The sequence below is a fragment of the Sphingobacterium arenae genome (assembly GCF_014692505.1).
Classification (GTDB): Bacteria; Bacteroidota; Bacteroidia; order Sphingobacteriales; family Sphingobacteriaceae; genus Sphingobacterium; species Sphingobacterium arenae.
Genome location: NZ_JACNYK010000007.1, coordinates 171833 through 229503 on the forward strand (window position 1 = coordinate 171833; position 57671 = coordinate 229503).

The 57671-nt window shown below is 41.2% G+C and carries 59 protein-coding genes (2 of these 59 running past the window's edge); 40 read left to right on the forward strand and 19 right to left on the reverse strand.

Annotated features, from left to right (window positions below):
* The 14 genes from secY to H8B17_RS19000 all read left to right on the forward strand — a co-directional run.
* On the forward strand, positions 1-969 hold the 3' portion of the coding sequence (gene secY, locus H8B17_RS18935; protein ID WP_190310794.1) for a preprotein translocase subunit SecY. It extends 375 nt beyond the left edge of the window; 969 of the gene's 1344 nt are visible here — the last part of the coding sequence; the start codon falls outside the window, past its left edge; the stop codon is at positions 967-969.
* Positions 970-972: 3 nt separating this feature from the next.
* The gene (gene map / locus H8B17_RS18940; protein ID WP_190310795.1) at positions 973-1755 is read left to right on the forward strand and encodes a type I methionyl aminopeptidase; all 783 of its coding nucleotides are present in this window, start codon (positions 973-975) and stop codon (positions 1753-1755) included.
* 75 nt (positions 1756-1830) lie between these two features.
* Positions 1831-2049, forward strand: a complete 219-nt coding sequence (infA, locus tag H8B17_RS18945) for a translation initiation factor IF-1 (protein WP_021071231.1) — start codon at positions 1831-1833, stop codon at positions 2047-2049.
* A gap of 45 nt (positions 2050-2094) precedes the next feature.
* The gene (gene ykgO, locus H8B17_RS18950) at positions 2095-2211 is read left to right on the forward strand and encodes a type B 50S ribosomal protein L36 (protein WP_013665024.1); all 117 of its coding nucleotides are present in this window, start codon (positions 2095-2097) and stop codon (positions 2209-2211) included.
* 30 nt (positions 2212-2241) lie between these two features.
* A complete protein-coding gene (rpsM, locus tag H8B17_RS18955) occupies positions 2242-2619 on the forward strand; it encodes a 30S ribosomal protein S13 (protein ID WP_190310796.1) in 378 nt (125 codons plus the stop codon).
* Between the two features lie 10 nt (positions 2620-2629).
* Positions 2630-3019: a 30S ribosomal protein S11 gene (rpsK, locus tag H8B17_RS18960; protein WP_190310797.1), complete on the forward strand. Its 390-nt coding sequence runs from the start codon at positions 2630-2632 to the stop codon at positions 3017-3019.
* A 69-nt stretch (positions 3020-3088) separates the two neighbouring features.
* Complete coding sequence (gene rpsD / locus H8B17_RS18965; protein WP_190310798.1) at positions 3089-3697, forward strand: 30S ribosomal protein S4; 609 nt, start codon at positions 3089-3091, stop codon at positions 3695-3697.
* A gap of 59 nt (positions 3698-3756) precedes the next feature.
* Positions 3757-4749: a DNA-directed RNA polymerase subunit alpha gene (locus H8B17_RS18970; protein WP_190310799.1), complete on the forward strand. Its 993-nt coding sequence runs from the start codon at positions 3757-3759 to the stop codon at positions 4747-4749.
* Positions 4750-4853: 104 nt separating this feature from the next.
* Complete coding sequence (rplQ, locus tag H8B17_RS18975; protein WP_190310800.1) at positions 4854-5456, forward strand: 50S ribosomal protein L17; 603 nt, start codon at positions 4854-4856, stop codon at positions 5454-5456.
* 135 nt (positions 5457-5591) lie between these two features.
* The gene (locus tag H8B17_RS18980) at positions 5592-6728 is read left to right on the forward strand and encodes an aspartate aminotransferase family protein (RefSeq protein ID WP_190310801.1); all 1137 of its coding nucleotides are present in this window, start codon (positions 5592-5594) and stop codon (positions 6726-6728) included.
* A 79-nt stretch (positions 6729-6807) separates the two neighbouring features.
* Positions 6808-7773 (forward strand): Rossmann-fold NAD(P)-binding domain-containing protein, encoded by a 966-nt coding sequence (locus H8B17_RS18985; RefSeq protein ID WP_190310802.1) that lies wholly within the window; start codon positions 6808-6810, stop codon positions 7771-7773.
* A gap of 16 nt (positions 7774-7789) precedes the next feature.
* A complete protein-coding gene (argB, locus tag H8B17_RS18990; RefSeq protein ID WP_190310803.1) occupies positions 7790-8584 on the forward strand; it encodes an acetylglutamate kinase in 795 nt (264 codons plus the stop codon).
* A gap of 91 nt (positions 8585-8675) precedes the next feature.
* Complete coding sequence (gene proC / locus H8B17_RS18995) at positions 8676-9476, forward strand: pyrroline-5-carboxylate reductase (protein ID WP_190310804.1); 801 nt, start codon at positions 8676-8678, stop codon at positions 9474-9476.
* Positions 9469-10536, forward strand: a complete 1068-nt coding sequence (locus H8B17_RS19000; protein WP_190310805.1) for a M20 family metallo-hydrolase — start codon at positions 9469-9471, stop codon at positions 10534-10536. Before proC ends, H8B17_RS19000 begins: the two co-directional genes overlap by 8 nt.
* A 42-nt stretch (positions 10537-10578) precedes the next feature.
* On the opposite strand, the gene H8B17_RS19005 is transcribed toward H8B17_RS19000, so the two are convergent.
* Positions 10579-11049: an Lrp/AsnC ligand binding domain-containing protein gene (locus tag H8B17_RS19005; RefSeq protein ID WP_190310806.1), complete on the reverse strand. Its 471-nt coding sequence runs from the start codon at positions 11047-11049 to the stop codon at positions 10579-10581.
* Between the two features lie 386 nt (positions 11050-11435).
* Between H8B17_RS19005 and H8B17_RS19010 the strand changes: the two genes are divergently transcribed.
* Positions 11436-12479: a hypothetical protein gene (locus H8B17_RS19010; RefSeq protein ID WP_190310807.1), complete on the forward strand. Its 1044-nt coding sequence runs from the start codon at positions 11436-11438 to the stop codon at positions 12477-12479.
* Here H8B17_RS19010 and ruvC read toward each other — a convergent pair.
* Complete coding sequence (ruvC, locus tag H8B17_RS19015; protein WP_190310808.1) at positions 12476-13039, reverse strand: crossover junction endodeoxyribonuclease RuvC; 564 nt, start codon at positions 13037-13039, stop codon at positions 12476-12478. The two genes, H8B17_RS19010 and ruvC, sit on opposite strands and share 4 nt — an antisense overlap.
* A gap of 95 nt (positions 13040-13134) precedes the next feature.
* Here ruvC and H8B17_RS19020 point away from each other — a divergent pair, with 95 nt between their 5' ends.
* Together H8B17_RS19020 and H8B17_RS19025 are read left to right on the forward strand one after the other, a co-directional pair.
* On the forward strand, positions 13135-14109 hold the full coding sequence (locus H8B17_RS19020; protein WP_190310809.1) for a lysylphosphatidylglycerol synthase domain-containing protein: 975 nt from the start codon (positions 13135-13137) through the stop codon (positions 14107-14109).
* Positions 14087-15223 carry a glycosyltransferase family 2 protein gene (locus tag H8B17_RS19025; RefSeq protein ID WP_223816675.1) on the forward strand — a complete coding sequence of 379 codons (1137 nt, stop codon included), beginning with the start codon at positions 14087-14089 and terminating at the stop codon, positions 15221-15223. Before H8B17_RS19020 ends, H8B17_RS19025 begins: the two co-directional genes overlap by 23 nt.
* A 7-nt stretch (positions 15224-15230) precedes the next feature.
* Here H8B17_RS19025 and H8B17_RS19030 read toward each other — a convergent pair whose 3' ends face one another.
* On the reverse strand, positions 15231-16025 hold the full coding sequence (locus H8B17_RS19030) for a lysophospholipid acyltransferase family protein (RefSeq protein WP_317171075.1): 795 nt from the start codon (positions 16023-16025) through the stop codon (positions 15231-15233).
* Between the two features lie 33 nt (positions 16026-16058).
* Between H8B17_RS19030 and H8B17_RS19035 the strand changes: the two genes are divergently transcribed.
* Positions 16059-17414 carry an alpha/beta hydrolase family protein gene (locus tag H8B17_RS19035; RefSeq protein ID WP_190310811.1) on the forward strand — a complete coding sequence of 452 codons (1356 nt, stop codon included), beginning with the start codon at positions 16059-16061 and terminating at the stop codon, positions 17412-17414.
* A gap of 18 nt (positions 17415-17432) precedes the next feature.
* Here the strand turns inward: H8B17_RS19035 and H8B17_RS19040 are convergent, their stop codons facing one another.
* Positions 17433-18143: an SDR family NAD(P)-dependent oxidoreductase gene (locus tag H8B17_RS19040; protein WP_190310812.1), complete on the reverse strand. Its 711-nt coding sequence runs from the start codon at positions 18141-18143 to the stop codon at positions 17433-17435.
* Positions 18144-18148: 5 nt separating this feature from the next.
* Positions 18149-19072, reverse strand: coding sequence for a lysylphosphatidylglycerol synthase transmembrane domain-containing protein (locus tag H8B17_RS19045; RefSeq protein WP_223816676.1), 924 nt, complete (start codon positions 19070-19072; stop codon positions 18149-18151).
* Positions 19073-19593: 521 nt separating this feature from the next.
* On the opposite strand from H8B17_RS19045, the gene H8B17_RS19050 reads away from it, so the two are divergent.
* The 3 genes from H8B17_RS19050 (at position 19594) to H8B17_RS19060 (ending at position 22429) form a co-directional block, all read left to right on the forward strand.
* Positions 19594-20148 carry a hypothetical protein gene (locus H8B17_RS19050; RefSeq protein ID WP_190310813.1) on the forward strand — a complete coding sequence of 185 codons (555 nt, stop codon included), beginning with the start codon at positions 19594-19596 and terminating at the stop codon, positions 20146-20148.
* 77 nt (positions 20149-20225) lie between these two features.
* Positions 20226-21380, forward strand: coding sequence for a GDP-mannose 4,6-dehydratase (gene gmd / locus H8B17_RS19055; RefSeq protein WP_190310814.1), 1155 nt, complete (start codon positions 20226-20228; stop codon positions 21378-21380).
* A 113-nt stretch (positions 21381-21493) separates the two neighbouring features.
* Positions 21494-22429 (forward strand): hypothetical protein, encoded by a 936-nt coding sequence (locus H8B17_RS19060; RefSeq protein WP_190310815.1) that lies wholly within the window; start codon positions 21494-21496, stop codon positions 22427-22429.
* Between the two features lie 14 nt (positions 22430-22443).
* Here H8B17_RS19060 and H8B17_RS19065 read toward each other — a convergent pair whose 3' ends face one another.
* The 5 genes from H8B17_RS19065 to H8B17_RS19085 form a co-directional block, all read right to left on the reverse strand.
* Entirely contained in the window at positions 22444-26145 is a 3702-nt protein-coding gene (locus H8B17_RS19065; RefSeq protein ID WP_223816677.1) for an ATP-binding protein, read from the reverse strand.
* 147 nt (positions 26146-26292) lie between these two features.
* The gene (locus H8B17_RS19070) at positions 26293-27072 is read right to left on the reverse strand and encodes a succinate dehydrogenase/fumarate reductase iron-sulfur subunit (RefSeq protein ID WP_190310817.1); all 780 of its coding nucleotides are present in this window, start codon (positions 27070-27072) and stop codon (positions 26293-26295) included.
* A gap of 17 nt (positions 27073-27089) precedes the next feature.
* Entirely contained in the window at positions 27090-29024 is a 1935-nt protein-coding gene (locus tag H8B17_RS19075) for a fumarate reductase/succinate dehydrogenase flavoprotein subunit (protein WP_190310818.1), read from the reverse strand.
* Positions 29025-29069: 45 nt separating this feature from the next.
* Positions 29070-29843: a succinate dehydrogenase cytochrome b subunit gene (locus H8B17_RS19080; RefSeq protein WP_190310819.1), complete on the reverse strand. Its 774-nt coding sequence runs from the start codon at positions 29841-29843 to the stop codon at positions 29070-29072.
* A 160-nt stretch (positions 29844-30003) separates the two neighbouring features.
* The gene (locus H8B17_RS19085; RefSeq protein ID WP_190310820.1) at positions 30004-30582 is read right to left on the reverse strand and encodes an outer membrane beta-barrel protein; all 579 of its coding nucleotides are present in this window, start codon (positions 30580-30582) and stop codon (positions 30004-30006) included.
* Between the two features lie 64 nt (positions 30583-30646).
* Between H8B17_RS19085 and H8B17_RS19090 the strand changes: the two genes are divergently transcribed.
* From H8B17_RS19090 to H8B17_RS19105, 4 genes are all read left to right on the forward strand, one after another.
* The gene (locus tag H8B17_RS19090; RefSeq protein ID WP_190310821.1) at positions 30647-30862 is read left to right on the forward strand and encodes a hypothetical protein; all 216 of its coding nucleotides are present in this window, start codon (positions 30647-30649) and stop codon (positions 30860-30862) included.
* Positions 30863-30867: 5 nt separating this feature from the next.
* Positions 30868-31203 (forward strand): tRNA-binding protein, encoded by a 336-nt coding sequence (locus H8B17_RS19095; RefSeq protein WP_190310875.1) that lies wholly within the window; start codon positions 30868-30870, stop codon positions 31201-31203.
* 26 nt (positions 31204-31229) lie between these two features.
* Positions 31230-31700 carry a nucleoside deaminase gene (locus tag H8B17_RS19100; protein WP_190310822.1) on the forward strand — a complete coding sequence of 157 codons (471 nt, stop codon included), beginning with the start codon at positions 31230-31232 and terminating at the stop codon, positions 31698-31700.
* Between the two features lie 96 nt (positions 31701-31796).
* Positions 31797-32405, forward strand: a complete 609-nt coding sequence (locus H8B17_RS19105) for a superoxide dismutase (RefSeq protein ID WP_223816678.1) — start codon at positions 31797-31799, stop codon at positions 32403-32405.
* Between the two features lie 132 nt (positions 32406-32537).
* Here the strand turns inward: H8B17_RS19105 and recA are convergent, their stop codons facing one another.
* The 4 genes from recA to H8B17_RS19125 form a co-directional block, all read right to left on the reverse strand.
* Entirely contained in the window at positions 32538-33563 is a 1026-nt protein-coding gene (gene recA, locus H8B17_RS19110) for a recombinase RecA (protein WP_190310823.1), read from the reverse strand.
* A gap of 68 nt (positions 33564-33631) precedes the next feature.
* Positions 33632-34285, reverse strand: a complete 654-nt coding sequence (nth, locus tag H8B17_RS19115; protein ID WP_190310824.1) for an endonuclease III — start codon at positions 34283-34285, stop codon at positions 33632-33634.
* 98 nt (positions 34286-34383) lie between these two features.
* Positions 34384-34566 (reverse strand): hypothetical protein, encoded by a 183-nt coding sequence (locus H8B17_RS19120; protein ID WP_190310825.1) that lies wholly within the window; start codon positions 34564-34566, stop codon positions 34384-34386.
* Positions 34567-34637: 71 nt separating this feature from the next.
* Complete coding sequence (locus H8B17_RS19125; protein ID WP_223816679.1) at positions 34638-36263, reverse strand: S8 family peptidase; 1626 nt, start codon at positions 36261-36263, stop codon at positions 34638-34640.
* 143 nt (positions 36264-36406) lie between these two features.
* Here H8B17_RS19125 and H8B17_RS19130 point away from each other — a divergent pair, with 143 nt between their 5' ends.
* On the forward strand, positions 36407-38536 hold the full coding sequence (locus H8B17_RS19130; RefSeq protein ID WP_223816680.1) for a S9 family peptidase: 2130 nt from the start codon (positions 36407-36409) through the stop codon (positions 38534-38536).
* Here H8B17_RS19130 and H8B17_RS19135 read toward each other — a convergent pair.
* A complete protein-coding gene (locus H8B17_RS19135; protein WP_223816681.1) occupies positions 38526-38729 on the reverse strand; it encodes a hypothetical protein in 204 nt (67 codons plus the stop codon). The genes H8B17_RS19130 and H8B17_RS19135 overlap by 11 nt on opposite strands.
* Before the next feature lie 534 nt (positions 38730-39263).
* On the opposite strand from H8B17_RS19135, the gene H8B17_RS19140 reads away from it, so the two are divergent.
* The 5 genes from H8B17_RS19140 to H8B17_RS19160 all read left to right on the forward strand — a co-directional run bounded on the left by H8B17_RS19140 (position 39264) and on the right by H8B17_RS19160 (position 44296).
* Complete coding sequence (locus H8B17_RS19140; protein ID WP_190310828.1) at positions 39264-39980, forward strand: GNAT family N-acetyltransferase; 717 nt, start codon at positions 39264-39266, stop codon at positions 39978-39980.
* Between the two features lie 284 nt (positions 39981-40264).
* Positions 40265-41458 (forward strand): argininosuccinate synthase, encoded by a 1194-nt coding sequence (gene argG, locus H8B17_RS19145; RefSeq protein ID WP_190310829.1) that lies wholly within the window; start codon positions 40265-40267, stop codon positions 41456-41458.
* Positions 41455-42468, forward strand: a complete 1014-nt coding sequence (gene argC, locus H8B17_RS19150) for an N-acetyl-gamma-glutamyl-phosphate reductase (protein WP_190310830.1) — start codon at positions 41455-41457, stop codon at positions 42466-42468. Before argG ends, argC begins: the two co-directional genes overlap by 4 nt.
* A 67-nt stretch (positions 42469-42535) precedes the next feature.
* Positions 42536-43486 (forward strand): hypothetical protein, encoded by a 951-nt coding sequence (locus H8B17_RS19155; RefSeq protein ID WP_190310831.1) that lies wholly within the window; start codon positions 42536-42538, stop codon positions 43484-43486.
* Positions 43487-43588: 102 nt separating this feature from the next.
* Positions 43589-44296, forward strand: a complete 708-nt coding sequence (locus tag H8B17_RS19160) for a hypothetical protein (protein ID WP_190310832.1) — start codon at positions 43589-43591, stop codon at positions 44294-44296.
* Between the two features lie 3 nt (positions 44297-44299).
* Here the strand turns inward: H8B17_RS19160 and H8B17_RS19165 are convergent, their stop codons facing one another.
* From H8B17_RS19165 to H8B17_RS19175, 3 genes are all read right to left on the reverse strand, one after another.
* Entirely contained in the window at positions 44300-45319 is a 1020-nt protein-coding gene (locus tag H8B17_RS19165; protein ID WP_223816682.1) for a GntR family transcriptional regulator, read from the reverse strand.
* A gap of 37 nt (positions 45320-45356) precedes the next feature.
* A complete protein-coding gene (locus H8B17_RS19170) occupies positions 45357-45644 on the reverse strand; it encodes a hypothetical protein (protein WP_190310833.1) in 288 nt (95 codons plus the stop codon).
* Between the two features lie 302 nt (positions 45645-45946).
* Positions 45947-46174, reverse strand: coding sequence for a hypothetical protein (locus tag H8B17_RS19175; RefSeq protein WP_190310834.1), 228 nt, complete (start codon positions 46172-46174; stop codon positions 45947-45949).
* 27 nt (positions 46175-46201) lie between these two features.
* Here H8B17_RS19175 and H8B17_RS19180 point away from each other — a divergent pair, with 27 nt between their 5' ends.
* Positions 46202-46348, forward strand: a complete 147-nt coding sequence (locus tag H8B17_RS19180) for a VOC family protein (RefSeq protein ID WP_317171077.1) — start codon at positions 46202-46204, stop codon at positions 46346-46348.
* On the opposite strand, the gene H8B17_RS19185 is transcribed toward H8B17_RS19180, so the two are convergent.
* Complete coding sequence (locus H8B17_RS19185) at positions 46343-47365, reverse strand: helix-turn-helix transcriptional regulator (RefSeq protein ID WP_190310835.1); 1023 nt, start codon at positions 47363-47365, stop codon at positions 46343-46345. The genes H8B17_RS19180 and H8B17_RS19185 overlap by 6 nt on opposite strands.
* 54 nt (positions 47366-47419) lie before the next feature.
* On the opposite strand from H8B17_RS19185, the gene H8B17_RS19190 reads away from it, so the two are divergent.
* The 8 genes from H8B17_RS19190 to H8B17_RS19225 all read left to right on the forward strand — a co-directional run.
* The gene (locus H8B17_RS19190) at positions 47420-47680 is read left to right on the forward strand and encodes a hypothetical protein (RefSeq protein ID WP_190310836.1); all 261 of its coding nucleotides are present in this window, start codon (positions 47420-47422) and stop codon (positions 47678-47680) included.
* A gap of 66 nt (positions 47681-47746) precedes the next feature.
* Positions 47747-47971 carry a helix-turn-helix domain-containing protein gene (locus H8B17_RS19195; protein WP_190310837.1) on the forward strand — a complete coding sequence of 75 codons (225 nt, stop codon included), beginning with the start codon at positions 47747-47749 and terminating at the stop codon, positions 47969-47971.
* Between the two features lie 88 nt (positions 47972-48059).
* Positions 48060-48572 (forward strand): hypothetical protein, encoded by a 513-nt coding sequence (locus H8B17_RS19200; RefSeq protein WP_190310838.1) that lies wholly within the window; start codon positions 48060-48062, stop codon positions 48570-48572.
* A gap of 122 nt (positions 48573-48694) precedes the next feature.
* Complete coding sequence (locus H8B17_RS19205) at positions 48695-50260, forward strand: DUF4832 domain-containing protein (RefSeq protein WP_190310839.1); 1566 nt, start codon at positions 48695-48697, stop codon at positions 50258-50260.
* A gap of 46 nt (positions 50261-50306) precedes the next feature.
* Positions 50307-53372, forward strand: a complete 3066-nt coding sequence (locus H8B17_RS19210; RefSeq protein WP_190310840.1) for a SusC/RagA family TonB-linked outer membrane protein — start codon at positions 50307-50309, stop codon at positions 53370-53372.
* A gap of 11 nt (positions 53373-53383) precedes the next feature.
* The gene (locus H8B17_RS19215) at positions 53384-55105 is read left to right on the forward strand and encodes a RagB/SusD family nutrient uptake outer membrane protein (RefSeq protein WP_190310841.1); all 1722 of its coding nucleotides are present in this window, start codon (positions 53384-53386) and stop codon (positions 55103-55105) included.
* A 37-nt stretch (positions 55106-55142) separates the two neighbouring features.
* A complete protein-coding gene (locus H8B17_RS19220) occupies positions 55143-56780 on the forward strand; it encodes a SusE domain-containing protein (protein WP_190310842.1) in 1638 nt (545 codons plus the stop codon).
* Positions 56781-56822: 42 nt separating this feature from the next.
* Positions 56823-57671: the 5' portion of a DUF4832 domain-containing protein gene (locus tag H8B17_RS19225; protein WP_223816684.1), read on the forward strand. It continues 756 nt past the right edge of the window; the window shows 849 of its 1605 coding nt (coding positions 1-849); its start codon is at positions 56823-56825; its stop codon lies off the right edge, out of view.

The following is a 57671-nucleotide window of genomic DNA, read 5'->3' on the forward strand; positions in this document are numbered from 1 at the left end:
ATAGTTCAAGCAGTGGCTTATGTGAAGACACAAGTTCCTGCCGAGGCAAAGACATTAGCCGAACCTATGTTCACTATTCTTTCTGCGATCGTGTTAACGGCAGGTACCTTGTTTGTGATGTGGCTTGGTGAAAAAATTACAGATAAAGGTATTGGGAATGGTATCTCTCTGATTATTATGGCAGGTATCATTGCACAGTTGCCAGCTGGGATTGTAGCCGAATGGGGATCGCGTATGAGTCCTAGCGGTGGTGGACCTATTCCACTTCTACTGGAATTTGTAGCCCTCTTCTTTGTCGTGATTTTTGCGATCCTGGTTGTCCAGGGAATTCGTAAAGTTCCGGTGCAATACGCTAAGAAAATTGTTGGTAATAAGCAGGTAGGCGGTGTACGTCAGTACATTCCTTTAAAAGTTAATGCTGCGGGCGTAATGCCTATTATCTTTGCACAGGCTATTATGTTCTTGCCCATGGCGTTATCGCAGTTTTTCCCAGATTTACAGTCTGACTTTTTGGCGTCATTGAGCAACTATACTTCAGTTGCTTACAACGTAACATTTGCTGTTCTCATTATTGCGTTTACCTTTTTCTATACTGCAATTATGGTCAACCCGCAACAAATGTCTGAGGATATGAAGAAGAATGGCGGTTTTATTCCTGGGATAAAACCCGGGTATGATACGAATATTTTCATTGATAACGTCATTTCCCGTATTACTTTTCCAGGAGCTATATTCATCGCAATTATTGCGGTGTTACCGGCTTTAGCGGCGAAATTAGGTGTGAATAATCAATTCGCACACTTCTATGGAGGTACTTCTTTATTGATTTTGGTAGGTGTAGTGTTGGATACATTGCAGCAGATTGAGAGCCATTTGTTGATGCGTCATTATGACGGCTTGATGAAGACAGGAAGAGTAAAGGGACGTTCGACGGCTACCGTAGAAGGTGTCGATCAATCAGCACTTTAATAAATGTCTAAAGTTTATTATAAAACAGAAGAACAAATTGAGCAAATACGAGAGTCTGCAAATGTGCTCTCGTTATTGCTTGGTGAAATAGCAAAGGCAGTAACACCTGGAGTTACAACACTATCGTTGGATAAATTAGCCCATGATTTTATTCATGACCATGGTGGCACACCTGCTTTTTTAAATTATCAAGGTTTTCCATATTCGCTTTGTATATCTGTGAACGATCAAGTGGTACATGGATTTCCGAGTGATTATGTGCTGAAAGAAGGAGACATTGTTTCCGTAGATGGGGGGGTTAATCTGAAAGGATTCATTAGCGACTCAGCATATACCTTTGGTGTAGGCGAAATTTCAACCGAAGCCCAACAACTATTAGATGTCACGAAAGCTTCGTTATATAAAGGTATAGAGCAGGCAATTGCGGGTAAGCGTGTAGGCGATATTTCTGCAGCTGTGCAAGAGCATGTTGCTCCTTACAATTATGGAATAGTAAGAGAGCTAGTAGGACATGGTGTTGGTTTACATCTACATGAGAAACCCGAGGTTCCTAATTATGGGAAAAGAGGTTCCGGTCCGAAATTGGATACTGGTTTAGTCGTTTGTATTGAGCCGATGATTAATGCAGGCAAAGCTGGAGTTAAATTTTGGGATGACGGTTGGACAGTAAGTACAATTGATGGTAAATTGTCTGCACATTTTGAACAGATGGTTGCTATCCGGAAGGGCGCTCCGGATGTCTTGTTGACGTTCGAGCATGTGGAAGAAGTTTTGAGTAAAAAGTAGTTGGTTTTCAGTATTTTTTATTTATCTTTGCACTCCTGTTTGTACAGGCTAAAATGTAATTAAGTTAGTATATATATGGCTAAACAAGCCTCAATCGAACAAGACGGTATAATTAAGGAGGCGCTTTCGAATGCGATGTTCCGGGTAGAGTTGGAAAATGGACATGAAATTATTGCCCATATTTCGGGTAAGATGCGTATGCACTACATCAAGATTTTGCCTGGGGACAAAGTGAAGCTAGAAATGTCGCCTTATGATTTAACAAAGGGAAGAATTACCTACCGCTATAAATAGTGGCCGGTTTTTTTTCGGTATAATTGGCTTTGAAATATTATAACAATGAAAGTTAGAGCATCAATAAAAAAACGTAGCGCGGACTGTAAGATTATCCGTCGCAAAGGAAAGGTTTTTGTAATCAACAAAAAGAACCCTAAGTTTAAGCAACGTCAAGGGTAGTTTAATTAACATAATCGCTTAAAGTATTATATGGCAAGGATAGCAGGTATAGATTTACCTAAAAACAAAAGAGGCGTAATAGGCCTTACCTACATCTTCGGTATCGGTCGTTCTACAGCGGCTTATATTTTGGAGAAGGCAGGTATCAGTGAGGATGTTAAAGTTTCGGAATGGAACGATGATCAATTGACCGCCATTCGTAACATCATTAACGACGAAATTAAAGTGGAAGGTGCCTTACGTTCTGAAGTTCAATTGAACATTAAACGTTTGATGGATATTGGTTGTTACCGTGGTTTACGCCATCGTAAGCATTTACCTCTTCGTGGTCAACGTACAAAAAACAACTCGCGTACTCGTAAAGGTAAACGTAAAACAGTTGCAAACAAGAAGAAAGCTACTAAATAATAATTAAGAAATGGCTAAAAGTAAAAAGGTTACCAAAAAACGTGTTGTCGTTATTGAGCCTGTTGGTCAAGCTCACATCAACGCTACCTTTAACAACATCATCATTACTTTGACAAACAATCAAGGTCAAACTATTTCCTGGTCTTCAGCTGGAAAAATGGGTTTCAGAGGTTCTAAAAAGAACACTCCGTATGCTGCTGGTCAAGCTGCTCAAGACTGTGGAAAGGTTGCGCACGACCTAGGTTTGCGCAAGGTTGAAGTTTTTGTGAAAGGACCGGGAGCTGGACGTGAGTCGGCAATTCGTACATTACAAACTATTGGAATCGACGTGACTACTATCAAGGATATCACGCCACTTCCACACAATGGTTGTCGCCCTCCAAAAAGGAGAAGAGTTTAATAAGTTTATTGTTTAAGATAAGATTCGTCAGCTATAGGCTGATAGATACTTCAAACAGAGAGAAAAAAAATGGCAAGATATACAGGACCTAAGTCCAAGATCGCACGTAAATTCAGAGAGCCGATTTTTGGGCCTGACAAAGCATTAGAGAAAAAGAATTACCCTCCAGGACAACATGGTCAGTCAAGAAGAAGAGGTAAGCAGTCGGAATATGCTATTCAGTTGTTGGAAAAGCAAAAGACAAAATATACATACGGTGTTTTGGAGCGTCAGTTCCGGACGCTTTTTGCAAAAGCATCGGCGAAACAAGGTATTACCGGTGAGATCTTCCTGAAATTATTGGAAGCCCGCTTGGATAATGTTGTTTATCGTTTAGGTATTGCACCTACACGTGCAGCTGCTCGTCAGTTGGTATCACATAAGCATGTTACGGTTAACGGTAACGTCGTTAACATCCCATCATATAGTTTACGTCCGGGCGATGTAGTCGCGGTTCGTGAACGTTCGAAATCTTTGGAGGCTATTGTGGCTTCTGTAGAAGGAAGAAAAATCAACAAATTCAATTGGTTAGATTGGAATGCAAACGAGCTAACAGGAACGTTTGTCACCTTCCCAGAAAGAGTTGATATTCCAGAGAACATTAAAGAAAACTTAATCGTAGAGTTGTACTCTAAATAATAAAATACTGCTCTTAGCGTATTTTATGTTTATTAATAAAAACTTTTAAAAGAAAATAAATGGCAATTTTAGCATTTCAAAGACCGGATAAAGTTATCATGCAAAAATCAACAGATTTTGATGGTACTTTCGAATTTCGTCCATTAGAGCCTGGTTTTGGTGTAACTATTGGTAATGCTTTGCGCCGTATTTTATTGTCCTCTCTAGAAGGATATGCAATTACGTCGGTAAGGTTTTCAGGCGTTTCGCATGAGTTTTCTACTATCAAGGGTATTGTTGAGGATGTTACGGAAATCATTTTGAACCTGAAGCAAGTTCGTTTCAAGAAAACTGGTGAACAAGGTGATAATGAGAAAATCTTCGTTGTTATCAATGGTCAGGATCAGTTTAAAGCAGGCGATATTACGAAGTTCTCTAATAATTTTACCGTTTTAAATCCAGATTTTGTCATCTGCAACATGGATAATTCGGTTACTATAGAGGTTGAACTTTCGGTGGCTAAGGGACGCGGTTATGTGAATGCTGAAGAAAATAAAGTTACAGATGGCCCTCTTGGTTTTATCGCTGTCGATTCTATTTATACGCCGATTAAGAACGTAAAATACACCATCGAGAATTATCGTGTAGAACAGAAAACCGACTATGAGAAATTATTGTTGGATATTTCTACAGATGGTTCGATTCATCCTGAGGAAGCCTTGAAAGAAGCTGCCAAAATCTTGATTCAGCACTTCATGTTGTTCTCCGACGAAAACATGTTGTTAGAGTCGCAAACAAAAGAGGAAACCAAAGTCGTAGACGAGGAAATTTTACACATGCGTAAAGTTCTGAAAACAGAATTGGTAGATTTAGATCTTTCTGTTCGTGCGTTGAATTGTTTGAAAGCAGCAGATATTCGTACATTAGCAGAATTGGTCACGTACGATGTAGCAGATATGTTGAAGTTCCGTAACTTCGGTAAAAAATCGTTAAGTGAAATTCAAGAACTGGTTAAATCAAAAGGTTTATCTTTCGGCATGAATCTATCCAAATTTAAGTTGGACGAAGAATAACATTAAATTAAAAAATTAAGCGACCTGTTGCGTAATTCCCCTAGAAGGGTTGAAGAGAAATTTAGAGATCCCGAACGGACGGTACGCACAAAAAACACAAAAAAATGAGACACGGAAAAAAAGTAGATAAATTAGGGCGCACTGACAGTCACCGTAAGGCGATGTTAGCCAATATGGCGACTTCATTGATCAAACATAAGCGTATTACAACAACCTTAGCGAAAGCGAAAGCGTTGCGCAAGTATGTTGAACCGTTAATTACAAAATCAAAAAGTGATACGACGCATTCTCGCCGTACTGTTTTTGCATATTTAAAAGACAAGGAAGCCGTTACGCTTTTATTCCGCGAGATTTCGGAAAAGGTGGCATCTCGTCCCGGTGGATATACACGTATAATTAAGTTGGAAAACCGCCTCGGTGACAACGCTGAAATGGCGTTTATCGAATTGGTAGACTACAACGAGATTTACGGTAAAATAGTGAAGGAAGAGAAGAAAGCAACTCGCCGACGCGGAGGCAAAAAGAAAGCGACGGAGAAAACGGCTGAAGGTGAAACAGCCGAAGTTGAAGTTACTGAAGAAGTAGTACCGACGGAAGAAGTTAAAGAAGAAGCTCCTAAAGCGGAGGCAGTGGCGGAGGAAATTCCTGCAACAGAAGAGGCTCCTGAAACAGCAGAATCTTCGGATACAGAAGAGAAAAAAGACTAATATTTTATCTCATTTATGAAAAAGCCCGTCACTTATATGACGGGCTTTTTTTATTTCATATTTACTTATTATTTTCAGCACGTTACGTTATATTTGCGTATAGTATTTTATCCATACCCGTTTATTTTTTCATACATGGATTTATTTAATGTTTATCCCATAAACCCTATTAACATTGTAAGAGCAAAGGGGTCTAGCGTTTGGGACGCAGCCGGTACAGAGTACCTTGATCTATACGGTGGACACGCTGTAATCTCCATTGGGCACAGCCATCCTCATTATGTAGAAACCCTCACAAAACAATTGAATCGAATTGGATTCTATTCAAATTCGGTAGAAATTCCATTGCAGAATCAATTGGCGCGACAATTGGGAGAGATGTCCGGTAAGGATAATTATGCGTTATTTCTTTGTAATTCCGGAGCTGAGGCTAATGAAAATGCATTGAAATTGGCTTCGTTCCACAATCGGCGGAAGAAGATTGTCGCTTTTACCAAGGCATTTCACGGACGTACTTCATTGGCTGTCGCGGCTACAGATAACCCCGCTATTGTGGCTCCTGTAAACCAGACGGACAACGTCGCGTTTCTCCCTTTTAATGATGAAGAGGCATTAACTCGTACTTTTCAGGATTCGGGGGAGGAGATTTCAGCTGTAATTATCGAAGGTATACAAGGTGTGGGGGGAATACGAGAAGCTTCCGTTTCTTTTCTTAAGGCGATTCGTTCACTTTGTGATAAGTATGGAGCCGTATTTATTGCAGATGCTGTACAGTGTGGTTATGGCCGCACCGGTGATTTTTATTCGCAGGATTATGCAGGTGTAGATGCAGATATATATTCTATGGCGAAAGGGATGGGAAATGGATTTCCTATTGGCGCAATTAGCATATCACCTAAATTTAAAGCCTCATTTGGTATGTTAGGGACCACTTTTGGCGGTAATCACTTGGCATGTGCAGCGGCAATTGCCGTATTGGACGTGATGAAGGAGGAAAACTTACTTGCAAATACACAAAATGTTGGACAATATCTCCTTACAGAATTGAATAAGTTTGATAAAGTAGAAGAGGTGAGGGGAAGAGGGTTGATGATAGGCGTTGTATTGCCCACAGAATTATCGAATGTGAAAAAGGATCTTTTGCTAAAGAATAGAATTTTTACGGGCGAAGCAAAACCTAATATCATTCGGATTTTACCTGCTTTGAATATAACGAAAGATATTGCAGATACTTTTTTAACTGCACTTGATGAACGCCTTAAAGCGTGTTAAATTGAATACTTTATTATTAAATTTGATATTCAACATTGGCCACTGATTACTAATCATTGGTCACTCTTAATTTTAAAAGATGGACAAATTTTTTTCAGTTGCTGATATTGATGATTTAGACTCGGTCGTGCGAGAAGCACTGTCGTTAAAGGCCAATCCATACAATTGGCGGGAACTCGGCAAGAACAAGACATTGGGTTTAGTATTTCTGAATCCAAGTTTGCGTACACGTTTGAGTACCCAGAAAGCGGCAATGAGCCTAGGTATGGATGTTATGGTTATCAATATGGATAAAGAAGGTTGGGCATTGGAAACCCGAGATGGCGTTATCATGAATGGAACAACCGTAGAGCATATCCGGGAAGCTGCTGCCGTTATGGGTGAATATTGTGATATCTTAGGCTTGCGTTCTTTCCCCAGCTTGAAGGATAAAGTAGCTGATTATACAGAGGAGTTGTTTAATAAATTTGTGAAATTTTGCGGTGTTCCGGTTGTTTCTTTGGAAAGTGCCACGCGTCATCCTTTACAAAGTTTAACGGATTTAATTACGATTACAGAACATAAAAAGGTGGCTAAACCTAAAGTAGTATTAGCTTGGGCACCTCATGTCAAAGCGTTGCCACAAGCCGTTCCGAATTCTTTTTCCGAATGGATGTGTAAGGCGCAGGAGCAGAATCTGGTTGATTTCACTATTGCACATCCCCTAGGGTATGATTTGAGCGAAGAATTTACATCTGGTGCGTATCTCACGAACAATTTGGATGATGCTTTGGCTAAAGCAGATTTCGTATATGTAAAAAATTGGTCGTCTTATCGTGATTATGGGCAGGTTTATCCCGTGGAAGGAGACTGGTTGATAACCAATGAGAAATTAGGCTTGACGAATGATGCAAAAGTGATGCATTGTCTACCTGTACGACGAGATTTAGAGCTGTCGTCGGAGATTCTCGATGGACCCAATTCTTTGGTTATCAAAGAGGCGGGTAACCGCGTATGGGCAGCTCAAGTAGTTTTAAAACGTATGTTGGAAAATCTTAAAAAATAAAAATATTCAGTTATCTATGAGTAGTGGGTTGCATATTATTAAAATCGGGGGAAATGTCATCGATGACGATATCCAGTTACAAAGTTTTTTGGAAAAATTTGCGGCATTACAAGGCAAGAAGATATTAGTCCATGGGGGGGGGAAGATAGCTACGCGAATTGCTGCAGATTTAGGGATTCGAGCAAAATTAGTGGATGGTCGGCGTATCACTGACAAACCGATGTTGGACGTAACAACGATGGTATACGCTGGTCTAACAAATAAACATATTGTTTCTTCACTTCAAAAATATGGTTGTGATGCGTTAGGGTTGTGCGGAGCGGACGGGAATACAATCAAGGCGGTTAAACGTCCCGTAAGGAAAATTGATTACGGGTATGTTGGGGACATTTTAGTAGATTCCGTAAATACGCTTAATATCAAGAAATTTCTGGAGGCAGGGTTTACGCCTGTATTTTCAGCAATTACCCACAATGGTTTGGGACAATTGTTGAACACCAATGCGGATACCATTGCCTCGGCGCTAGCTGTTTCATTGGCAAAGATATATGAAACGAAGTTAATTTACTGCTTTGAAAAAAATGGTGTGTTACGAAATGTAGACGACCCGGAATCGGTTATCAAGTCAATAAAGGCTGACGAATTCGAGACCTTAAAGGAGGATAAAGTTATTTACGAAGGGATGATTCCAAAACTGGAAAATGCTTTTGACGCACTTGGGAAAGGAGTGAAAAATGTATATATTGGTAATGCCTTAAACCTACACAAATATCAGCAGGGAGAATTTGGTACTTGTTTGTTATCGAAATAAACTAACCTTCACGGTTGATTCAGACATATAAGGAGATCAAACAACCTGATAGCTTCGTTACGCTGAAATATAAATTTATATAGATGAAAAAATGAGTAAAATAACAATAATTGGTGGTGGCAATATCGGGCTATCCCTCGCTAAAGGGCTGGTGAAGTCGGGGCAATATGTAGCCGCGGAGATAACGTTGACACGTAGAAACCTTGCTAACCTTCAAGAGGAGGCCACATTTGGTTTCCAGGTAAGTGATAATAATGCACAGGCGGCTGTAAACGCTGAAATAATCGTGCTGGCTATTTTACCTCAACAACTCCGTAACGTCTTGGAAGAGCTGAAGAATACCGTGCGTGTCGGACAAATAATTGTTTCCGTAGTATCAGGTGTTAGTTGCGCGAATATCAAAGAAGTGTTGGGTGCAGACAAATTGGTGGTTCGTGCTATGCCAAATACGGCGATCGCTATTGGTCAATCCATGACATGTATAGCGGCTGACGATTCCGCAGATAAGGAAATTAAAAGGGTAGAACAGCTATTTGAATCCGTGGGAGCGGTAGTGGTCATTCAAGAAGATCTCATGACCTCTGCTACAGCGCTTTGCGCTTGTGGGATCGCCTTCTTTTTAAGGGCTATTCGAGCGGCTTCGCAAGGAGGTGTGGAAATTGGTTTTCATGCACATGATGCCTTGAAAATGGCAGTACAAACAGCTAAAGGGGCGGCGGATTTGCTGCTACAAACACAAAATCACCCGGAAGGCGAGATTGATAAAGTTACTTCGCCTAAAGGATGTACTATCGCTGGCTTGAATGAAATGGAACACCATGGATTCAGCTCGGCATTTATAAAAGGAATAAAGCTGTCTGCGGAAAAGGCAGGGGGATTATATAATGATTAAGAGTATAACTTATCTAATAGAAGAAGCAATTTCGCTATTGAAGGAATTAATAGCCTTGCCCTCTTTTAGCAAAGAAGAAAGCGACACAGCAGATTTACTATGTCGTTTTTTTCATGATAGGGGAATAGCCTACGAGCGTATCGGTAATAATGTATGGGCGTATAATAAATACAAAGACGACTCGAAACCCTGTGTCTTGTTGAATTCCCATCATGATACGGTAAAACCAAATAGCGGTTATACAAAAGATCCGTTTGATCCGATGGTGAAAGAAGACAAGCTGTTTGGTTTGGGAAGTAACGATGCGGGAGGATGTTTGGTATCCTTAATAGCGGCATTCTTGTATTATTATGAACGGGAAGATTTGCGCTATAATATTTGTTTGCTAGCTTCTGCAGAAGAGGAGATTTCGGGCAAATCCGGTGTCGAGGAAGCTATCAAGCATATTGGACCAATGGATTTTGCTGTTGTTGGAGAACCTACCAAACTGCATATGGCTGTGGCAGAAAAAGGGTTGATGGTCTTGGATTGTGAAGCCATTGGTATTGCTGGACATGCTGCACGAGAAGAGGGAGAAAACGCCATATATAAAGCGATGGAGGCGATAAATTGGTTTCGTACCTTTCAATTTCCGAAAGTTTCATCCCACTTAGGTCCTGTAAAGATGTCTGTTACTGTAGTGAATGGTGGCACACAGCATAATGTCGTGCCGGCATCTTGCATATTTGTCGTCGACGTACGTACCACCGATGTTTATAACAACCAAGAGGTTCTGGACATCATCAAGCAGCATGTTTCGGTTAAGGTAACCCCCCGTTCCACCAGGCTCAATCCTTCGACGATTGAATTGGATCATCCGATTGTTCAATCGGGCATAAGTTTGGGAGCAAAGACTTTCGGTAGCCCGACAATGAGCGATCAAGCATTGTTACCTGTTCCATCTGTAAAAGTAGGGCCGGGCGATTCGGCCAGATCGCATGCTGCAGATGAGTATATATTTTTAACAGAAATTGAACAAGGCGTTGCTTTTTATATTGATTTACTGAAGAATGTCCTGTAAAAAAGAGAAAAAGTGGCGGAATTCCGCCACTTTTTCTCTTTTTTACAAAGTTATTTGCCTTTTTATGCTTTCTTCAAGCGAAATAATAGTTTCTGTCCGCTGAATACCTGTCAAGGATTGGATGTCTTCGTTTAATACTTTACGTAGGTGTGCGGTATCTCGGCATACAATCTTAGCGAACATGCTGTACTGTCCGGTACAATAATGTAGCTCGACAACCTCTTTTATATCTTGTAGTTGTTTTACGGCATCAGCGTACTGGGAACCCTTTTCTAAATAAATCCCCAGAAATGCGGTGATATCAAAACCTACCTTTTGTGGGTTAACAATCAGCTGGGAACCTTTAATGATTCCTAGTTCTTCCATTTTTTTCATCCTTACATGGATGGTTCCTCCTGAAACGATTAGTTTTTTTGCTATTTCTGTGTATGGAATTGATGCGTCATCCATTAAAGTAGACAAAATTTGTATGTCTAAGTTGTCTAAATCGTAATTTGAATACTTTTTATCCATGAAAAATGGTGTTTTTTATTAAAAAAATGTGTTTATTTTAAAATTTATATAAAAATAAAATAAAATTTCCATAAAATTTGAGGGTTTTCTATATTTGTGTTAACAAAAAATGAGTGAAAAACATCTTTTGTTACAAAATAGCATGTTACTTCCCTCAAATAACATAGGTTTATAATTGGTTAGCGTAAGAAACTCCTCTCCCCGGGGAGTTTCTTCATTTATCTACTACCTTTCTTAAACCTACTGGAGGTGTTTTTTTTATTTTTTGTAAAAATACTAAGTATTTTTGTAATACAATTTTATTTTTGATAAAAAATAGCCTATTTATTACGAAAGTTTTATTTTAATTCTTTGCTGTAAATTTTGTATTTTCGGAAAAATAAGTAATGAAAATCGATGACGTCACCATATCGCGTAAAAAACCTATTTATCCGGTAGGTACAGGACTTAATAAATATCTTCGTATGTACCAACGTGATGCTAAATTGCCCTTAGCATATCGTGAATTGTTGAATTTCGTGGAAACGGTACCTGTGATGGATAAGTATGGAAATGACACACTTTGGGAGACGCCGTTGTATCCGCCTCATCTACAGGATCAGCTGTACGACGCGTTACGAGTAGTGTATGCTAAACTTAAAGCATCTGGGAACACCCGTATTGTGGAGCATAAGATTATTGATAGGATAGAGTATTGTGCATTTGGGAATACCAAACCTTTTCGGGTGCGTATTATTAACCGCTTAAATGACGTGTACGATTATTTTTATATCAAGCAGGCCGATGCCTCCCGCATATATGGGCTGGAGTTGGAAGAGATTCTTTCGCCGAATCAAGTAAATTATTTGGTAGATCGTGATACGTTAGTGGAAGAACATATTGTTGGTATACCGGGAGATGTGTTTAGCAAAGCGGGTATATACAACCCTGAATATAACCAGACCCGTATTGCAAAAGAGTTTGTGAAGTTTAATGAACGTTGTATTATCTCACTGTTAGGAGACATGCGTGCATACAACTTTGTTATGCAGATCACACCGGATTTCGATGATTTTCAATTTCGTATTCGGGCCATTGATTTCGATCAGCAATTTTACGAAGGAAATCCTAAAGTATATATGCCTCAGTATTTTAAGGAAAATCTTACATATGTACAGCTGGCTATGGAACATCTAAACGAAAAAACTGTAATGCAGTATCAGCAAGAGGAGCGTTCATCTATTGTACATCGCGTACGTAGTGAACGTCATCGTATTAAAGATTTACGAGATGCATCTAAATTGCAGGCATTATCAACACCGGAGAATATTAAAAGATTAAAAGAAGGGTATGGAGCATTCTATAATAATGCAACCTATTTAGATTGTACGTCTATGACGGATATTGTGGAACTGAATGTGAAGAATGTTATCCGCCAAGTGAAACTCTAACTTAGCCTACGTTGATTGTCCTTGACAAAGGCTTCCCATCCTGAATAATTCTTTTTCTCTGTATTACTATTTTGTTGGAAAGCATGGCATACGGCAACAGCTAATCCGTCGGTCGCATCGAGAAACTCTGGAGTCTCCTTAAATTGGAGGATTGTTTTTAACATGGCGGCCACTTGTTCTTTGCTGGCGCTTCCGTTTCCGGTAACAGATTGCTTTATCTTACGGGGGGCGTATTCAAAGATAGGGATGTCCACACTCAACGCAGCCGCCATAGCAACGCCCTGCGCTCTTCCGAGTTTAAGCATAACCTGAATATTTTTTCCATAGAAAGGCGCTTCCAACGCGACACAATCTGGTTGGTATTCTTGTATAAGAGATGTCGTTTTCTTAAAAATACGTTGCAGTTTCAATCCTTGATCATCTAGGTGTCCCATTTTAATAACCCCCATGCTGAGTAACGATATTTTTTGTCCTGTTTGTTTGACTAGTCCATACCCCATGACCACCGTACCCGGGTCTATTCCCAAAATAATGCGTTCTTTAGCCTTCTCCCTTTGCATGATGCAATATTACGATTTTGAAATCTGAAATCTTCCGTTCTAGAGATAATAATTCTAATGAAAAATTAGTAACATTGTGCTTTTATTATAAATAATTGACGAGACAGCAAAAGAAATATCTGAATCTGGGAATTAAGTTGTTCATTGTAGGATTGGCGACATGGTTCATTATTTCTAAGGTCAATAACCAAGAGAACCTATACGAATTTAAATCGCTATTGGAGCGTATTGATCCATGGACCGTTCGTGGGACACTGGCTATTGTTGTGGTGATGATGTTGATGAATTGGGCAATCGAAGTCGTTAAATGGAAATACCTTAGTCGGCGGATTGAGGTCATTAGTTGGTGGAAAGCGATAAAGTCGGTCTTTTGTGGTCTTACCTGGGCGATATTTACGCCCAATAGAATAGGGGAATACGGCGGACGTATCCTTCTTTTGAAACCGCGTAGCCGAGCGCGAGGTGCCATTGCTATGGGAGTTGGGCTTTTTGCCCAGCTCGTGCTTACAAGTGTGTTTGGTTCGTTAAGTATCGCTTGGTTTATTGCAACTTATCTTCCTACGCCAGATAGCGTACAATTTGGTGTTTGGCTATTGGCGATAATTTATGCCGTCGCATTTGTTGTGCTTTATTTCAATGTCTATTGGGTAGACTATCTTGTCGGAAAATTTAAATTTTTGCATAAGATAAAGCCATTCTTTTCCATATTGGAAGATTTTACGCCACGCGAATTATTGCATGTACTGCTTCTTTCCTTATTACGTTTCAGTATATTTACTTCTCAATATATCGTGTTGATGTTGGTTTTTTTGCCCGAATTGCCTTTTGTTGCCATGGTATTGATGATTTTTATTCTATTTTTCGTTCAATCTGCCGTTCCATCACTTGATATTTTTGATTTCAGTGTACGTAGCTTTGTCGCCAGCAATTTGTATAGCTATATTACTACACAGGAAATAGCCGTTATGGCAATTGTTTCCTGTATTTGGTTTGTTAACCTTATCCTTCCTGCTATTATGGGATCCGTATTTGTTTTAAATGTAAATTATGTGGGTGACAACAAGTCTTGATATATTTCTGATTACTATGACCATGGTGTATGTTATCCTGGTGTTATACATGCTGCGCGGATGGTTTCGTATCTCTTATTTTAACAAGGGAACAATAGGACGTACCTCCGTTTCTGTGCTGATTGCTGCACGCAATGAAGAAGATAATATAGCTCGAACATTAGATTGTATTATACTACAGGAATTTCCAAAAGAACTTTTAGAGATTATTGTGGTGGACGATCATTCCACCGATAATACGGCAGCAATCGTTGCTTCCTATGCTTCAAAAGGTGTCACCCTCCTGAAACTGAACGAGGGGGATAAATTAAACTCTTATAAAAAATTAGCAATTAGTCGCGCTATCGAACAAGCTTCAGGCGAAATTATCGTTACCACAGATGCAGATTGTCGAATGGGAACAAGATGGTTAGATACCGTGGTTAGTTATTTTGAAAAAACAGGTGCTTATATGGTTTCCTCCCCGGTAGTCTACAATGAAGAGAAGAGCTATTTTGAACGATTGCAGACGCTTGAATTTTTGTATCTTATTGGTTTAGGAGCAGCAGGTATTGGTAATAAACGTCCCACGACTTGCAATGGGGCAAACCTTGCTTACCGACGAGACTTGTTTTACGAAATGGGTGGTTTTAACGGCATAGATAACCTCGCCTCTGGTGATGATGAGTTATTTCTACATAAGGTAGCGGAAAAATATGCGGAAAAAATTGAGTTCTGCAAGTCGAAAGAGGCAATTGTGTACACCGATGCAAAAGCAACACTTTCCTCTTTTATCAGCCAGCGGAGACGTTGGGCATCGAAGAGTACGAAATATAGAGATAAACGAGTTGTATGGTTGGGAATCAGTATATGGCTGTTTAACTTGTCGCTAATAGTGGGCTTAGTACAATTCATTACAGATTTACCTAATATTAACGTACTGTTTTTGGTCGCGTTCGGACTGAAAGTAGTGGTTGAATTGGCTTTTATTTATCCACTTTCTAGTCTGGTAAATAGACATGCATTGTTGGTGAATTTATTCCCCCTGTCGTTCATACATGCCGCTTACCTTGTATATATCGGGGTGGCAGGCAATGTTGGAAAGTATGATTGGAAGGGGAGAAAGGTCAATTAATTTAATTTTAAGCTTCTACTTTTTTTTTGATAACCTCTTCGGCCTTCTTTACAATTTCCTCAGCATTCAGCCCGGTTGTATCCAACGGGCTTAACACTTCCCAGCTCATGGAGGTGAGGGGGCGTAATGGAAACATCCCATATTTTACCATTAAATAAGAACCTTTGATAGCAAGGGGCACGACTAAAGCATCGGGATTCTTCTTTAGAAGGGTGGCAATTCCGCCTACTGAAAAAGCTTTCATTTTGCCCGTTTTCGTGCGTGTTCCCTCTGGAAAAATAAAAGCTGACCAGTTTTTGGTTTTCATGTTGTTGGCCAGTTTCAAAATTTCGGCAATGGATTGCTTTGGATCTTTACGATCTATGTTTGCTGCGCCGCCATGTACCAAATTATACGATATGCTCGGGATTCCCGCCTTGGCCAATTCAATTTTAGAAATAAATTTCCCATGAAATCGCCGTAAAAAATAAATCATGGGTGGAATGTCAAATGTACTTTGGTGATTAGCGACGAAAATAATTGGTCTTCCTGTCGGAATATTTTTATTGTCGATAAACCGCGTTCGATTAAATAAAGTGTAGTTGCAAGCAACCAAAAAGCCGTTTAAAAGATCGACGCTTTTTTTGTGCAGAGTGTATCCGCCAAGTTTAAAACAAAGCCATTGAATAGGGTGGAAAATTAACAATGACACAGCAAAGCAGATATAAAATATAGGTGTAAGTACATAACCAAGTGCCTTTCTCATTTGACTAAAATTTTGCAAATATACTATTATTGGATGAGTTTGGGGAAAGGTTGGCATCCGTTTTGGTAGAGGAGGGTAGAATCAAATCACATGAGGAATATTCTTATTTTAAGCTTACTGTTGCTTCAATCCTGTTTGGGGTACGGTCAAAAATTTGTGGGGACATGGCAAGGAGAATTAAAAGTACAGGGTGTTGCCCTTCCGCTAGTCTTCCATTTGGAGAATGCCTCGTCTTGGAAAGGAACGATGGAGAGCCCAGCACAAGGAAACACGAAATTTCCTTTCAGCGCTATTGACGTCCATCAGGATTCTATATTTATAACTGTTGCTTCGATTGGATTAACCTACAAAGGCAAGCTATTAACAAACGAACATATTGAAGGCGTTATGTCCCAAAATGGTAAGACATTTCCTATGTATCTATCAAAAGTTGATCACACGTTAGCAAAACGACGACGACCACAACTGCCCGAGCCACCGTATAGTTATGATACATTAGATGTTACGTTTTCCAGTGAATACGACAATGTTAAGCTGGCGGGAACCATAACAACGCCTCCTGATGGCGAAAAGTTACCGGCTGTTGTCTTGGTTAGTGGGAGCGGGCCGCAGGATCGAGACGAGACGATTATGGCGCATAAACCTTTTAAAGTGATCGCCGATTATCTAACAAAGCAAGGTATTATCGTGTTGCGGTATGACGAACGTGGCATCGGTGCTTCTACCGGAAACTATCCAAAAAGCACAATAGGTGATTTCAGCCGCGACGTTATTGCTGCGGTTGGATTTTTGCAAAAACAAGAAGGAGTGGATCCCGCACGAGTGGGAATTATTGGACATAGTGAAGGTGCGCTTATTGCAGAACTGATCGCAGGAGAATCTTCCGCCGATATTGGTTTTATAGGGCTTCTGGGCGCACCTGCGATACCTATCGATTCTTTAATGGTGTTACAGGCCTATGAAATCGGGAAACTTACGGGTATGTCAGAGGAACAACTTCGGGAAGCGAAAGAAGTGAATCGCTGGAATTTTGCTACCGTAAAAAGTGATTTGGATGACGAGCATGCTTACCGACAGATTTTAGAGAACATGTCTTCATCGTTACCCAATCTTTCCGATAACCAAAAAAACGAAATAAAGATGATGGTATTACCGGCTTATCGATACTTTATGCGTATAGATCCTGTTCCGTTCATCAAAAGAATTGATGTTCCGGTATTCGCCGCCTTTGGAACAAAAGATGTGCAGGTACCTTTCGCACCTAATTTAAAGAGTTTGACTGACCATCTGCCCAGAAATGAGAAGAATTTTCTAAAAGCATATGATGGATTGAACCATCTCTTTCAAAAAGCTGAAACGGGTGCGATCTCGGAATATATTGATATTGAAGAGACTTTTAATGAAGGAGTGCTTTCCGATTTGGCGGAATGGATAAACGATCTGTAGAGATTATAACATGTATTTCTAAGGTGTCGTATTCGCGACCGGTAATGTTTTTCCGTTATAATATTTATGGCCATTCTGTGCAAAATCGGCTATGTAACGTCCCATTTCAAAAGCGAGCGTGCCCGCTTCTACACCGGGGAAAGCTTCCTCAAACATCTCCGTTTGTGACGAACCTAGTGCCAAACAGTTAACCTTGATGTTCTGCTGTTTAAATTCCTCTGCCAGGCATTCTGTCAATGTCGCCAAGGCTCCTTTACTTGTTGAGTAAGCAGAAAGGCCGGGGAATTTTGAAGCGCCTTGGAATCCACCCATACTTCCAATATTGACAATGTGTCCTCCGTTTTTCATGAGCGGAACGATATGCTTAATCATACTTATGTGTCCCAATAGATTGGTCTGTAGTATTTGAGCGAATTCTTCCAGTGATGTGTCAAGAAAAGATTTGTTAATTAATATGCCCGCGTTATTAACTAAAATATCTACTGTTTCGAACTTCGATTGAATGAAAGGAATTAAAGAATCTGGGTAATTGTCGTAAACAATGTCAAATTGAGCAGGATAAAGCTTTCCACCCTCTGGGTTGAGTGAAGTGGAAATTTCGTGGAGCTTGCGTAACTTATCTGCAGAGCGAGCCAATGCAATGACGTTGTTTTCCTTATTTGTGGTAAAGTCTAAAACTGCTTCAAACCCTATTCCACTACTCGCGCCGGTAATGATGATATTTGCCATAATGTTTATTCTTCTTTTTCTAATTCCTCTTCCACTTCTTCTGCAGAAGGTAATTTATTCATGCCAAGACGTTGAGGTCGTAAAATATAATAAAGACCTGAAGAAGCCACCAGCAGCGAAATAATATAAAAAAGTAAACTCACCAAAACTGCCAGGTGTGGGTCAAGCTGAAAATATTCTGCTCCAAATGCCATGAGCGATTCGCGTAATCCTGCTCCCCCGAGTATGGACGGTACAATAGCGACTAATGATGATACCAAAAAAATTAATAGATAGGGAGAGAACTTACCATCGAACCCTAACGCATATAGAATAGCAATGGCGCTTAACGTCTGAAAACTTTGTACGGCGAGTGCTTTGAGGTGGGTAATGATAAACTTTGATAGGAATTCTTTGAAAAACAGTTGTAAAAAATAAAGGTAAGTTGCGGTGCCTACTATAAGTACGCTAACCGTAACAACATTCGGTATAGAGAGCCGTGGCATAAACATGATAAGGCATCCGGTAATCATAGATAATGCCCACAGACCACTTAACCGGTCAAAAAATACCGCGGTCAATACTCTTCTTCCCCGGATCGCATAATGCTTTTTCAGAAAATATATTTTGTAACCATCTCCTCCAATACCTCCCGGTAAGAAAAAATTATAGAGTAGGCCGACTTGATAGAGCCTTAAATTATAACGTTCACTGATATGTAATCCGATTACCTTTAAAAAGCTATTTAAACGCGATGACGCGATCAGTTGCGATGTGCCGTAAGAAAATAAAGCTAAGAAGAGGTATAGCGGATTACATTTTTCCAGCGCACCCTTAAGTTCGGCAAAGGATATTTTTTGAGAAACCCAATAAATAGCTGCCCCTGTAATGAGTATTTTAAAAATGTTTTTAATGTATATCCAGAGCTTCTTTTTCCTTGTTGTCATCATTGTCGTCAGAGCGATAAAATGCGTGTATATAACAAAACAAGATACAAACATACAAAGATACCTGTCAAGGAAAAAAGCCAATTATATTCTATTTTAGCATACCTATCCCTTAATACCGGTATTAAAAAGGCTACAAATACAACAAGCAATAAAATGGGGAAAATGAACGCCCACCGGTGCGGGAAAAAAACCTGCTGAGACATCAACTCCGGATTTGTAAAATAAACGATGATGGGGAATGCGATAAGGATAATCGTAATCCGAAGCACTGCCTTTGCAACAATTTTGCTTATGGTATGATTTTTGGATGAACTCATTCAGTGCAAAGTTATTATATTTCCGCTAAAAAAGCCCCTGATGGCTGTGGAGATTTAAAAACAGATTCTATTTTATATGTACACGCAATTATATCACTTATAAAATGAATTACGCATTGTATTTTTTTATTTGTCATTCGTGAATGCTGAGCATTTTATCTAAGTTTGCGGATATACTCAATTCAGAAAACTAATTTTTACATTATGCGAAAATATATCTTATCTGTATGCACAATCTTTACATTGCTGGTGCTTATGGCATCCTGTGGCGCCCAAAGAAAATCTTCCGCCGGTGGAGGTGGATCGCTAGGAAATGATGGTCCTTCTGCTCGAGAATGGCGAAATGGGCTAAAGGGAAAATGGGTGCTAAATTCCGTAGACCGTGAGGATATCCCCGCTGCCTACACCATTAAAAATATTTTTGATGAAGCACCTGTTGATTGTTTTATTGGGAGTGTGTGGACTCTTCCGGGGGGAAATCATCAAGGAAGCATCGCTTTCAACGCTGCCGGTACACTATGTGCCGATGGTGCGGTGCGCACCATCGTATGGTCGGTACACGATGGTACGAAGGAAGGTGCTTACCCACAATTCCAATTTAAGAAAATCTACTCCGGTGAAAGAGCTAGAAATGTAACCTCAGGTTATCGGTTGGATCTTTCTTACTCTGACGGCCAGTCATTGGTTATGCGTATGCCTATCCCATTGGATAACGGAACAGGTAATCTTGTGTTAAACTTCTCGCGCATACAAGACTAATCACTCGTAATCTGTGACGGTGATGAGTTTAGGAACCAATCACGAGTAATGGATCAGGAGAATTATGATGAGTACAAATGATAAGTACAAATAAAGCCAAAGTTGCCTTAATTACGGGTATTACTGGACAGGACGGGGCATACCTCGCCGAATTTTTGTTAAAGAAAGGTTATGTCGTTCATGGTTTGAAGCGACGGTCTTCTTTATTTAATACCGACAGAATTGATCATCTTTATCAAGATCCGCATGCAACCCATCGAAACTTTATTCTGCATTACGGCGACTTGACGGATTCCAGTAATCTCATTCGGATTATTCAGGAAATCCAACCGGATGAAATTTATAATTTAGCGGCTCAATCTCATGTTAAAGTGAGTTTCGATACACCCGAGTATACCGCTAATGCTGATGGTATCGGCGCCCTGCGGATTCTGGATGCCGTTCGCTTATTAGGGTTGACTAAAAAAACTAGAATTTATCAGGCATCGACCTCGGAATTATATGGTTTGGTACAAGAAGTTCCGCAGAGTGAAAAAACGCCGTTTTATCCACGTAGTCCCTACGCTGTAGCTAAATTATACGGTTATTGGATTACTGTAAACTATCGGGAAGCGTATCATATGTATGCGTGTAATGGTATTCTATTTAATCACGAAAGTCCGGTACGGGGAGAAACCTTTGTGACACGTAAGATCACACGGGCCGTTGCGAAAATCGCATTGGGTTTGCAAGACAAGTTGTTCTTAGGGAATCTATCCGCGCAACGAGACTGGGGACATGCTAAGGACTATGTTGAAGCGATGTGGTTAATCCTCCAGCAAGAGCAACCAGAGGATTATGTTATTGCCACTGGTGTGACGACCACGGTACGGGATTTTGTACGTATGGCATTCGCAGAAGTGGGAATCGAGATCGAATTTAGTGGTAAAGATGAACTGGAGAAGGGCGTAATCATTGACCGTGACGACGAAATATTGAACCGATTAAACATCCCTATTGAACATGTTAAACTAGGTCAGACGGTTGTAAAAGTTGATTCACAGTATTTTCGACCGACAGAGGTAGATTTATTAATTGGCGATCCTTCCAAGGCGAATAATAAGCTCGGTTGGCTCCCCAAATATACCTTGCCAATGTTGATAAAAGAGATGGTAGATTGTGATTTACAGTTGATGCGAAAAGAAGAATACTTAAGAAGGGGTGGCTTCTCGATCCTGAACTATTTTGAATAGTTACCCGTATTTTATCTGCGTTTTAATTGGAATAGTTTTTGTGACATTATCGTCGATATGACAGTGATTGTACGGTGTTTTATGTAAAAAAGAGGATGTATAAACAACAACATATGGAAAAAAGGGCTGCGGATACCGCAGCAAAAAAATATCCGGAAGAGCCGTCAAAAAGAAGTAGTTCAAAAATTTATTTTTTTATTATAGCAATTGCAGCTTTGCTTGCAACGAATGTTTATTTTTATGTAAAGTTCAAATCCTCTGGAGAGAAACTCTATACGATGGCTATTCAGAAACAGGATTTGCAGATCGAGATTGATCGTATAGAAGCGGAATTGGACAATCTTGTGGCTCAAAATGTAGCTGGAGCAGACTCGTCGATGCAAGCTTCTGAAATACGTGCAAGAGAAATCATCAGCTCCTTGCGCGCCAAACTTGAAAATCAAACAATTTCGGAAGAAGATATCCTCGTAGCAACGAGAGAGGTGACTCGATTAAAGAGTGATGTCTCCGCTTTACGTTTGACGCTTAACGAGTTAAAAGTTAGGAATGAGCTTCTCCAAAAGGAGAACCAAACGTTGACTAGACAGGTCTCCACAACCGATAAAAAGGTAACTGCCCTTTCTCAAGAGAATATCGTGTTAAAGGATAAAGTTGACGTTGCTTCTGCGTTAAAAGTATCTAATATACAGGTGAATGGAATTTCGGTCTCAAAAAAAGGGAAAATAGAAACGGAATCTCGTGTCCGTAGAGTAGATCAATTGCAGATTCTATTTTCTATAGCAGACAACACACTGACACCGAGAGGCAATAAGGAGGTTTTCGTCCGGGTGATAGATCCGTCAGGCAACTTATTTGGCGATGCTAACAATATGTTTTACGTCCATGGCGAAAAATTGCAGTATACTTTCAAAGAGACTATTAACTTTACAAATAATGGGGAAGAGTATCAATTCCTTTGGTCACAAGATAAATTCAAGAAAGGAGCGTATACTGTTTTGTTGTATAATGATAATGCCATCATGGGACGTGCTAGTGCCGTCTTGAAATAAAACTTACGAAAAAATTATTTCTTATAGATAGGCAGTGTTATAATAAATGTTGTGCCTATACCCGGCTGGGTCATAAAATCAATTTTTCCTCCTATTCCAGTTACTGTCTGTTTTACAAAAGCCAACCCTAACCCCGTTCCAGAGCTCTTCGTGGTGAAATTAGGCCTAAATATCTTAGGAATAACGTCTTGTGGAATGCCAAAACCGTTATCCTGGACGAGAATTTCTATCAAATCTTCCTCGGTATACCGTAAGATAATGTTAATTTTAATTTTCTTTCTACCTAAACTTGCTTCGATAGCATTTTTAAATAGATTATTAAACGTCCGTAAGAATTGGTCACGGTCACCCTGTACAAAAACTGATTTGTCGGATGTTTCGTTGATCAAATTGATAGTGGTATTACTTGTATTGCTAAAGAGGTTGATAGCCTTTCGAATTTTTGCGACGAGATCAATTTGAACGAGACTTGTTTCCGGCAATTTTGCAAAAGCAGAAAACTCTGTTGCAATAGTGGAGAGCAGATCAATCTGTTCAATAATTGAAGTGGATATACGTTGAAAACGTTCTTCAAAGCGACTATCATTTTCTTGGTAAGAACGAATCAACTGCTGAATACCTAGCTTCATCGGCGTAAGCGGGTTTTTAATCTCGTGCGCTACTTGTTTTGCCATTTCGCGCCAAGCGGTTTCGCGTTCTACGTCTCGCAATTGTTTGGCGCTTTCTTCCAGCTTAATCAACATGTGATTGTATTCCTTGATGAGCATGCCGATTTCGTCGTTTCTATCCCAATAAAGTGGTTCGTTAATCTTGTTAGATAATTGTGTCTCCGCTAGCTTCATTCGTACAATGTCCAATGGTTTGGTTATTTTCCTAGACAGTGTCACAGCGATAAAACCAAATAGAATAATGATGAATGTGTAGATATTTAAAATGGTGTTTAGCAACAAATTCTTATTGTCCGCCGCATCTTTTTCTGTGGTATAGTAGGGGATATTTAGGTAGGCCGCCGTTGAGTAATCCTCATACTTGATGGCCGCGTATACAGAAGAGAACCAGAAATTGGAAATACGTTCCCGTTCATAGGCTTCGGAATTCCGCAGCACAGCCAGTTTACTCATTGCTGCCGGATTCATATATTCGGATATAAGTTTGAGATCAAAGATACGTTGCTGTGAGGAATAAAGTAGTTTCCCGGACTTATCATATAGATTGAAGTTCATCATGGTAGAAGGGGCCATTTCCTTGAGCATATCTACAATCTTTTCCTTAAACCCCTCTTGAGTTTGACTACTCGCCATATAATTTTCAATCTTTTTGGTTATTTCGGCGATTTCCTTTAATCGATTATTGGTGGTTGTTTCTTCCAACTGCCTATTTAAGCTGATGAAAGCTACCGCTCCTGATATCAATGTTCCCAATAAGACCGATGCACTCACCAGCGCTTGGATGCGTGTACTGTATTGGATATTGTTGAATAATATGCGGAAATGGTATTGAATTCTGTTCCATCGGAATGATATGCTAGAAAAAGTTTTAATAAGATAATTGATGAGATTAAATAAGCCGAAGAAGGTTAGCAAAAGAATAAAAACGATAGACGCTAGAGCCAAGTGTTCCCAAAGAGAAGCTTTCGGCGTACTGAAAATAATCGTAGTATATTGGTCCGGTTTATAGGCAAGATGGTAATAATGATCATTTACAGCTAGTGGTATATATTCTCGAAGCTTGTTTGGAATGCTTAAATCGTTTTCCATATAACTGTATGTTCCATATTGCGTAACCAGATTATTTCCCTTATAAAGGGCATATGAGTTATCTCTGAAGGAATCGGATTGCCAGTTCGTAGCATTATTATCCGCTAATACTTCCGGATATGGAAGGGAAGTACTATAAGAAAGGTTTTTTATATTGAGATAGATGTGGTGAAACTTGTCAGGGTCATCTTCGTAAGGGATAGAGAAATGGGTGAAATACTCATGTGTGCCCAACTCGCTACGCAAACGGTAAAAATTTGACGTAAAAGGGATCTTTATAGCGCTCTTGATGACGTTTTCACGATATTCCGCAGGTTTATCAACCGTATAGTTCTCCAAGGGAGTACCGTCGTTGTCATAATAGAACGCTTGGAATTCGAATCTCGACAGATAGCCACTCATATATCTTGTTTTAATATAGTCAGTGATATAAGGTATGTCGGGAATACTATCATCCAAGCTGAAAAGTTTACGCAATCGATAATCATGGACAATATTTTTTTCCAGATCGATAAATAGCGAAACCGCATTTACATCATCTTCGGCCAAAAGGTGAGCGATAGACTGTTCTATTTTATTCATCTTTTTTATCTCGTTGTAATGATTATAAGATATAACCGAGATGACCGAGAATAATAGTATGGTTAAAATAAAAGTGGAAAGCTGATAGGGCGACGAAAAATGATAAACCTTGTATGTCCGAAGAAAAACTAAAATGCCAAACAGGATACCGAAGAGAATATTAAAACCGATAAGCGCCGTGGCAATAAGTGCGAAAACCAAGCAAATTAATTCGATATTTAATATGGCTGTGATGTTATTGAGCAGTTGGCGTACCATTTGAACGACCCGGTCAATATACAATATTAAGGTGAGTACATTAAGGCAAAATAACAAGATACATAACCATCCGTAGGAGCCAAGATTGAGGATTTTGGTGAAGTCATTTTCATATACGGGAGAATGTGTAAGGAGCGTCCCGAGAAAATAATAGATAACATGACCAAGGAAATAGATCGAAAAAATACCGATGATGGAGAGCGTAACTGCATAGCGTTTTTTTGACAGAAAAGGGGGAGTTTGGAGGTGTTTCTGAATGGACATAATAAAACACATAAACCAAAACATCGCGCATGTCGTTACTAAAAACGACCAGATATTGGGCAAAAACTGATTATAGGCATAGTGTTTCGGATCAAATAATTCCAGACTGGAATGGATAAAAAGCCAATTTGATTGAAGATCTATATACCTTACAGCTACCAGTATACCAGCAAACAGAATAATTCCCAGCCATGCTTTTCCTTTTTTCGCAAAATAGATCGCAATACTATTGACTAATATAATCAAACACACCAGTCCAGCAACCCAACAAAAGAATTGCAGGTTAATAAATAGATTATCCTTCTTTCCCTCGATTAGCTTGACGGAAAATAGATAATTGCCTTGCTTGCTGTAAATATTACGTATGTTTTTGTTATCGTCATACCGAGCAATATCAAGATTGTTGACGCCGATAGTGGAAAGAAAATTATTACGTAAGAATTGGTTGGTATTTACGAAATTCCGTTTTATGGGAACCAAGGCGAGTACAGAAATACCGTTAGTGAGCTCTTTTTTCATTGTCAAAAAAGAACGGTTTTCTGTCTGAATAACAGAAGTTTTCTCGCTTAAACCGACATCGCTGAATGGCACGTAGATGTACGTGGACCAATGGACAATTTGGTTATCATTATATATATAAAAATAAATGTGTTCTTCGGCCAGCTTCGTCGTAAGGTTGGATAGCTGGACAGGATACTTGTCGGCGTGCTGAAATGTCTTTAAGATGAGACTGTCCTGCCATATTTCCTCAATTCTATCCTCGTACCAATGGATTTTTTGTGTGAGCTTTTTTTCATCTAGCTCGAGCATGTCTTCGTCGGTAATCGTGAAATGGATGGTGAGTGCTGTACCCATTAGGGATAGCGTTAGCATTAAGAGCAAAAACCGAATTTTTGTAAGCATCTCCATTCTTTTCCGTACGATGGATGTAAATATAAATAAAAGTCCCCGTTATGTGTATACATAACGGGGATACCTCATGCTTTCTAAGCTACGGCGTATCTAGGAATGGGTGTGTACATCTTCTTCACGGAAGAATTTTGCTCCAAAATATTCCCGGTTCATCCGAGCTATGTTCGATAATTTAATGCCTTTTGGACATTCCGCTTCACATGCTCCAGTATTTGTACAGCTGCCGAATCCTTCTGCATCCATTTGGTCAATCATAGCTTGTGCTCTTTCATAACGTTCTGTTTGACCTTGTGGTAATAATGCAAATTGCGAAATCTTAGCGGATACAAATAGCATAGCAGAAGCATTTTTACAAGCAGCTACACAAGCACCACAACCGATACATGTCGCAGATTCAAATGCTTCATCTGCAATGCGTTTTGGAATAGGGATCGTGTTGGCATCTGGAACACCCCCCGTGTTTACATTGACGTATCCGCCTGCCTGTTGAATACGGTCGAACGAAGTACGATCTACTGCTAAATCTTTTAAGACTGGAAAGGCGGCCGCTCTCCACGGCTCAATGACAATCGTCTGTCCGTCATGGAAAGAACGCATATGTAGCTGGCAAGTTGTTATACCATACTTCGGGCCATGTGGCCGGCCGTTGATAACCAATGAGCACATACCACAAATACCTTCGCGGCAATCGTGATCAAAATATATAGGGTCTTCTCCCTTACGTGTAAGGTCTTCGTTTACAACATCCAGCATTTCTAGGAAAGACATGTCGTCTGCGATATCCTTTGCTTGAATAGTGACAAATTTACCTTTGGTTTTATCATTTTTCTGACGCCAAACTTTCAGCGTTAAGTTCATATGTTGTGCCATGATAATATATCTCCCTACTATTTATAACTTCTTTGTGTTAATTTGACGTTTTCGAAAACTAACTCTTCCTTGTGCAAAACTTCAGCCTGATTTTCCCCTTGGAATTCCCATGCAGAAACAAAGGTGAAGTTTTCATCATCTCGTTTAGCCTCTCCTTCTTCTGTCTGAGACTCTAGACGGAAGTGCCCACCACAGGATTCCGCTCGGTTTAACGCATCGTCTACCATTAGTTCTCCTAACTCAAGGAAATCCGCCACGCGGCCAGCTTTCTCCAATGACATATTTAATTCTTCATTTTCACCTAACACTTTCACGTCAGACCAAAATTCCTTTTTCAACTCCTGAATTAAACCTTTCGCTTTTGTCAAGCCTTCCGCCGTACGAGCCATACCACAGTATTCCCACATGATATTTCCCAATTTTTTATGGATATCATCCACGGTTTTTGAACCTTTCAGGCTTAATAATGTATTGATTTTCTCTTCGACGTCCTTACGTGTTTGTTCGAAAGCAGGGTTGTTTTTATCAACCGGTGCAAAGCTTCCTAAATTTGCTAGGTAATCACCTACGGTGTAAGGAATGACGAAATAGCCATCAGATAGGCCTTGCATCAATGCGGATGCCCCTAGCCGGTTAGCACCATGATCGGAGAAATTACATTCACCCAGGGCGTACAAGCCAGGTACGGTCGTCATTAAGTTATAGTCTACCCATACTCCGCCCATCGTATAGTGTACCGCAGGGTAGATACGCATCGGTTGCTCGTATGGGTTTTCGTCTGTAATTTGGTAATACATGTCAAATAAGTTACCGTATTTGGCCTCTACGGTATCTTTTCCGAGACGTTTGATAGCATCCGCAAAATCTAGGAATACGGCCACGCCAGATTTACCAACACCGCGGCCGTCGTCTACCATTTCTTTCGCATTACGGGATGCGACATCACGAGGCACCAAGTTACCGAAAGAAGGATATTTTCGCTCTAAGAAGTAGTCTCTATCCTCGTCTTTGATATCCGCCGGTTTTAATTGCCCCTGACGTAATTTTTCGGCAACTTCTTGCGTTTTTGGTACCCAAACCCGTCCGTCATTACGAAGCGATTCTGACATCAGGGTTAGTTTAGATTGATGGTCACCAGTTACGGGTATACAAGTCGGGTGGATCTGTGTATAGCAAGGGTTTGCAAAGAAAGCGCCACGTTTGTGTGCTCTCCAAGCAGCCGTAACATTACACCCCATGGCATTGGTCGAAAGAAAGAAAACGTTTCCGTAACCTCCTGTACATAACAATACCGCATGTCCTTCATGTGCCTCTATTTTACCTGTCACCATGTCGCGCGTGATGATACCACGTGCATGTCCGTCAATCTTTACCAAATCCAACATTTCATGACGCGTGTAGGAAGTGACTTTACCTTTTCTGATCTGACGATTCAATGCCGAATATGCGCCTAATAACAACTGCTGACCCGTTTGGCCCCGTGCATAGAATGTACGGGATACTTGTGCTCCACCAAAAGAACGGTTATCCAATAAACCTCCGTATTCGCGCGCAAATGGAACCCCTTGTGCGACACACTGGTCGATTATATTAACAGAGACTTCGGCTAAACGATACACATTAGCCTCGCGTGCGCGGTAATCGCCGCCCTTAATTGTATCGTAGAATAAACGATAAACAGAGTCTCCATCATTTTGATAGTTTTTAGCGGCATTTATACCACCTTGTGCCGCAATAGAGTGCGCACGACGTGGAGAATCTTGGTAACAAAACGTTTTGACGTTGTAACCTAACTCTGCTAACGAAGCTGCTGCCGATGCTCCCGCCAAGCCGGTACCTACAACAATAATAGTGAATTTACGTTTGTTGGCTGGGTTGACCAGCTTCATGTTGAATTTATGTTTTGACCATTTTTCGGCTAGAGGGCCTGCAGGTACTTTCGAATCTAACATATTTAAATAATTTATATTTAACAGATACAGCTATATCCTCAAATATTATTTAACGAAATAAAAATATAGTGGCATCATTGCAAATGCTATCGGAATAATGATACCGAACACCCAAACACCTAAAAATTCAATGATAGGCACATATTTTTTATGAGAAACACCTAGCGTCTGGAAGGCCGACTTAAATCCATGAATTAAGTGAAAAGATAGGGCCACCATTGCAATGATATAAAGAATAACCAATCCAATGTTTTGGAAAGCAAAATCTACCTGTTTGTATAAGTCGCGCGCTTTGACAATCTCTACATTGTTCTCTACTGTAACTTGGTAGTCGTGGAATTCGCTAGCCTGTAATTCACGTGGCGTAGTTTCTCCGGTCGCCAAATCCGTCCGATATTCCACGTAAGGTACCTGATCATTGTGGTATTTCCACCAGAAGTTCTGCAAGTGCGTCGCCAAGAAAACCAAAATAATGGTTCCTAAGATTCCCATATTGCGGGAATTCCATTTGCTATTTGCCGCGCCGTTAAATTGGGCGTAGCCGATAGGTCGAGCTGCCTTGTTTTTCCGTGTTAAAATCAAGGCATAAATAGCGTGTAAAATGATAGATGCATAAAGAAGATATGATACTATCTTAATGGGTGTGAAATGGGTCATGAAATACGCATATTTGTTAAAAGCGTACCCATCGTCATTACTAAATAACTGCAAGTTACCAATCAAATGAACGATCAGGAACATACATAAAAAAATTCCTGTCAAGCTCATGATTAGTTTTCTTCCAAGTGAAGAAGTTAAAACTGGCTTTGAATTACTCATTATCCTAGATGTTTATATATTATTTAGCAAATCTATTTATTTGTTAACATAATTATGACAAAGTAACCATAAAACGAATAATTTAGAACGTTTCTAATCAAAAAAGAGGTTATTCATACGAATGACCTCTTTTTTGATTCATTTAAAACTCTTTTAAAGTCTATAAGAACGAGAACCCTACCCCAATAGTCCACATTCTGATTTTCTGATTACCGGTTTCATTCAGTTTAGTTAATCCGTGTTCGTAACGGAGGTCTACAGTGAAACTACTGATGTCAGCACCAATACCGCCGATGATACCGGTAGAGCTTTTTTTGTAGTTTGCCCATTCTGCTGGTTTCGTGAAGCTTATGTCTTCGTTTTGTCCAAAAGAGAATACGGGCCCTGCTTGGATACGAGCGCCTATAGGACCAAGTCCAACTCTAGTTCCTAATAAAATAGGTACATCAAAACTTTTGAAAGTAGCATCACCACTTTGGCCGCCTTCCGTTTCGATGCCTACTTTTTTGCTGGCATAATAGGCTTCAGGTTGTATATGGAACCCTGCTATTCCTACACGGCCCCAGGCACCTAATTGGAAGCCTGTTTTCGTATCTGAATTAAGAAATCTCCCTTCCGAACTTAAACTAGAAAAGCCCAAACCGGCTTTTAATCCTACTTTAAATGTTGGGAATAGTTGTGCTTGTGAGATGCTGATAGCAGCAATCAAACAAATTAAAGTAAGTATAGATTTTTTCATGTGAAAAATATTTGTTTATTTTAATACGCTACAATAATAACGTATTTATTTCAATATTTAATATATGAGTGTACTAAAAATAACACGTTCCGAATGGGAAGTTTTAAAGATAAAGTTGAGCCGGAAATATAATCATCTAACAGAGGATGATTTAGTCTATACACCTGGGGAAGAGGAAGCGTTGGTGACTAGCTTAGCAAAGAGACTCCGACGTGATAAGGAATACATAACATTTACATTGGCAAAGGAATTGTCAAATCTCGACTCAAATCGTGTGTAGTAATGATGGACTTGATTACATGGGAAGATTTCGAAAAAGTGGATTTGCGTGTCGGAACTATATTGGATGTATCCGATTTCCCAAAGGCACGTAAGCCGGCCTACCAATTGCGTATTGATTTCGGCGAAATAGGGGTCTTGAAATCCAGCGCACAGATTACGGTTCACTATAAGAAAGAAGATTTAATAGGTCGACAAATTATTGCGGTTGTTAATTTCCCGAAAAAACAGATAGCTGATTTTATGTCGGAATGTTTAGTTACAGGTTTACCGGACCATAACGGCGATATTGTATTGAATTCCATAGAAAGACAGGTGCCTAACGGCACGAAATTAATGTAAACGGTTAAATCTAAAAAATGGAATAAATGAAGATATATAATTTTGAAACCGTAGATGACGACCCTATAACGACAGATGAAGTCTATATGCGGGAAGCATTAAAGCTAGCACGAAAGGCTCTCGAGGAAGATGAAGTTCCTATTGGAGCTATTATCGTTAGTCAAGGGAAAATTATAGGGAAGGGTTATAATCTCACCGAACGATTAAACGACGTGACTGCCCACGCGGAGATGCAGGCGTTCACTGCTGCTTCCAATTATATGGGAGGCAAATATTTAAAAGATTGTACTTTATATGTTACGGTAGAGCCCTGTGTCATGTGTGCCGGAGCATCGTATTGGACGCAAATTGCCAAGATCGTATATGGAGCGATAGATGAAAAGAGGGGAGCTTCTCGATATGGCAAACTTTATCATCCCAAAACAAGGGTAGTTCCAGGTGTGTTAGCTGTGGAATGTAGTGATTTGATAAAATCATTTTTTCGTAATAAAAGGTAAGGATAGAAACTTTTGAAAGGTAAATAAAACCGAAGCCCACTGGAATTTGTTATATTCGTGTTCTTATTTAATTATAATCAAAAAAACAGAAATATTATGGCATTTGAATTAGAAGCTTTACCATACGCAAGCAATGCGTTGGAGCCACACATTGACAAAGAAACCATGGAAATTCACCATGACCGTCACCATCAAGCTTATGTAGACAATTTAAATAAAGCGATTGCAGGGACAGATGCTGAAAACCTATCTTTGGAAGAAATCAATAAAAACATCTCTAAATATCCTGCTGCCGTTCGAAATAATGGTGGCGGACACTTTAATCATAAGCTTTTCTGGACTGTTTTGAGCGCAAACGGAGGGGGGGAGCCCAAGGGCGAATTAGCAGAGGCAATCAACCAGACCTTTGGCTCATTTTCAGAGCTGAAAACACAATTACAAAACGCAGGTGCAACACGTTTCGGTTCTGGTTGGGCGTGGTTGATCGTGAAGGCAGATGGCCAACTTGCCGTAACATCTACTCCGAATCAGGATAATCCTTTAATGGATGTAGCTGACGTGCAAGGGACACCTATTTTGGGTATTGATGTATGGGAACATGCGTACTATTTGAAATATCAGAACAAACGCCCTGCCTACCTTGATGCGATTTTCAACGTTATCGATTGGGATGCTGTAGCGAAACGCTATCAAGAAGCGAAGTAAATTAATATAAAATAAAAACGGAGACTTTTATAGTCTCCGTTTTTTTAATAAAGTGAGAAAGTTAAGGAGTTAAGAAGTGGAACAGATCTAATTTTCTAACCTGTTTTAACTCTCTCTAACTATTTGATAGTTTTATTCTTCTGTTCCTGCGATGTGTTCATCAAGATCACTGCCACTTACTTCTGCTCGGATCTTAGCTTCGAGTTCGTCGCTTAAATCGGGATTATCCAATAATAAGCTCTTTACGGCATCCCGTCCCTGACCTAATTTGGTGTCGCCGTAGCTAAACCAAGATCCAGACTTTTTGACAATACCATATTCGACTCCTAAGTCAATGATTTCACCTACTTTGGATATGCCTTCACCAAACATAATATCAAATTCTGCTAAACGAAATGGGGGAGCTACTTTGTTTTTTACAATTTTTACTTTAACACGGTTGCCCGCTACTTCGTCACTATCCTTAATTTGGGAAGTTCTACGGATATCCAAGCGTACAGAAGCATAAAATTTTAAGGCATTTCCACCTGTAGTCGTTTCTGGATTTCCGAACATGACACCAATTTTTTCCCGTAATTGGTTTATAAAAATACAACAACAGTTGGTTTTCGAAATTGTTCCTGTTAATTTCCGCAAAGCTTGAGACATTAAACGGGCTTGGAGACCCATTTTGGAATCTCCCATTTCTCCTTCAATTTCCCCCTTAGGTACCAAAGCGGCAACGGAATCGATAACAATAACATCAATCGCACCCGAGCGGATAAGGTTGTCTGCAATTTCCAAAGCTTGTTCACCATTATCGGGCTGAGAGATAAGTAGGTTTTCTACGTCTACTCCCAGCTTTTGTGCGTAATATTTATCAAAAGCGTGCTCAGCATCGATGATAGCCGCTATTCCTCCCTTTTTTTGTGCTTCAGCAACAATATGTGTGGCCAGTGTGGTTTTACCCGAGGATTCCGGCCCGTAAATCTCAATAATACGCCCTTTAGGTACGCCACCAATACCGAGTGCTATGTCCAAACCAAGCGATCCTGTAGAGATAGCCTCAATTGGTTCTACTGCGGAATCTCCTAATTTCATAATCGTACCTTTGCCATACGATTTTTCCAATTTATCTAAAGTGAGCTGTAAAGCTTTCAGTTTATCTGCGTTACTCATATTTTTAGTATTAACTTCTCAAATGTAAAATTAAATATTAAATAATCAAAATAATTTAGCTAAAAATGTTAGCTTTTTTTGTTCAGGTAATGTGTTTCAAAGTACTTACAGAAATATGTGATTGGACACTCTTCACATTTTGGTCGTCTCGCCACACATATGTATCGTCCGTGAAGGATAAGCCAATGATGCGCGATAGCAATAGTCTCCTTTGGGAGGTGTTTAACTAACTGCTTTTCTACCGCCAATGGAGTCGTGGCACGGCTTGTTAGCCCCAAACGATTGCTCACGCGAAAAACATGCGTGTCTACAGCCATGGCCGGCTTGTTATATACCACTGAAGAGATGACATTAGCTGTTTTTCTCCCTACACCAGGCAACTTAATAAGATCTTCTACTTTTTCGGGTACTTTACCTTGAAATTCTTCCATTAATTTGTTAGCCATCCCTACCAAATGTTTGGCTTTATTATTAGGATAACTCACGGAGCGTATATAGGTAAATACTTCATCCACCGTACCGCTTGCTAATGATGGAGCGTCCGGAAAACGTTCGAAAAGCCTCGGGGTCACTTGATTGATACGCTTGTCTGTACACTGTGCGGACAAAATAACAGCTACCAGAAGTTCGTAGGGATTACTATAGTTTAATTCCGTTTGTGCATCAGGGTTGTGTGTTGAAAAATACTTCACAAATTCCTCATACCGTTGTTTTTTCAGCATGAGCAAAATTAACAAGTAAAATGTAAACGGCAAAGCCTGAAGGAGGGTGGTATGGTTAAAAAACAAAGTCTCTAAGTTTTATTAGAGACTTTGCCATTTTACGTTCTTAAGCTACGAGAATAATTCAATATATTCTCTATGGATTTGGAGCTAGGTTCTTTTACCAATTTCTGCAAACTGGATTTTAGATTTTGTTCAAATGTTTCATCAACTATCTCGACCATGCTTACCCCTTCCTCGCTTAATTCCGTATCATGTTTCTCTGTAAAGAATTCTACCATAAGCGTTTTAATTATGTAAGTATATATTAAACGCCGGATAACAGGTTATAGTATAAAAAATTAACATTTTTTTACTTTTTTTCTTGAACATATCGATCAGCTTCTTCTATTGCGGTTTTTGCATTTACAATTCCCCCTGAGACACTGATTTCGTCCAAATACACTTTTTTAGTGGAACCATCGACTCTTATCTTTACTTTTTCGTCCACCTTGGTGACAGATTTTAAGATAATATCTTTTACTTCTTTGGCTGTAAGTTCAGGGTAGTACGAGCGTAATATCGTCGCTAAACCAGACACTACTGGCGCAGCCATACTTGTTCCGTTTTGTTCTTTATACGCCGATTCGGGCATGGTAGAGTTTATTTTGACTCCTGGGGCAAATACATCTACGGAACGGTATCCATAATTGGAGAACTCGGCTAACAGGTCGCCATCGAGCCCCGATGACGTCGCGCCCACTGTAATCCAATTAGAAGCCTCACCTGTTACAGCGTCAAGACTATCCGTGTAGTATTTCATCGGGTAGTTTTTAATCAAATCATTATCTTTGGCATCGTTGCCTGCGGCATGAACGAGAAGTACATCTTTTTGCTCCGCATATTTTATAGCCTCATCCACGGTTTTCTTATTATATACATACCCTTTTCCGAAGCTCATATTAATTACTTTTGCGCCGTTATCTACTGCGTAACGTATCCCATTTGCCACATCTTTGTCTCGCTCGTCCCCGTCAGGAACAATACGGACACCCATAATCTTCACATTGTCTGCTATACCGTCAATGCCTATTCCGTTATGCCGTTTGGCACCAATGATACCAGCCACATGGGTGCCATGATCTGCATCGGGGCCTTTTATATCCGCATTTCCATAAAAACGTTCATCTGCATTTTCGTAATTGTCGCCAACGATATGACGGGAATCGAAAGATTTGTTCAGATGATAATCGACCTGCGCCTGATAATAATCTACCCCTTCCTCCAGTTCTTTATAGAAATCTTCAAAGCTCTTCGTGTCGCTGAGTTCTCTTTTTGTCATGCGAATAGCTAATTTTTGACGGTCTGTCTTTGGTTTGAAGGTATCGATGTCAACTTTGGTGATATCCTTGACATCCTTACTTAAACTTTGAGCGATGGCATCGATTTCTTCTTTTAATCTCCCATAGTTTAAGTTCCCAAAATTTGCCTGATCAAGCTTGGTTGTATAATCACTGATCATTCGCTGGTAAGCTACGAACTCCCTACGTTCTTCTTCACGTAGCGGTGTGGAGGGTAATACGGAGATGTATTTGGGTTCGTAAAGACGAATTAGGCGCGTAACTTCTAGGTTATCATATTGTACATTCTCTCCATCGGCGTTTCCGATAAAGTTCCACCCATGTAGATCATCAATATAGCCGTTGTTGTCGTCATCCTCACCGTTGCTGGCAACCTCCTTGGGGTTTGTCCATATGACATCTTTCAAATCTTCGTGATTGTAATCTATTCCGCCATCCAGCACACCTACGACCACTGGAGTAGACTTCTTGCCAGTTAACAGTTCGTATGCTTTTTCTGTGCTGATCCCACGTACGCCATCTGCTTCATAATCTAGATTGTACCAATTTGGGGGATTCGTCTCGTTAGATTGCGCAATTCCGCATAGGGGAAGGAAGCATATACCTAACAAAGCAATCTGTTTCCATGTTCTCATCATATGTTCTTATTTCGTCAGGACACAAATATAAGGTAACTCTAGAATGGATGTTGTTAAAAAGATATAAATCACTATTGATTTTACATTAACTTTATGGCTAAATGACCAAAATTTGCTTTTTGATGCATAAAAACTGGAACTATATGATTATTATTGGAACTATGGCAATTTCTTGTTCTGATAAGTCGATAAAAAATACGGCATCTTGGCCCGCCCTCACTGCCCCCGTGGCAGAAAAGAAAACCCATGAACGCATCATTCATCAAGATACGATCGTGGATAATTACTACTGGATGAATGACTATTTTAAGAAAGGTCCGGATTCTGCAGAAGTTATTGCCTACCTGGAGGCAGAAAATAGTTATACCTCGGCAATGATGAAAGATACTGATGCGTTACAGGAGAAGCTGTTTCGTGAAATGAAGGGACGGATTAAGGAGAAAGACGAATCCGTACCTTATTTTAAGAAGGGTTATTATTATTACACTCGTACGGAAGAAGGTAAGCAATACTATAAATTCTGTCGAAAGAAAGGAAGTTTGGATGCACCGGAGGAAATATTGCTGGACGTGGACGATATGGCAGAAGGCTATGCCTATTATGCAGCGAGTGGCTTTTCGGTAAGTCCGGATAATAAATTGCTTGCTTTTGGTGTGGATACGGTATCCAGGAGAGAGTACACGATTTATGTGAAAAACTTGGAGACTGGTGAACTGTTGCCCGACAAAATAAATCGTACTTCCGGTGGAGCAACGTGGGCAAATGACAATAAAACATTGTTCTATACCGCAAAAAATCCCGTAACCTTACTGAGTGAGAAAATCCGACGATATACCTTGGGCTTAGGAACAGGGGGGGATGTTGTCGTATATGAGGAAAAAGATAATACCAACTATATCGGTGTCGGGAAATCAAAAAACGGCAAACATATTATGATTTATTCTGGCGGAACACTATCGTCAGAAGTCCACTTGTTGGATGCTGATCATCCGAATGGTGTATTCAAGGTGTTTCAACCTCGGATGAAAGAAGTTCTGTATTCGGTGACGGCGCTCGCCGACCGGTTCTTAATTTTGACGAATGACGGGGCGAAAAACTTTCAAGTGATGGAATGCCCGCTAGACAAAACTACCAAAGAATATTGGAAAGAATTTATTTCGCATCGGGAAGACGTGCTTATTTCTGATATTGATGAATTTAAGGACTACATCGTGATTTCGGAACGTAAGAATGGCTTGACACAAATGGCTGTACGCTCTTTAAAAGACGGACATCAACATTATCTGGATTTCGGCGAGGCGGCGTACACGGTATATCCAAGTACAAATGTAGAATATAATACCGATATGGTTCGTTATGGCTATACTTCACTTGTCACACCGTCGTCTACGTTCGACTATAACATGAATACCAAAGAAAAGACCCTTCGCAAGCAACAGGAGGTCGTAGGGGGATACGATAGTGAGAAGTATGTAACAGAACGTTTATTCGCGACAGGAGGAGACGGTGCACAGATTCCTATCTCGCTAGTGTACAAAAAGGGCTTTCCTAAAAATGGGAAATCACCCCTATTGTTGTACGGATACGGTTCGTATGGGATGTCCATGGATCCTACGTTTAATTCGGCGAGACTGAGCCTGTTGAATCGAGGGTTTGCGTATGCTATTGCCCATATACGTGGTGGAGAGGAGATGGGAAGGCAATGGTATGAGGATGGTAAAATGATGAATAAGAAAAATACCTTTACAGATTTTATCGACTGCGCCAACTATTTGATTTCCCAAAAATATACAAGTCCGGGTCATTTGTATGCACAGGGAGGCAGTGCCGGGGGCTTATTAATGGGAGCCGTTATCAATATGGCTCCTGAACTCTGGAACGGCGTTATTGCCCAGGTTCCTTTTGTAGACGTAGTCAATACGATGTTGGACGATACGATTCCATTGACGACAAACGAATACGACGAATGGGGAAATCCAAATGAGCAAGCCGCTTATGAATATATGAAGTCGTATTCACCTTATGAGAATATTGAGGCAAAGGCGTATCCAAACCTATTGGTTACGACGGGGCTTCATGATAGTCAGGTGCAATATTTCGAACCGGCAAAATGGGTCGCAAAGTTACGTAAAATAAAGCAGGGGAATCAGGTATTGTTATTGAAAACTGATATGTCCTACGGACACGGAGGGGCTTCCGGGCGATTTGACTATCTGAAAGATGTCGCATTGAACTTTTCTTTTCTGTTTAAATTGGAAAAGATTACTGAGTAGGTAAGGAATCCTGTAAAGAATCCCGCTGGTTTTCCTTTTCTATCTCCCGGGCATCTATTTGATGCTGTTTGTAGTTTTCTATGGCGACCTTACTGGCTTTTTGGGAGACGATAATGCCCACTATAGCAATCAGTGTTACGACTGCAAGTCCCCAAACATACTTCTTTTTATCCTGTTTGACTAGCCAGTACATAAGGAAGATATAAGGGATTGCAAAAAAGAGATAGAATATTATACTTGGACCAACCATCGTTAAGAGAATTTAAAAACAATACAAAAGTACCTAAAAAAATAGAGATATCCGTGTTTGTTGTCTCTTTTAAACCTTCTCGTAAAAAAGAGGTCTAATTAACATATTAATGGAGAAATAGTACAATGGATATTTTTTTCATAAAAAAACTAAGTGGCTATTGTATAAAAGGAAAAAATTATTTTCTAACTTTGTCCAGTTAATAGTTAATATAGAGAGAAAATGAACGCGTTCGCATGCCCTACATTCATTCCGGTACAACTTCCAAAGAAGTTTGTAAAGGATATGTTGTATACTTTGAAAGGGTTCAAACGTCCTATATTACGATTCCGACGACCTATTCTGCCTCGAGCTTGATTGGGAGGCAGGACTACATCCATTATGAACAATCACTCGGCTCAGTGGTTTCTCAATTGTTAATTAATAGAGTTTTGTTGAGAACACATTTATGTGTATTTTATTAGGTCGACATCTTCGATGACACTTTCAGATTTTTTAATTATCCCCGCCACTTCTGCACATATAGGACATGCAGAGACGATTTGCAACGAAATGTTTGAGTCTGCGAAAGCACGCGGAACAGGTATTGCCCGCCGTAAGCCTGAATATATCGTTCGCAAGATAGAGGAAGGTAAAGCGGTCATCGCATTGCACAAGGATGGACGTTGGGCCGGCTTTTGTTATATTGAGACTTGGAGTCATGGCGACTATGTGGCCAATTCCGGTTTGATTGTGGCGCCGGATTTTCGGAAAGTAGGGCTAGCGAAAGCGATTAAGAAGCGTGTCTTTGATTTGTCACGTGAGAAATACCCCAAAGCAAAAATATTTGGTTTAACCACTGGTTTGGCCGTAATGAAAATAAATTCAGAATTAGGTTATGAGCCGGTAACGTATGGTGAACTAACCCCAGATGAAGAATTTTGGAAAGGTTGTCAATCCTGTGTGAATTTTGATATCCTGGTCAGCAAGGAGCGTAAGAATTGCATGTGTACCGCTATGCTTTGGGATCCTGTAGAGAAAGAACGTGAACTCAAAGAAAAAATCCAACGTCGTGCCGAAGCGAAGGAACGTTTGGACCGTATTGTGAAAAAGCAATCGCTTTTGAAACGTATCGAAGCTAAATTGTGGAAATCGTCCAAGAAGATCGTTGCTGCGGTATTCCCTGTGGGCACTGGTCTCGCGAAAAATATATAATTGCTATATTTCCTCTATAAAATAGCCCTTGATGGCAGAGGAGAGCAAAATAAACTCATTTTATATAATGCGCAATTAAATTGCATATAAAAATGAATTACTCAAAATAATTTTCTTTTAAAGAATTCGTGAATGCCACGCATTTTATTTAGGTTTGATCTCATTGCATGATGAGTGACAAGAAAAAAAAATAATCCAATGAAACCATCATGATTTATTCGGACGACACGGGAGGCTGATAAATCTGATAGCTTCATCACCTTTTAAGAACAAACTATATATAGATGAAAAAAGTAGTATTAGCGTTTAGTGGTGGTTTAGATACCTCCTTCTGTTGTATTTATCTATCGAAAGAGTTAGGGTTGGAAATACATTCAGTGGTAGTCAATACGGGAGGTTTCTCTGAAAATGAATTGAAAGCTATAGAGGAACGCGCTTACGCCTTGGGCGTGAAATCCCATAGCACGATTGATGAGACCGAAAATTACTATCGTGACACTATAAAATATCTCATTTTCGGGAATGTATTAAAAAATGCTACCTATCCACTTTCTGTATCGGCAGAGCGGGTATGTCAAGCTACAGCAATTGCCAACTACGCAAGGAACATTGGTGCGGCATGTGTAGCACACGGTTCGACGGGGGCTGGAAACGACCAGGTTCGTTTCGATATGATTTTTAATACACTTATCCCAGGCGTAGAGATTATCACGCCTATCCGTGATCTTAAGCTGTCCAGAGAAGAAGAAATAGCCTATCTGGCTAAACATGGTGTAGAAATTAACGCCGAAAAAGCAAAATATTCTATCAATAAAGGACTATGGGGTACATCCGTCGGTGGAGCAGAAACCTTGACTTCGAATAAATATCTGCCAGAGACTGCGTGGCCTACACCCGTGACGTCCTCCGAGCCGCAAACGGTAACCATCGACTTTGTTAAAGGGGAGCCGGTAGCACTAAATGGTGAACAAATAGGTGCGGTTAAGGTTATTCAACAGCTGCAAGACTTAGCGCAACCGTATGGTATCGGACGTGATATACACATAGGGGATACCATTATTGGTATCAAGGGGCGTGTCGGTTTTGAGGCTGCGGGACCGCTTATCCTCATTAAAGCCCACCACACACTGGAAAAGCATACCTTAACGAAATGGCAGTTGTCCTGGAAAGATCAGATTTCTGCTTTTTATGGTAATTATATGCACGAAGGGCAAATGCACGACCCTATCATGCGGGATATAGAGGCTTTCCTCCGTTCCGCACAAGAAACAGTGACAGGGCGCGTTATCGTTGAATTACATCCCTACCGATTCATCGTGGTAGGTATTGAGTCTGAGCATGACTTAATGTCGACTAAATTTGGTAGCTATGGTGAAATGAACGAAGGATATACAGGTGACGATGTCAAGGGTTTTGCGAAGATATTTGGTAACCAAACGATTATTTGGCACAAAGTAAATCAAGGAGAAATAAAATGATAAGAGTAGGTATAGTCGGTTCAGCGGGATATACGGGAGGCGAACTACTCCGTGTCTTGATTTATCACCCCGATGTAGAAATTGTTTTTGCTAATTCGGCTTCAAATGCCGGCAATAAGATCTATGCCGTCCACAACGATTTGTTTGGTGATACGGAATTGGAATTTTCTTCCGATTTCCATTCGGAAATTGATGTACTCTTTTTGTGTGTCGGACATGGCGATGCGCGAAAATTTCTGGAAGCAAATCCAGTAGATCCGAAGGTCAAGATTATCGACTTGTCACAAGATTACCGGCTTAAAACAAACACCGCCTACCAAGATGAACATTTTGTATATGGCCTCCCCGAGCTTAACAAGGAAGCGATTAAATCAGCACAATATATTGCTAATCCGGGATGCTTTGCGACCAATATACAATTGGCATTACTTCCTTTAGCCGCTCAAGGATTATTACCAGAGCAGATTCATATCAATGCCACGACAGGTTCTACAGGAGCAGGACAAAAACCTTCCCCTACTTCGCATTTTTCATGGCGTAGTGGAAATCTTTCTGCTTATAAAGCATTCGAACATCAACATCTACAGGAGGTATCCGAGTCGTTGAATCAACTTCAACCAGATTTTCTACCGCAATCCAACCGACCCTTACTTGAGCGGGCCATGCAACGGATCCATATGATTCCGCAACGGGGGGCATTTCCAAGAGGGATTTTTTCAGCGATATACGTGACTTCTGAATTGACTGAAGTGGAGGCTTACGCGCTTTATGAGGATTATTACGAGAGCCATCCTTTTACATGGGTGAGCAAAGCGAATATTGATTTGAAGCAGGTGGTGAATACGAATAAGAGCATTATGCATTTGGAAAAACATGCTAATCAACTGTTGATTCTGAATGCAACGGACAACTTATTGAAAGGCGCGTCCGGCCAAGCTGTTCAGAATATGAACTTACTGTTTGGCTTGGACGAGCGAGCGGGGCTTAATTTAAAGAGTAGCGGATTTTGATTTCTAACTGTTATCCGCAGTATACGAAAAATAGGGAATACGGCGTTTTAATTATAAAACAATAAGAATGCGTACTTTTTGGAAACTTTATATGCTATTCTTTGCGATTCCTTTCCCGATGATTATCTACTATCCATTATCCGGGATGGCATCGACTAGGGGGCCGTGGTGGGCTATGACGCTTTTAATCCTATCGCTCATCCTTTGGTCAGTCGTATTAATTAAATTTTATAAGCGATGGGTGGCGTCTCCCATAGAAGCCAAGTCGACTATTGCGTCTTTACTGCGTGAGGGTGCTATAAAGAATGCAGAAATTTTGTCAGTCCGAAAAGTAAAATCGCGTAAGGAGGATATGAATGAATTGGAGCTGCGCACAAGGATGCTTAATTTTTCGGGTACCCCAATTTTGGTCGATTTACGTATAAGCGACAGTCAGCCGTATCAGCGACGTTACGAAGTAGGCAAAAGCCTTCGCCTACGGATTGACAAGGATTTAAAAGATTACCCCTATTTAGTGCCCGAGGGATCTCAGGTGGTGTTTGAGACCGGTCGACTAATGTGGTGTGTAGTTGCTTGGTTATTCGTCTTTGCACTGATCATAGGCTACTATATATTCTCCTATCAGTTGGAAAATAAAGGTACAGGCTGGCGTTTTTTGGCCTTTTGGCACCCCTTAATTATCTGTCCGTTGAGTCTTCTCTTTTTCTTTTTTGGTATCATGGGGTTTATTGGGAAAGTCAGCGGGTTGCCGAAAGATACCCTACGGGTAAAATTTCACGGCAAGAAAGCAATGGCTACTATCATTCGAGCAGAACAGACAGGAACTTATATCAATGAACAGCCTCAGGTACGTTTTGAACTGGAATATTTAGACGCAAAAGGGCAGACTCATCAAGTAAGTTTAAAGAAAATTGTGAACTTGTTAGATGTGGGAATTACACGGGAGAAAACTATTCCGATTTTTTATTTGGAAGACAATCCCCAGCAAGTAGCGTTTGTGTCAGACTTGGAATTTTAAAATGTAAATATTCTGGGCATTTCATATGGCCTTTAAAAGATAAAATTAGAAATATTCATGAGTACCTATACGGGCAGTCCCTAGACGAATAATTATTTACATATGAATAAAAGAATGTTTAAGAGGGTGTTAGTCGTCATCAGTATGCTGCCTTTTATGTTGGCATGTGATGGCTTAGTTAAAAGTGTGAAAGATACTTTTGCGGATCCCTCGAAAAAAGACGTAGAAAAGAAGGAACAGCAGGATATTAGAACGGTCGAAGAAAAGGAAATTCCGGATGATTCCCCAACGACGCCGGAAAGTGTTCCAGAAGAAGAAATGCTTGCTCTGGTTCCTCCTAATTTTTTGAAGGATACGACTGCCTTACGGGAAGCCAAAGAAGCACTGTACAATTTACCGCAGTTTGCTGGGAAAAAGGTCTGGCTTTATCGTGATATCCATTTTTATGAAGATGGCCGGGTAAATCTTAAACTACAAAACCCTGAAAATCCAGAGTATGTTGATGAATATAGTTATAGAGATGCTGTGTGGGGTGAACCAACTCCTGTACAGATCTCGGGCCATATGAATACCAAAGATAAACGCATGGATCTGGATAAGATTCACTTCGAAACGGTAGCAACTATTGTGCATCATTATAATGAAAAGGCAGAGACGGTAGAAGGCGCCGAGCCTCTTACCCATGTGTATGGTATTATCTGGGATAGCGGCCGGCTCATGTGGTACCCACGGAATATCAACGGTTCCCGGAAACGTTATGGAATCGAATTTACCTTGGATGGCCAAGTGAAAAGATTCCAACAGGAATGATCACTACAGCGATTTTCTTATAATAACGACGGCCGGATCACGCAAAGTAATAGGAGTCTCTCCCAAAATAGCATTTGCGGCTTCTTCTCCCATTTTACGGAAGTCGGTACTGATGACGGTAATACCCTCTTCCAGAACTTCTTTTACGGCGGTATCGTTATAGGAGATCAGACCGATATCTTCCCCGAGCTTCCAGTTCTTTCCCCGGCAGAGCTTGATAATATTAACATCATCTTGGTCGTATCGACTAAAAGTAATATAAGCATCGCCCTTCTTAAAAGAATTAAGCTGAACTTGATGAATGATTTTATGATTTTTCTTATGTTTTTTGGCAAAAGCTTCGAAACCTTCTATTAAATCTTGTGCATGAAACGCTTCCAGGGGCGCAACGAGTATCAAACGTCTATACTTTTCCAGTTGCGGCAATAAAATGGTTAAGGAATCGATTAGGTCAGACTTATGGTCCTGATAGATACAACTGAATGTGCCTTCAAGGTCCGGTTCGTTGCGGTCGATCACGATGCGTTTATGTGCAGGGATTTTATTTAGAACAGAGGCGGGATTTTCGCGGAAGAAAGTAACCACCACAAAATGGGTATAGCTATTTAGGTTTTCTTCTACCAGTTTTTCAAATACTTTGAAATTATGGTGATGGAAAAATACATCTACCTCGGCTTTGTCGTGTATGGTTTCCAGAAAAGCTTGATAGACCCGGTCTCTTAAGATATTCATTTTGTCGAGTACCAAGCATACGCGGTAACGTTGTTCAAGCTTTAACCGTTTTACATAATATCCTTTGCGGTACTCCGATTCGATGATGCCTTTTTCCGAAAGATATTGTAAGCCTTTCAACGCCGTTTCCTTGCTTATACGTAGTTCTGCGGTTAATTGGTTGAGCGAAGGTAATCTATCATTGATAGCCAATTCGTTCTGCGCTATCTGTGCCATGACGTAGTCTACCAGCTGCATGTATTTTAGCCGCTGCGTGCTATTGTTGGCCATAGAATCGGGTATCTCTTTCAATTTCGATGATGGATTTTAATACACAACAGCTGCAAAGCTAATAGGTTTGGTCGGTTAAAGCAAGAAAAAAGGACAGACCAGACCAGATTTTCTGCTTTTTTAGTATTTGTCTTAATCTTTCGCCACGTTGCTTATATTTTTTACTAGATGGCCAAAGAATTTTGGACACATTGTCCTCGGTAACCAAAATAGACTGAATGGAACACCATACATCAACTTTGTCAAAAGTATCATGAGTCTCGATTAAACCATCAGCAGCCCTTTTAGCAATCTTTGCCTGTAATGCAATTTCATCGATAAAAACCATTTCTTGGAGACCTGTCATGATTTTGATTGTACTAGGTATATTGGTATTAAACTTTAATATGTAACCTGCTCAAAATAATACTTACCGTTGAATATCTTTCTTTAGATTAATACTGTCACATTTCTCGGTTTGATAATTCCAACGTCCTCCGCAATCTAAACATGCATCGATCTCAAAGAAATTAGTCTTTCTTAAGTAAACGTATGCTAATAAAGTACTCAGCGCTATCAGCAATATAAGTAAATATTTCTTACCTCTCATGATTAGCTGTTATATCCATCATTTTCCTTCATGGTTCTTTTCGTCAACCATTATCCCAATTACTTCTTGCTGTAGACATTCGTATTCTTTTTTGTCGGATGCTGTTTGCATTCTACAAACCCCGATTTTTGCAGTTCAGTCGATAGGCTACTTCCTTTATAGATAAGATTATAGTCTTTCAGAATTCTCCTTACATCCTTAATTTCCATATTGGAATTGTTGGTGAATTCCTTGTCCTTTAGGAGAATGAATTCAATGACATAAGGAATAGATGGATTTTCTGACAAACTGCCGTACCCGACCTATCCATCGAAGTGGATGATATTGAGGAAGCTTATACGCGAATGAAAGAACACGGATACGAAATCGAATACGGCCCGGCTAATGAGCCCTGGGGCGTGCGTCGGTTTTATGTGCGGGATCCATTTGGAAAGTTGGTCAATATCCTGATGCATTTATAACGAAACACTATCGTGTAAGCGATATAGCTCATCCTTGTATGCACCTGGCGTTTGCCCGGTGTGCTTTTTAAAGAATCGGCTGAATGATGCGACGCTGGAAAATTGGCAACGCTCGGCAACATCGCCCAATTGCTGATAGTAGAGAAGCTCTTTTTTGCAACGCACAAGCAGAAAGCGATCTTTATAACTTCTGGGAGAAAGAAGCTTCTCGTCTTTAAATACACGACATAGATGAGCAGCAGTCACGCCCAGATCGTCGGCGACGTACTGGATACTGAAGGCCTGCCCGTGGGTATGCACATAGGCTTTAACCAGCTCAATGGCATTATCGGCCAGATGTTGTACTGGGTTTATCTGTTCGTACTCCTCGTGGACCTTCAGTCTGGAAAGCTGTATCAGCCGGCTCAGTTCATCAAAAATGAAAGTCTCGTTATTGAAATCGCCTTTCGTTAAATTTTTACAGAGATGGGTAATATGGAGCCGGGTTTTCGGCCCAATGAGAAGATCGATGCTGTGGATCAGGCTTTTCGCGTTATTGCGATAGCCATCGATCACCTCATGTAAACAACGAAAGCTGCGCTCATTGCCATCGCGAAAGATACCGCCATCGAAGTAAAACCCAAAGATTTGATGTTGCCCCCGAGAAAGTTCAACGTGATAATCGCCGGGAGGCACATACAGATAACGGGCGCGGCTTTGAGCAAGGGTGCAAACAAGATCGTCGGCGGCATCCCGGATCAGAATGTCGTCGTTTCCCTCGACGACATAGACCACATACAAATCCCCGATATCGACACGGACAGGAATAGTGACAGCCTGCTCGAGCCATAGATCATAACCAAAGAGATAACCATGTTTGCCATCAAATTCTTGTGCAATGGCCCAATTTTCTTCTTTGGTATAGTACTGCTTGTCTGCGTGTCGGATGTTGAGCGAAGGTTTTGGCTGCTCGGACGCTTGATCGGTAATCGCTTGGCCAAAGTGCGATCGAAAGTTAATATGTAGGCTTTTTTCCATGATTTGGTAGTGTAGATGTGTTACAAATGAAAAAGACATTTTAATACGTGTCAAGTGACAAGGGTGACACGGAACAACAGAAAATCAGAAAGACTTTTAGCGAATGGTCGGCCAATGTTGGAATTGACCGGGGTGACATCGGGATCCAAAAAAGAAAGAAAATTAGCTAACAATCACGCTGACGTACAGCGGATTCTAAAGCGGGTATCCAAAGGAAGGGCATATTCATTGGCGCAGATGAGTGTGATGGCAATAAGCATCACGAGAGAGGCTGGAAATTGTGAAATCGTGTTGCCGGGAATGGTACTGGTTTAGCGTAACATAACAGGGAGAACCTGCTGGACGGAAACCGTCTGCGCGGGCTCCCATTTATATATTGATGTGGAGTTACTGCAAAACTGTACGGCTGCTCCGAAACCGGACGAAATGCACACGTTGCTAACCCGAAAGGAAGTGATGCATAAGCTGAACATTAAAGATAGTACCTATACCCGTTGGGTAGACCGCGGTATCTTGGCGCCGCGGATTATGGGGACGCGGCATTTCTATACTGAAGATGATCTGGGAGGTGCTTTCGAGGAAAGCAAGCGCAAAGGCAAGCGTTGACATCATAGAGACTTTGTGCATCTGATTGGCGCAAGGGGAGGTATGGGTAAGATCGTGCTTCCCCTTTGTTTTTCCGTACGCCGGCGTCTTGACGGCGTACGACTTTGTTGGTATGCCGGGCAACGAGACTATTCTGCCGTATGGGGCAGTGACGCCGGCAGACGCCGAGACGGTGAAGATGACCATCTTGTTCATATCTCCATGCGGGGAAGCCGCACTTCCGTGTGCCGAGGTGATACTGTTGCCCTCCATAACCAATCTTCCGTCTTTCTACGTAATTGTCTTGCCCAACGAAAATAAACTCTTGCGCAGCAAAGTGATTTCGGCATACGGCAAGATGTTTGCCTTGGGCAAGGGATTTGTTGATCCATATGCCGACGTGAAAAAGATGGCCGGAAGTTTCATCGGGTTGGGCAACGAAGTGATTTCGGCGGACGACGACGTTACGCTCCTGCTCATCGATAGGGTACTTCCGTCCGCCGAAGCGATACTTCCGTCCGGGTTGCCGACGGAATTGTCGTCAGTTTCTGTTAAAATCTTCCTGCCGAGACCACTTTTATTGCTCGCTCCCCAATTTTTGAAAGGTGTATATAGATTTTAGAAAAAATATTTGGTATTTTATTTTTATTGCTTTATGTTTGCTTTATAGTTATAGACCACACCAGACCAGACTAATTTAAGGAAGGTTAGTCTAAGGGCCGGTATCTAAAAAATGAGGAATCAATGAAAGTACTATTACCACTGATAATAATTGTTTACAGCAGTTTTCTTTTCGGTCAATCGGCAGAGGAGCGTCTTTTTGAACTAGAACCTATAGCCACTCGTACGGTTGACGGCCGTATACCCATATCGCTAACTTACGATTCGACGTCGGTGCTCAGAAACCCTTTGAATGGTTGGGTGATGTACGCTGGCCGTACGGCAGAACCTACCTATTGGGACAAGGAATACTATGTAGATGAACTTCAAAAATTTGTTAAAGTAATTGATTACGCTTCTGCTTGTTATGTGAGAACCAGCTGGTCATCGTTGAACCCTAAGGAAGGAATATATACTTGGCGGGATACAACAACGCAAATAGGTCGGTTGATTCAAGGTGCAATGAAACGAGGAGTTCCAATTGCTTTCCGAATTGTAGTCGACGGACGCGACCAGGGAATGAATACGCCAAAGTTCGTGTTCGATGCCGGTGCGCGCTATTATATGGAAAATGATAAGCATCCGAATCGTTTGACACCACTGCCTCAAGACCCTATTTTTCAACGATATTATGAGCGGTTTATCAAAGCATTCGCGAAAGATTTCAACGATCCGGAGAGAGTCGCGTTTATTGATGCATATGGTTTAGGAAAGTGGGGAGAAGCGCATAATGTGGTATATGCGGAAACAGGAGAAGCTACCGAAGAGGAAGTGCAACAATGGAAGGAAGAGGTTTTTGGTTGGGTGACTGATGTGTACACAAAGTATTTTACAAAGGTTCCGCTAATTATCAATTATCATCGCTTGGTTGGGCATCCGCAGAGCTGGGGAGATCCAAATCCGAAAAGTGAAGAATTGTTGGAGAAAGCCATTGCAAAAGGTTACGGATTGCGGCAAGATGCTTTTGGAATGACTGAATACTACGCTGGTTGGGAGGAAGACTTTGCCGCCAAATGGAGGTACAAACGGCCTATTATTATGGAGGGGGGCTGGATTACCGCCGGACAACACCGGTATTGGATTGATCCCAGCAAGAGATATCGTCAAGGGCATCCAGAAGATGTTCGGCAAGGAGAGTTTGATATCGCCGCTGCTGCGCATGTGAATATGATGGATTTTAGAGCTGGAGATACGGATTCATGGTTTGAATATGCTTTTCCGTTGGTCAAGCAGTTTACTGCTGAGGGCGGTTATAGGCTCTATCCGGAAGAAATTGTCTTGCCCAAAGTGATAAATAATAAAGGACTGGTTCATATCTCACATCGCTGGCAAAATAAAGGCTGGGGTTACTTCCCAAATAATATTCCGCAATGGAATTATAAATATAAGGTGGCTTTTGCGTTATTGGATGAGAATGGTTTGGCTAAGCAGGTATTTGTAGATGACAACTGTGAACCATCGGATTGGCGCCAAGGCGTTTCGGTAATATACGATTATAAGGCGCAGCTTAACGTGTCTAAAGGGCGATACAGCTGGGGATTGGCTATTGTCGATCGTACGAAAGCAGATCAACCGGCGATTCAACTTGCTATTGATGGTGTATTAACCAGTGAGGGATGGTTAAAATTACAGGATGTTGAAGTACAATAATTTAAAAATCAAGTTAATCAATATAAACATTAATTAGTAATCCATTATGATAAAAAACAGAATACTTGTAACCCTACTGGGTGTGCTCTGCTCTATATGGGCTTTTGCACAACAGGGGGCGGAGGTACGTGGAACGGTTTCGAATAGTGAGGGGCCGTTTCAAGGGGTGAGTGTTGTGGTGGCAGGAACGGACATAGCTACCGTAACCGATGAACAAGGGAGGTACAGCATTAAAGTCAAATCTACAGACGAATTGGTCTTTACGGCGATTGGCTATCTGGCTCAGCGTATCCGGGTTGCTGCACAGACTACGCTCGATCTTTCATTGGTAGAAGAGGCCTCCGCATTGGATGAGGTCGTTGTTGTTGGTTACGGTGAGGTACGTAAGAAAGACTTAACCGGAGCGGTGAGCACAGCGAAAGGAGCCGATTTGGCGGAACGTAAAACGACGAATTTATCGTCTTCCTTGCAGGGGGCTATACCAGGTTTGATGGTTCGACGTAGTAATAATGCGCCGGGTTCATCGGCGGGCAGCATGCATATTCGCGGGGTGACGACGATTGGAAACTCGGCGCCCTTGGTGATTATTGATGGTATCCCGGGAGATATTGATCACGTGAATCCTAACGATGTGGAAAGTGTTTCTGTATTGAAAGATGCTGCATCTTCGGCTATTTACGGCTCTCGTGCAGCAGCAGGGGTTATTTTAATTACAACCAAACGAGGTAGCCGAACGAATCTAAATTTAACCTATTCCGGCGAGTTTGGTGCAGAAATTCCTACCCTGCAGCCGGAGATGGTTGGTGTAACGCGTTATCTCGAAATGTCAAACGAACTGCGCTATAATGACAATCAGGTTGGTGGATTCTATCAGGATTATAGCGCCGATCAAGTGAAAAATTGGATTAACTACAATACAACAGATCCTAATAATTATCCGCTTACCGATTGGCGAGGGTTGATTTTAGAAGATTATGCTCCAAGACAGACACATACTATTGGTGTATCGGGAGGAAATGATAAAGTGCGCAGTAAGGCGACATTGGCTTATGACGCTGTCGACGGTCTTTACGAGGAGCGATTTTTCAGACGTGTGATGCTTCGGGTAAATAATGATTTTACGATTAATGATATGATCAGTGCGACGCTGGATTTGAATGTGCGGAATGCGCGAAATCATACACCGCACTACACGCCACTATCCTTGCTACGGCAGATGCCGGCTATCTATGCGGCAACCTGGGATGATGGTCGTATCGCCGAAGGAAAGTCAGGTGGAAATCCCTATGGACTGCTTCATTTGGGAGGTGATCGCGATTCCCGAAGCACACAATTTCGCGGTCGCGGCGTGATTGATATCAAACCTTTTGACGGATTTAAGGTATCGGCCATTGTTTCACCTTATATCAATTATGCGAAAAGTAAGGCGTTTCGCAAGGCTGCTTCGTATACCTTGGCGACGGATCCGGATGCATTTGGCGGTTGGTTGGAAGATAATGCGAATCCCTATAGCACTACTAGCCTGAGCGAAGAACGTAATGATGATTATAACATCACTTCGCAGCTGATCGCGAACTACATGAAATCATTTGGTAAACACGATCTAACGGCGATGGTGGGGTATGAAAATTACTATCAGAAATGGGAAAATTTAGGTGCTTCAAGGGACCAATATGTGTTGGATCAATATCCTTATCTGAATGTTGGCCCTTTAGACTATCGCGGAAATAGCGGTGATGCCGAAGCGTATGCCTACAATTCTTACTTCGGTCGACTGATTTATAGTTATGGAGATAGGTACCTTTTGCAAGTGAATGCGCGCCGGGATGGTTCTTCACGCTTCCATAAGGATCATCGCTGGGGAACTTTTCCTTCATTTTCTGCAGGTTGGGTCATTAGTGAAGAGTCTTTTTTGAAGAACGCAAACATCAATTGGTTGTCTTTTTTGAAATTGCGAGGATCTTGGGGCGCTCTTGGTAATGAGCGAATCGGTAGCTACTATCCGTATATGTCTTTACTGGCATTTGGCAACGCTCTATTTTATGAAAACGGAGCGACTGTAGCCAATACCACAGCGGCACAACGTACCTTGGCGGTGTCGGATATTTCTTGGGAGAAATCGCAATCGACTGATATTGGTCTTGACGCAGCATTTTTGGATAACCGGTTGACCGTTACGGCAGATTACTACTGGAAGCAAACGCAGGGTATGTTGCTGAATATCGATATTCCGGCTTCTGTAGGGCAAGGTATTTCAGAAATGAATGCTGGCGAAATGTCCACAAAAGGCTTTGATTTGGAACTCGGCTGGCGCGACCAAAAGGGGGATTGGAGCTATGGCGTAACGGCTAATTTATCCGACTTCTTATCAAAACTGGATGATATGAAAGATACGCGGGTCATTAGTGGAAATAAACTGAAAGAGGCCGGGATTTACTTTAATGAATGGTATGGTTATAAAAGTGACGGACTTTTCCTGACGGAGGAAGAGGTAGCGAACTCGCCGAAATTGAATAATCAAATAAAAGTGGGCGATATCAAATACTTGGATATTTCAGGTCCAGAAGGGGTGCCGGATGGTATTATATCGGCGGAATATGATCGGGTACCTCTGGGGAATTCATTGCCTCGTTACCAGTATGGGGGAAGACTGTATGCTGGGTATAAGAACTTTAATCTCGCGATGACTTTTCAAGGAATTGGCAAACAAAGTGTGCGCTTGGAACGTCAGATGGTTGAGCCACTGCGGGCAAATTTTGGTAATATTCCAGCGATTATTGATGGGAATTATTGGAGTCCGTTTAACACAACAGAAGAGAATGCAGCAGCGGCCTATCCTCGCTTGACACGCGCTAATGTGGAAGCGAATATGGCGATGTCGGATTACTGGTTGTTCAACGGACGTTATTTCCGTTTGAAAAATATTACACTAGGTTATACCGTACCGAAGACTGTTACAGAGCGATTCAAGGTGCACAACTTGCAGGTTTACGCAAGTGCAAGTGATTTGTTTACCTGGAATAAATATCCTTCGGGCTGGGATCCGGAGATGGGGGTTAGTGATTACCCGATTACGACAACCGTGTTAATGGGGGTTTCCCTTGATTTCTAAACAATATAAATATGAAATACATAGTAAAAATATATGCACTAGGATTGTTGCTGATGCTGCAAGCCTGTCAGGACATGGATTTAGCACCACTTTCGGAAGGAAGTAGCGAAACCTGGTATTCAACCGAAACAGAATTGGATATGGCCGTAAATGAATTTTATATTCTCGGCTATTGGAATCAACCGTTGGAAAACTCAGACCAGTGGACGGATAATTTTTCGTATAGAAATACGCACCGCGTGGATATTCTCTACGGAACGCTAAACGGTGGTCAGTGGGAGGTGTACCGTCTTTGGGAACAGAGTTATAAATTGATTGCCCGTGCCAATGCGCTATTAGAGAGAATTGACGAAGCCGCTGCAGGCAACGTTAGTCCTGAAAAAATAGAGACATATAAGGCAGAAGCCTATTTCGCTCGGGCTTGTAAATACGCAGACTTGATCTGCTATTTCGGTGATGTAGTGTATTACGATCAGTCGCCTACATTGGAAGAGGCTTTTGAGAAAACGCGTACACCTAAAGATGAGGTCATCCCGTTGGTCTACGAGGATTTTGATCGAGCAGCAGCTGTTTTACCAGAGGCCTATCCAAACAGTGCGGTGCATTTTACGAAGGGAGCGGCTTATGCCATGAAAGCCAGGTTTGCGCTGTATATGGGCGACTGGGAGGTGGCTGCAACGGCGGCGAAAGCTTGTATCGATCTAGGGGTGTATGATTTACATCCAGATTTTGGGAACTTATTTTTGGCGGATACGAAATCGAATACTTCGGAAAAAATATTTGCTTTTCCGCGTTCCATTGCCAGCGGCGTTGTGCTGGATCAATGGGTTGTAAACAACGAACTCACGCGTAACCCTGGAGGCTATGGATCGTCTTGCCCTTCCTGGGATCTGATGGCGGCTTTCCTCTGTACGGACGGCATGCCTATAGATGAGTCGCCATTGTTTGATCCACATAATCCTTTCGCGAATAGGGATCCGCGTTGTGCAAAGACTATCGTAGAGTTCGGGACGGTTCATGTTGGGTTTGATTATAACCCGCATCCGGAAGTGACACAGGTGATGAATTATAATACGGGCACCATGCAGGCGAATCAGGACAATCGAGCCATCAATCAGTATGCCTCGTATAACGCATTGAACTGGAAAAAAGGTATCAACGAACTATGGATCCAAAATGGCCGTACCGTGGAACGTGATTATGTGATGATGCGTTATGCGGATGTGTTATTGATGTATGCCGAGGCGAAGATTGAACTGAATCAAATTGACCAATCAGTATTGGACGCGATGAATGCGGTTCGTGCACGAGGATATGGCGTTCCTTTGACGGCGACAGACCAATATCCGGCCATTACGAGCATGGACCAAACAGCCTTGCGCAAAGAAGTCCGGTTGGAACGGCGGGTGGAACTAGCAAATGAAGGTTTGCGCTATATGGATCTAATTCGTTGGCGTTTGGCTACAAAGGCGTTGAATACGAAGAACTATGGTATTCTTTATCCTGCAGCAGATCTTATTAGTCAAGTAACTTCCAAAGGACATTGGTTTTGGGCATATACGCCTCAAATTGATGAAGATGGTATCGCTGATTTCTCTCAAATGGAAAATGCAGGATTGATTTCGGTATTGTCGCAACGTGTATGGGATGAACGTCAGTATCTATGGCCGCTACCTACACCTGAACTGGAAATATCACCAAATCTAAGAACGGATAATAACCCGGGATATTAGAATAAATATGCTAACAAATTCTATAAACCTTATGAATATGAAAATGAATAGAATAACGGAGAATGCTAAGCTTCTGGTGATGCTCATGGTGGGGATCGGCTTGGTGGCTTGCGAAAGATTAGATATTGACGATGCTTACTCTCGTCACGATTATACCTTGGCAATCGAGGCGTCCACTGATGAGGTGCTACTGGACGAAACTACGTCTGGTGATGTCGCATTGACCCTGAATTGGTCGGCTGCTGCAGATTTGGGGTTTGCGTATAGTACGTCCTATTATCTGGAAATGGAGCCATCGAGTGGGAGTGATAAGGGGGCAATTATTGAATATGTGGCGCAAGATGAAACATCGAAGAGCTTTACGCATGAAGAACTACAAGAGCTGCTGGTCGATTATTGGGAACGCCCTACCGGTGCTACAAGTACACTAAATGTGCGGATCACCTCGAATACGGAAGGACCGCGGGTGATTATCCCTGAAGTAGCGACGGTGCAAATTAAGATTAAAACCTTCGGTCCGAAACCTTTCTTGGCGGATCAGTTGTTTATGCGTGGAACAGCTGTGGGAGAGGAGGATATCGAGATGACTGCTGCTTCGGGGAATAGCAATCTCTTTATGTACACAGGAAATTTGTCTGCAGGAACCATCTTTTTCCCGATTATTTATGGCCTCGATGTAATGGAAAACGCAGTTGCTCCGTTGGAAGACGGTGGGCAGGTAACGACTTCGCCGGCCGATATACAGGTGGTGGAATTAACGGAAGCGGGAGCTTGGCAGATCACAGAGGAAAATGAATATCGGGTGACGATTAATTTATCAACAAAGCAGCTTAGCATTGTGCCTGCCGGTGATGTGCTGGATTTGGATGCGCTATTTATGTCGGGCACGGCTGTGGATGGAGAAATGGAAATAAATCGAGCATTAGAAGACGAAAATGTGTATGCGTTTAGGGGGGAACTGAAAGCGGGTACACTCTATCTTCCTATAGAGTTTGAAGGCGAACGAATGCTCTCCATTGTTCCTGAATCGGGTGGCGTGCAAGCGATCTCAGATGGTGTGACGATCGGTTTTGGACAAGCAGAAACGGGCAGCGCACAAGCAGCTAACCACTGGGAGATTGCCTCGGCAGGGGTGTATCGTATTGTTGTCAATATACAGAATAAAGATATTACCATTTACTCTCCGGAAACTGATCTCCAACCCAAAGTGGTTTCGTGGAACAACACGGTCATCGGACAAAATCCGTATACTGCACCGATAACAGAACTTTGGATGTATGGTGGATTTAATAGCTGGAGTGGAGATGGCAATGGTTTCAGTGGCTTCCACGATGATTTCAAAATGACCCAAAGTATGGCAAACCCGAATATCTTCGTGTATAATGGCGCTGCTTTGCCGAGGACTACAATCTCCGATGAACGTACTGGCGAAAGTCAAACCGGATCGCTGCGTTTCTCGGTATCCAATATTCATAACAATGTTTATGCGTTTGGTTCTACAGCGCCGGCACAGCGGAACGTGAGCAATGGTTATTTTACCGTGGATTCGAATACACCGCAAACGCTAGTCGAAGGACAAGGGGATAACCGCTATGCTTTCTTTAATATCCCATCAGGAACGAATTTCGTAGTCGTCGATGTGGAAAATCTAACGGTGGTTTTTGATACGAAATAGGTTGATCGGGATATAGTTTATAATAACATAAGGAGAATAATTATGAATACGATAAATAATAAAATACTTTCGATGGTGCTGGGATTGTTGCTCGTGTGTGGTCTCACGGCCTGTAGTGATAGTGAAAGCGTTTGGGGTGAACCATACGAAGATATAGATATATCGGGTAATATTTCGGTGAATGTCCTGCCGGAACGAAGGGCCTTATTGCGAAATCCCATGAACGGTTGGGTAATATATGCAGGTTTAGGTGATGGCTTATCCGATACTTTCTGGGAGGACTATGATAATTTTCAGTCGACAAAAGGTCGTATAAAGGTTTCGGATTATGCAACGACGCTTTTTATTCGTGGTGCTTGGTCTGATTTTAATCCCGAGGAAGGCAGGTATGTATGGGATGAGGATTTGAATACGAAACCGGCTCAACGATTCAAGGATCTGGTGTCGGGCGCGCTGGAGCGAAACTTAAAGTTGGCATTTTCCTTTATCGTGGATAGCAGGGATAAACACTACAACTTCACGCCCCAATATGTCATGGATTCCCCAGGCATCGAAGGGTACGAAACGACCACAGGTACCGCCAGTCATGTGTGGTCTCCCTACCCGGACAATGCGGTTTTTCAAAAACGCTATGCAGACTTTATAAATACTTTTGCGGAACGTTATGATGATCCTGATATGGTACAGTTTATCAGTGGAACCGGTTTAGGAAAATGGGGCGAGTCGCATAGTCTGCGTTACGCAACGGATGATGCCACGCCGCGGGAAGATGTGTTTGACTGGGTAACGAGTCTTTATGCGAGTGCCTTTAAACGTGTGCCCGTTATCGTGAATTATCACCGCACGATATTAGCACGCGGTGATTGGAGCGACGACCGGGATTTCCCAATT

What these genes read in the sequence shown, in the direction of transcription:
- map (WP_190310795.1), top strand. Translation starts at nt 973, where the DNA reads ATGTCTAAAGTTTATTATAAAACAGAAGAACAAATTGAGCAAATACGA.
- infA (WP_021071231.1), top strand. Translation starts at nt 1,831, where the DNA reads ATGGCTAAACAAGCCTCAATCGAACAAGACGGTATAATTAAGGAGGCG.
- ykgO (WP_013665024.1), top strand. Translation starts at nt 2,095, where the DNA reads ATGAAAGTTAGAGCATCAATAAAAAAACGTAGCGCGGACTGTAAGATT.
- rpsM (WP_190310796.1), top strand. Translation starts at nt 2,242, where the DNA reads ATGGCAAGGATAGCAGGTATAGATTTACCTAAAAACAAAAGAGGCGTA.
- rpsK (WP_190310797.1), top strand. Translation starts at nt 2,630, where the DNA reads ATGGCTAAAAGTAAAAAGGTTACCAAAAAACGTGTTGTCGTTATTGAG.
- rpsD (WP_190310798.1), top strand. Translation starts at nt 3,089, where the DNA reads ATGGCAAGATATACAGGACCTAAGTCCAAGATCGCACGTAAATTCAGA.
- H8B17_RS18970 (WP_190310799.1), top strand. Translation starts at nt 3,757, where the DNA reads ATGGCAATTTTAGCATTTCAAAGACCGGATAAAGTTATCATGCAAAAA.
- rplQ (WP_190310800.1), top strand. Translation starts at nt 4,854, where the DNA reads ATGAGACACGGAAAAAAAGTAGATAAATTAGGGCGCACTGACAGTCAC.
- H8B17_RS18980 (WP_190310801.1), top strand. Translation starts at nt 5,592, where the DNA reads ATGGATTTATTTAATGTTTATCCCATAAACCCTATTAACATTGTAAGA.
- H8B17_RS18985 (WP_190310802.1), top strand. Translation starts at nt 6,808, where the DNA reads ATGGACAAATTTTTTTCAGTTGCTGATATTGATGATTTAGACTCGGTC.
- argB (WP_190310803.1), top strand. Translation starts at nt 7,790, where the DNA reads ATGAGTAGTGGGTTGCATATTATTAAAATCGGGGGAAATGTCATCGAT.
- proC (WP_190310804.1), top strand. Translation starts at nt 8,676, where the DNA reads ATGAGTAAAATAACAATAATTGGTGGTGGCAATATCGGGCTATCCCTC.
- H8B17_RS19000 (WP_190310805.1), top strand. Translation starts at nt 9,469, where the DNA reads ATGATTAAGAGTATAACTTATCTAATAGAAGAAGCAATTTCGCTATTG.
- H8B17_RS19005 (WP_190310806.1), bottom strand. Translation starts at nt 11,049, where the DNA reads ATGGATAAAAAGTATTCAAATTACGATTTAGACAACTTAGACATACAA.
- H8B17_RS19010 (WP_190310807.1), top strand. Translation starts at nt 11,436, where the DNA reads ATGAAAATCGATGACGTCACCATATCGCGTAAAAAACCTATTTATCCG.
- ruvC (WP_190310808.1), bottom strand. Translation starts at nt 13,039, where the DNA reads ATGCAAAGGGAGAAGGCTAAAGAACGCATTATTTTGGGAATAGACCCG.
- H8B17_RS19025 (WP_223816675.1), top strand. Translation starts at nt 14,087, where the DNA reads ATGTGGGTGACAACAAGTCTTGATATATTTCTGATTACTATGACCATG.
- H8B17_RS19030 (WP_317171075.1), bottom strand. Translation starts at nt 16,025, where the DNA reads ATGCCAACCTTTCCCCAAACTCATCCAATAATAGTATATTTGCAAAAT.
- H8B17_RS19035 (WP_190310811.1), top strand. Translation starts at nt 16,059, where the DNA reads ATGAGGAATATTCTTATTTTAAGCTTACTGTTGCTTCAATCCTGTTTG.
- H8B17_RS19040 (WP_190310812.1), bottom strand. Translation starts at nt 18,143, where the DNA reads ATGGCAAATATCATCATTACCGGCGCGAGTAGTGGAATAGGGTTTGAA.
- H8B17_RS19045 (WP_223816676.1), bottom strand. Translation starts at nt 19,072, where the DNA reads ATGATGACAACAAGGAAAAAGAAGCTCTGGATATACATTAAAAACATT.
- H8B17_RS19050 (WP_190310813.1), top strand. Translation starts at nt 19,594, where the DNA reads ATGCGAAAATATATCTTATCTGTATGCACAATCTTTACATTGCTGGTG.
- gmd (WP_190310814.1), top strand. Translation starts at nt 20,226, where the DNA reads ATGATAAGTACAAATAAAGCCAAAGTTGCCTTAATTACGGGTATTACT.
- H8B17_RS19060 (WP_190310815.1), top strand. Translation starts at nt 21,494, where the DNA reads ATGGAAAAAAGGGCTGCGGATACCGCAGCAAAAAAATATCCGGAAGAG.
- H8B17_RS19065 (WP_223816677.1), bottom strand. Translation starts at nt 26,145, where the DNA reads ATGGGTACAGCACTCACCATCCATTTCACGATTACCGACGAAGACATG.
- H8B17_RS19070 (WP_190310817.1), bottom strand. Translation starts at nt 27,072, where the DNA reads ATGGCACAACATATGAACTTAACGCTGAAAGTTTGGCGTCAGAAAAAT.
- H8B17_RS19075 (WP_190310818.1), bottom strand. Translation starts at nt 29,024, where the DNA reads ATGTTAGATTCGAAAGTACCTGCAGGCCCTCTAGCCGAAAAATGGTCA.
- H8B17_RS19080 (WP_190310819.1), bottom strand. Translation starts at nt 29,843, where the DNA reads ATGAGTAATTCAAAGCCAGTTTTAACTTCTTCACTTGGAAGAAAACTA.
- H8B17_RS19085 (WP_190310820.1), bottom strand. Translation starts at nt 30,582, where the DNA reads ATGAAAAAATCTATACTTACTTTAATTTGTTTGATTGCTGCTATCAGC.
- H8B17_RS19090 (WP_190310821.1), top strand. Translation starts at nt 30,647, where the DNA reads ATGAGTGTACTAAAAATAACACGTTCCGAATGGGAAGTTTTAAAGATA.
- H8B17_RS19095 (WP_190310875.1), top strand. Translation starts at nt 30,868, where the DNA reads ATGGACTTGATTACATGGGAAGATTTCGAAAAAGTGGATTTGCGTGTC.
- H8B17_RS19100 (WP_190310822.1), top strand. Translation starts at nt 31,230, where the DNA reads ATGAAGATATATAATTTTGAAACCGTAGATGACGACCCTATAACGACA.
- H8B17_RS19105 (WP_223816678.1), top strand. Translation starts at nt 31,797, where the DNA reads ATGGCATTTGAATTAGAAGCTTTACCATACGCAAGCAATGCGTTGGAG.
- recA (WP_190310823.1), bottom strand. Translation starts at nt 33,563, where the DNA reads ATGAGTAACGCAGATAAACTGAAAGCTTTACAGCTCACTTTAGATAAA.
- nth (WP_190310824.1), bottom strand. Translation starts at nt 34,285, where the DNA reads ATGCTGAAAAAACAACGGTATGAGGAATTTGTGAAGTATTTTTCAACA.
- H8B17_RS19120 (WP_190310825.1), bottom strand. Translation starts at nt 34,566, where the DNA reads ATGGTAGAATTCTTTACAGAGAAACATGATACGGAATTAAGCGAGGAA.
- H8B17_RS19125 (WP_223816679.1), bottom strand. Translation starts at nt 36,263, where the DNA reads ATGATGAGAACATGGAAACAGATTGCTTTGTTAGGTATATGCTTCCTT.
- H8B17_RS19130 (WP_223816680.1), top strand. Translation starts at nt 36,407, where the DNA reads ATGATTATTATTGGAACTATGGCAATTTCTTGTTCTGATAAGTCGATA.
- H8B17_RS19135 (WP_223816681.1), bottom strand. Translation starts at nt 38,729, where the DNA reads ATGTACTGGCTAGTCAAACAGGATAAAAAGAAGTATGTTTGGGGACTT.
- H8B17_RS19140 (WP_190310828.1), top strand. Translation starts at nt 39,264, where the DNA reads ATGACACTTTCAGATTTTTTAATTATCCCCGCCACTTCTGCACATATA.
- argG (WP_190310829.1), top strand. Translation starts at nt 40,265, where the DNA reads ATGAAAAAAGTAGTATTAGCGTTTAGTGGTGGTTTAGATACCTCCTTC.
- argC (WP_190310830.1), top strand. Translation starts at nt 41,455, where the DNA reads ATGATAAGAGTAGGTATAGTCGGTTCAGCGGGATATACGGGAGGCGAA.
- H8B17_RS19155 (WP_190310831.1), top strand. Translation starts at nt 42,536, where the DNA reads ATGCGTACTTTTTGGAAACTTTATATGCTATTCTTTGCGATTCCTTTC.
- H8B17_RS19160 (WP_190310832.1), top strand. Translation starts at nt 43,589, where the DNA reads ATGAATAAAAGAATGTTTAAGAGGGTGTTAGTCGTCATCAGTATGCTG.
- H8B17_RS19170 (WP_190310833.1), bottom strand. Translation starts at nt 45,644, where the DNA reads ATGACAGGTCTCCAAGAAATGGTTTTTATCGATGAAATTGCATTACAG.
- H8B17_RS19185 (WP_190310835.1), bottom strand. Translation starts at nt 47,365, where the DNA reads ATGGAAAAAAGCCTACATATTAACTTTCGATCGCACTTTGGCCAAGCG.
- H8B17_RS19205 (WP_190310839.1), top strand. Translation starts at nt 48,695, where the DNA reads ATGAAAGTACTATTACCACTGATAATAATTGTTTACAGCAGTTTTCTT.
- H8B17_RS19210 (WP_190310840.1), top strand. Translation starts at nt 50,307, where the DNA reads ATGATAAAAAACAGAATACTTGTAACCCTACTGGGTGTGCTCTGCTCT.
- H8B17_RS19215 (WP_190310841.1), top strand. Translation starts at nt 53,384, where the DNA reads ATGAAATACATAGTAAAAATATATGCACTAGGATTGTTGCTGATGCTG.
- H8B17_RS19220 (WP_190310842.1), top strand. Translation starts at nt 55,143, where the DNA reads ATGAAAATGAATAGAATAACGGAGAATGCTAAGCTTCTGGTGATGCTC.